This window comes from Leadbetterella sp. DM7, from assembly GCF_040829825.2.
In the GTDB taxonomy this organism is placed as follows: domain Bacteria; phylum Bacteroidota; class Bacteroidia; order Cytophagales; family Spirosomataceae; genus Leadbetterella.
Genome location: NZ_JBFOLH020000023.1, coordinates 1 through 53,894, shown reverse-complemented (window position 1 = coordinate 53,894; position 53,894 = coordinate 1). Strand labels below are relative to the sequence as shown.

Below are 53,894 nucleotides of genomic sequence, written 5' to 3'. Positions count from 1 at the left end.
AATCGAACTCAAGGGAGATTCATTAAGAAAAAACAGGTAACTTTGGCAGTATAATAATCCTATCACCAATAAGCGCCCACGGGTCAACGAAAACCGAAACGAGGGGTCAACGTCTCCGAAATATGCATAAGACGGCCCATCAGGGTAGAACCCAGGGCTTTCAGGCTCGTTTCAATTCTACAAAATACGATTAAGACGCATCCCCCTTGTTTTTGGCACCAGACAGATCAAAGTTTCAATTCTACAAAATACGATTAAGACGGTTTTGCGACGGGTCACGTGTGGGAGTGTAGGGAGTTTCAATTCTACAAAATACGATTAAGACAGCTTGCTGGTGACGATCTGAAGGCATACAGGAAGTTTCAATTCTACAAAATACGATTAAGACTTTTGCTGTTCCCGTTATCTTTATGGCCGCTAACTCTGTTTCAATTCTACAAAATACGATTAAGACTTGAAACGATGTTGGAGCGGGGGGTGAAGATGCTTGTTTCAATTCTACAAAATACGATTAAGACTGTCAGTGGTATCATATGAGTACACCTGCTCCGAAGTGTTTCAATTCTACAAAATACGATTAAGACATGAACCGGAACTCTACCTTGTAGTCGAAAAAATACTGTTTCAATTCTACAAAATACGATTAAGACTCACCGTCGGCCTGGCCGTCCATTTCGTCAAACTTTGTTTCAATTCTACAAAATACGATTAAGACCGCACCTGGGCCGAGGTAAATAAAGTGATTAGTCTGTTTCAATTCTACAAAATACGATTAAGACGCCTCCCATCCGCAAAGAACCGCTGATCTCTATTTAGTTTCAATTCTACAAAATACGATTAAGACTTCCTGACACTTTTCGGGATTCAGTACATGGCCATGTTTCAATTCCACAAAATACGATTAAGACAAGCTGGCTGGCATTGCCGCCGGTGTGGGTATCGCGTTTCAATTCCACAAAATACGATTAAGACTCCAATGTTCTGTTGATCCTTATAGAGGTTGTATATTGTTTCAATTCCACAAAATACGATTAAGACTTTTGTGCTAAATGATAGACCCTCTCAAAAAATACCGTTTCAATTCCACAAAATACGATTAAGACATTAATATATCCACTATCGGAAATGACTATATATCGTTTCAATTCCACAAAATACGATTAAGACTTGACGAACGGAGTGCAGAAGGAATATCCCAGGCCCGTTTCAATTCCACAAAATACGATTAAGACAGTGAAGCTGTCTGTTCGGGGCAATGGCTTACCGTGTTTCAATTCCACAAAATACGATTAAGACTTTGTTTGTAGAGATAGAACTAGAAGGGACTACTATGTTTCAATTCCACAAAATACGATTAAGACAAAGAAGAACTTAAGAGAGAACTAGGTTTATCATGTTTCAATTCCACAAAATACGATTAAGACAATCTCCACTCTATGAACATTATTTAGATACTTTCGTTTCAATTCCACAAAATACGATTAAGACCATATCGAGGGTGAGCTTGTGGTCATTACTGAGGTGTTTCAATTCCACAAAATACGATTAAGACGGGTTGTGTGTCTTTAGTAGACAACACAGTATCGTCGTTTCAATTCCACAAAATACGATTAAGACAAGATACAGCGGCAGCGATACAACGACTTCAGGCGTTTCAATTCCACAAAATACGATTAAGACAGGCTCGGAGGCTCTCGTTCCGTTTGGTGGCTTTAGTTTCAATTCCACAAAATACGATTAAGACATAATAATAGTTAAAGTGCTGAAAATCAGCGTTTTCGTTTCAATTCCACAAAATACGATTAAGACTGGATCTTGCTAGCGATTTAAGACAAACCAGTGCGTTTCAATTCCACAAAATACGATTAAGACGCCCTCACCCAGCTCCGCAAACGTGCTTGGCAGCAGTTTCAATTCCACAAAATACGATTAAGACAAGGTTCGGAAGCTCTTGTGCCGTTCGGTGGTTTTAGTTTCAATTCCACAAAATACGATTAAGACGTCCAGGCAGAGGTCATCAAAACGTTTCCTAGCGGCGTTTCAATTCCACAAAATACGATTAAGACTGTAGCGACGTTGCCGCCGGGAATTTGTATAGTATGTTTCAATTCCACAAAATACGATTAAGACATTACCCCGGACAGGGAAATGGTATTATTACCTATGTTTCAATTCCACAAAATACGATTAAGACTTTCATGTCGGCAACAAATTCAGGATCATTTTTCCGTTTCAATTCCACAAAATACGATTAAGACCAGGCCACTTAGCGCGCTCTGCAGTCTTACTATATTGTTTCAATTCCACAAAATACGATTAAGACCCTGCCGCACATGAATAGATTCGTGTCTAAGTGTTGTTTCAATTCCACAAAATACGATTAAGACAGTTATCCGCGCTCATGCTCCTCTTTCGGAGTTTAGTTTCAATTCCACAAAATACGATTAAGACCTTTTCCTGTAACCGTAGAGACCCAAGATTTAATTTTGTTTCAATTCCACAAAATACGATTAAGACTTTTATTCATTCAAAAACATTGTGCTGGAAACACTGTTTCAATTCCACAAAATACGATTAAGACACGAAGAGCTTCGGGATCTAACCGCCTGGGTAACCGGTTTCAATTCCACAAAATACGATTAAGACGAAGACCGGAATCTATAAGCTCATTGCCGGTGATTAGTTTCAATTCCACAAAATACGATTAAGACTATAAAACGACTGCTTAGTGAATGAGGTCTCGTCGTTTCAATTCCACAAAATACGATTAAGACCGGACCGAAAACACACCCTGACTACGGCATTTAAAGGTTTCAATTCCACAAAATACGATTAAGACATTCGCCGAAAAAACATCAGAAACAAAACTTTAGTATTGTTTCAATTCCACAAAATACGATTAAGACCCCGGTACGGTTCTATCTACGGCAGCCTCATACTTGCGTTTCAATTCCACAAAATACGATTAAGACCATTTATATCATTTTGTGCTTGAGCATTTGCATCATCTGTTTCAATTCCACAAAATACGATTAAGACTATAGGTGTCACCCTCCGGAAGAACTCAGCTGCAGGTTTCAATTCCACAAAATACGATTAAGACAAATACCGCCGCCATCCGTGACAGTCTTGTGCGCTTGTTTCAATTCCACAAAATACGATTAAGACAACGAGGCCAGGGATATCCGGATCCGGATCCGGAAGTTTCAATTCCACAAAATACGATTAAGACGCTATAACCCCTCACCACTACCCATTTTATAGAGTCGTTTCAATTCCACAAAATACGATTAAGACCACCGATGTGCCTTATTCGGAATTCGCAGCTGTTGTGTAGTTTCAATTCCACAAAATACGATTAAGACTGTTTTTTGCCCGTGAAATCTCCTGCTCGATGATCTGTTTCAATTCCACAAAATACGATTAAGACCATATATCACCTCGTAGTTCATGGTTCTATCGAAAGTTTCAATTCCACAAAATACGATTAAGACGATTCGGCTCTTGTCCTCCGAAAAGGAGATCAGTTCGTTTCAATTCCACAAAATACGATTAAGACTGAACCGGCTGGTTTTCATCGGCCTGATCGTTATAGGTTTCAATTCCACAAAATACGATTAAGACGAATGGGATTTTGACAGCTTTGATTCCAATTTCTTTAGTTTCAATTCCACAAAATACGATTAAGACATGTTTTTTGCCCGTGAAATCTCCTGCTCGATGATTTGTTTCAATTCCACAAAATACGATTAAGACGGCGCAAAGCTCCCCTTCTTAAAACCATTATAAAAGTTTCAATTCCACAAAATACGATTAAGACTGTAGTACTCCCAATCATCCCGCGCCTCCGTTGTCAGTTTCAATTCCACAAAATACGATTAAGACTTTTGTAGCTGTATCAATATCGCCACAGACAAGATGTTTCAATTCCACAAAATACGATTAAGACACCTTACCGGCCCACTGCCGATTTATTTCAATATGGTTTCAATTCCACAAAATACGATTAAGACCCCATCGGCCGAAATGCATGATCAAGGTGGCATCGCTGTTTCAATTCCACAAAATACGATTAAGACTCTTTTGCCAGACAATGCCCTGTTATACGTTGTCAAGTTTCAATTCCACAAAATACGATTAAGACGTAAGACCGATACCAGTAAAGAGCCGGGTAGTTATGTTTCAATTCCACAAAATACGATTAAGACTGATCGTAAAGATAATCATGAAAGTACTTATTAACGTTTCAATTCCACAAAATACGATTAAGACTGAATGTCGTTAGTCATCCCAATTGAAACTAACTGAGTTTCAATTCCACAAAATACGATTAAGACCCGTGCTCCTGTACTTACGCTTACCGCCAACCATGAGTTTCAATTCCACAAAATACGATTAAGACGTGTTTTTTACGGCTTTAAGAATTTCATATATCTGTTTCAATTCCACAAAATACGATTAAGACACTGGTGTAATGGTAGCATGCATGCACGCATAAGCAGTTTCAATTCCACAAAATACGATTAAGACTTCGGTCTCAATGCCGTGAATCATAGCCCTTGTAGGTTTCAATTCCACAAAATACGATTAAGACACCAGGACTTCCGGGCGAACAGCATCTAATTCAACCGTTTCAATTCCACAAAATACGATTAAGACGGGGTTTCCCCCTCAAAACGGAACAAACCATCATTAGTTTCAATTCCACAAAATACGATTAAGACCGAAATCGAAACAATCACGGCCGAAAAGGCAAGGCTGTTTCAATTCCACAAAATACGATTAAGACTCTATCTCTTCTTCGGTAAACATGCTAAGAATCTCGTTTCAATTCCACAAAATACGATTAAGACGGTGTTGGCTTCAATGGTGTCCAGGGCTAAATTTTGTTTCAATTCCACAAAATACGATTAAGACTCTATGCCGATACTGTATTCTTCGGTTGGGAATGGGTTTCAATTCCACAAAATACGATTAAGACAACTTCCCGGTAACGCTCACTATCTATAATTTTCGTTTCAATTCCACAAAATACGATTAAGACTTACTGCGGCTTTAATGGTGTCTACCATCGTAAGGAACGTTTCAATTCCACAAAATACGATTAAGACAGCTTTTTATTTTTCAGTAATTCAGGTTCTAAAATGTTTCAATTCCACAAAATACGATTAAGACAATTTACCGTTTGCGGTTCATACGCATCCCCTGAAGCGTTTCAATTCCACAAAATACGATTAAGACTTTATCCAGTATGGCTTCGAAATCGAATTCTGGTTTGTTTCAATTCCACAAAATACGATTAAGACTGTACAGGGGGTTGGAGGTCGCAAAGTACGACACCGGTTTCAATTCCACAAAATACGATTAAGACTGTCCGATTAATAACCAAACACAACTTTAATCGGAGTTTCAATTCCACAAAATACGATTAAGACCAAAATGCCAAATCCAAAGCAGGTAGGCAAGTTCTGTTTCAATTCCACAAAATACGATTAAGACGTCAATATTGTTTACAATACTACGGAAAACATTAAAGTTTCAATTCCACAAAATACGATTAAGACCGCGGTGGATTCATGAGCTGGCGAACCGGAAATCAGGTTTCAATTCCACAAAATACGATTAAGACGACTGTAAGCCGGGGTGAAGATGAATTTTCAAAAGGTTTCAATTCCACAAAATACGATTAAGACCCGTCGCTTTGACGAGTAAAAAAGCCTGTTTTTCAAGGCTTTAATTTTTCAAAAATAGGATTTTTAAGCTGAAAAAGTTGTCGACCCCTGATAATAAAATTCAAGCAGGGCATCGACAACCCCTTAACTTGTTGATTTTCTGACGATCATTTATTGATTACAAAATATCAAAGAACTTTTAAGGCTTAATGGAGATGATCGACAATTACAGGAAATTGTCCAACTCGTTCTTCTCCTTTCCGACAACCTCCTTTTCCAGCCATTTTTCGCCTCTGCTTTTAAAGATAATGATACTATCTGCTTCTTTATCCATGATTTCTTTGGCGCGACATAGCAGTTCCTTTAGTTTAACTTCGGTGATTTCTCCTTCAAAAACACTGTTCTGTATCCAGTTCAGGTATTGACGGCATAGCCTTAACATCTTTGATACTCGTTTTTCTGCTATGTCATAAACTAAAATAATATACATTATAAGAGGATTAAAGTTATAAAGTATAGGTTATTGTTATCAGCGACATTATTCCAATTCACCATCGGGCCTTAAAAGGTTTATACTCATCCATACCCAGAATATGCTTGGTTAATTTGTAACACTCCAGCTTTACCAGATGTTTATAACTTACGTTTCTCTTCAGTACCGGATGTTTGAAGGTCTCATTGATCCTTTCTTCCCAGGCTTTTACAAAAGTTTTCCTGCCTCCATCTTTTAATAAACAGGCATTCAGCTGGTGGTCAAAATCTTTACTTTGAATCTCTCTTTTGTTCAACAATCTGAAAATGAGCCGGTCTACCAACAGGGGTTTAAAGATTTCGGCCAGATCCAGTGCCAGTGAAAATCTCCTGTAACCGGGTTCATGAAGAAAGCTGATAGTAGGATTCAACTGCGTATGGTAGATTTGATTCAGGCAAAGTGTATAACAAAGCATATTTCCAAATGAAATCAAGGCATTGATCTCATTTTTTGGCGGACATTTCGACCGGTTCTCCATCTGAAAGTCACCCGAAATAATTGTATCAAAAGCCGGATAATAGGTTTGTCGTATATTCCCTTCTATACCCATCAGCTCATCGATATCAGTAGCATGATCAATGGCCATGGCATATCCCTCCATGGTTTCCAGGATGGCCGAAAGATCTTTTTCCCGGTTAATATAATATTTCAGATTCTTGCCCATATTAAAGGCTGCCCCACTCACAAACTTCCGGGCTATTTCCAGTCTTTTTTTCTTATCTGTGTATCGTTTAGTTTGTTCTATTTGCATTTTCCCTGCCAAAAGATATTCTTTTGGCATAAAACTCCCCGTGTAATGTTCGTAATAGTCAAAAAAGTGTACCGCTATTTGTTCTTTCCCCAGGAAATTATATAAGGCACTGTTGGCATCCAAAGCTCCGAAACAGTAAAACTCGCTTACTCCTTCCACCGGTATATATTTAGGGGCACCTTCCAGGCCTTTTTCGTCTACCGGCGTAAATTTCAGGGTATTGTCTTTGCGGCTCATGCGGCCGGGATTAAATAGATAGTAGGTTTTTTTCATATAGGGCCTGGATGAATTGTTCTGTAATTTTTTAAGGATGAAGGAAATAAAATTTACAATTATGAATAGCAAGATGGAACCTATTCCTCATCCACATAGCATAATTCGTAATAGGAGCAACTTTTACATATTTTGGTATGGATTACCGGCGGACACTCCTCCCCATCTTTAAGTTCAGCCACTTTTATAACCACCTCTTCTAAGTACTGTTCATCTGTTTCTCTCAAATCCAAATGACTGGTATGCCTTATGAGGGGATATTCCAAAATAGCCGAAACGTGGTCTATACCATTTAATTTCAACAGCCACAGATAATATTTCACTTGCCACTCGTGTGCATTTTCTACTTTGTCGCTCCGTTTGGTTTCATGAATAATCTTGTTACGCGCATCATAAAAGTCTATTTTTCCGTAAAGTGTAATTTCCTTCCCATTCTTGCTCTTAGGAGATAGCCTTGCTGATAGTTCAATCTCCGTATGTTTTTCAGCCCGCTGGGGATAACTGATCTCGTGCAGTAGTTTCCCGTCATAAACAACCTCACTGGTGTGTTCCATCCGTACGCCGTTGGCATGTAACCAGCATTCCCGCTTACAAACGTGGTAAAGGTTGACAAGAGTCGCATTAATGTTCATCGGTTCAGAAAATATTCTGTAAATTCATTCAGCTCTGCCAGTTCAATTTCCATATACTTTTTGAAAATAGTATCTCCTACTTTTTCCCTAATAGCTGATATTCCAACATCAATAAGGCGTAAACCCGAATTCGTAAGGAGAATATTATCAAATGCCAGACCAGTGAGGTTAGAAGGCCTTTTTATATCACGATGTACAAAACCCGCACGATGCAACTGGCGTATTTCATCCATAAACACATCCAGCCAGAGTTCTCTTCGTTCTACTTCATACGCCCTGAAATCTATAGGGTAGATTCTTTCCATCACCAGCATTTCCGCTTGCAATTCCTCATTGAAATCCAGGTGTTTGAATTTCACTACCAAATCATTGACCTGGTTGGCATAACGCATTTTTTCTGCTTCAGAGCCAATGTCAGAGCGGCTGTCACCTACAAAAAGTTTGGCAACTTCCTGTTCATTAAGGACGATTACTCGGTTATTTGCACCGGAGGACAGGAGGCGGGGGTATTTCATTTCATTACGATTCTAGTAAGATAATCAATTGCTGTACTAATATAAAATATTCTTCTTCGGTTTTAAAATCAGGGAGTATGCAGTTAGAACAGTAAATTAAACGTTATCATAAAAACTGGGTTTCATTACTGTTAAAATCCTTATCCCGCATTCCACTCTCTATGTCATATAACTCCGGCCAGTGTTCAATATATTTATAACCAAATTTACTTTTTTCCACATCTGAAAAAAGGATAATTTGCTTTTCTACATTCAGGTTCGCAAAAAGAGAAAAGACATACTTTGACATAATTCCCTGCAATATCTTTTCATATGTTTTTTGCCTGATAAATTCCTGTTTATTAAGAATAAGATTTAAGTATATATCAAAAACTTCTCGCCCTTCAATTTCTTCGTTGTGGTTAGGGAATACATTGTACCTGCTCAGAAAATCCAGCTCTATTTTACTGAAAATATTTTCTTTCTGTTCATCGGTTGTTCCATCTACTTGTAAAGGGATATTTACGGGCACAAAACACGAAATATTTTCCTGGTTTATTAACTTGAAGTCTTCATGAACAGATTTGAATTTTAGTGATCGTATTTTATTTTCATAGTCAGTAAAATTCTCCACCATCTCCTTTTCATTCCAAAGATTTCTATCATTTAGTACAATATTATAGAGTTTGTCAAAATCCTTTTTGCTTAATATTTCTTTATATTGCTCCTTATTGATGTGCTTCCGGGTTAGCTCTAATCTTTTGTCTTGCCCGTAAATTATAGCTTCTTTGTTATAGTTAAATAAGAAGAGCGTACAGTCACGCTTATTAACATTCCGATTAATTCTTCCAGCCAGTTGCTCGTCACTGTCTATTAGTGAGCGATCTTTAAAACCCAGGTCCATATCAATATCTACTCCTGCTTCTACTACCTGGGTAGTAATCAGCAGGATTTTCTTGTTCCGGTTGGATTTATTTTTCAGAAAATTAATAATATATCTTCTTCGGTGTTCAAGGATGCTGCCTGATAACAGAAATATCTCATTGAAAAAGTTAGTTCTTTGAATAATTTGATAAAACTCAGCTGCAGTCTTCTTAAAGATAAACTCTATGATTGCATACACACTTCCGGGGGGCTTTACCTTGCCAAAATCTTTTGCAGCATATATTTCAGATTCACTAATCAACTTATCTGCAATTTCTTCAAGTTCCAGATCATTTCTGTCAAATAAGTCAAAATTGAACGAAACCCGACCTGCGAAGTTTGGATTATTGAAATACATCTCTTTGGCGTTTGGCAAAAGGTAAACAAAATCCTGCACTTTATCTTTAATGACATTCAGCTTATCCAGTTTGGGTAAGGTTGCCGACATCAATATGAATTTGATATTGAATTTATCAGCATATTGCTTTACAAAATAGATTACCTTATCCCAATGCTGAGGATTATACGATTGCAGTTCATCAATAATAACCACTGAATTAGCTAAACGATGCAGCAGGTAATTGGCTTCTTTTTCGTTGGTTTTTAACATATCAAAGAAGCGGATATGTGATAAAAAGGTAAATGGAAAGTTCACAAAGAGATAATTGATATAATTAAGTTTTTCATCTCCGTATTCATCATCTTCCATGCCTTTATTTGCTTTTATACCCGCCTTAGAATGCAGCTCTACCATTTCTTCCTCCTTCAAAGCCAATGTTTCTTTCAGAGATTTATAGGTTTGTGCGATTAAGGTAGTAAAAGGAAAAACATAGAATACCTTATTGTACTGCCCTTCATATATTTTCAATAATTCTATGGCAGCCAATGCCGATAAATTGGTTTTACCCCCTCCGGTCGGGGCTTCGATATAAAACAGGTTGCTTTGATAATATCTACGAACATTCTGAATTACTTCAATTGCCATTTCCTGCCGGAGGATATTCAAATTATCACCATTGGCTATTTGTGGATTTTGTATTTCATAGCCGCTGATTTTCTGATTAACCGACTTGTTGTAATTCCTCTTTTCTTCATCTTTATTAATCCATTCTTCCTGGCTTATAAAACAATATAATTCATCAATTCTCTCTTTTGTAAGTGTGCCAAAATACTCTAGTGGAAACTGGTTCATATACTCATTGGTTGCCAGGTAATCAGATGCAGTGAGTAATGAAAAATTCAAACGGCATAGTGCATAAAGTGAAAATGAGTGATGTGTAGACAAAGCTTTTTGATTAATCAATAAGTCATTTTCCCCGATCAGTTGAATAATTTTCGGATGAATGTTATAGGCAAATGCATGTAAATACCCGGAAAGAAATGCCTTGACTTCATCGAAATTAAATTTCGCTTTCAAATCTCCAAATCCGGTTGTGTACAGGCAATCATCATCCAATTGCCTGCTATGATGTTTAAAAATCGAATAGGACAAATAGATACAGGTGGTAATTAAAGTCCGATTCGGTTTAAACTCTAAAGCAATCTCGTTTAGGTGCTTGCTCAGATAGATATAAGCACCTAATGCCGAATGAGTTGAATTTATAGGACTTTTCTTGAATGTACGATCCCTAAATAATTCATTCTGCATTTTATCAAGCTGGAAACGTTCGTTTATCTTACCGAAGTCATGAAAAATAATCGTATTTACAAAAAGCTTCTTTAAGTAGTTTCCTGTTTCCGGATGAGCACTTTCATTAATATCTTCTACTAATTTGTCAATGATAGCTTCAAGCCTGTGTTCATTTACTAATTTTACAAGGTATTTATTGACCAATAAAGTATGTTCCTCCAATGTTTCTTCAGGAGTACTCTTGTTTATCTTGGGTAAATGTGCAAAATAAGACGCTGCATCTTTTAAGAATGTATCTAATGCAGGAAATTCATTTATAATATCAGCTACTGACTTATAGCAACTGGACATAAGCATTTAACTCTTGAATAAAAAATAGTCCCTCAATGACATGAGCATTATTTATATAATAATTAGAGAAGGCATATTCTGATATATCATATTGCATCAGCTCAAGATCAAAATCTTTTGGTAATCTTTCGAAATAGAGGAAATTCACTTCCTCAAAATCAAGATTAAGCAAATCAGGGAAGGGGACTTCCGTATTTCCCTTCAGAACAATTTCTTTCTGAAAGATTGTTTTGATTTTAATACGTTCCTCTTTAGATATCTGTTTCTGAATGTAGCTATATTCTTTAACGGAATCTTGATTCCACCAGGCTGTAAATTCATTTTTACCTAAATAGGGAATATATTCAGCCTCTCCGTTTTTTATGAAATGATAAAGCTGATTATGGTAGGCATTCTCCAAATTCAGCAATAAATAAATTCGATACCCGGGGTTTATCAAAGTGAGCTCTTCTGTTAAAAAATTAGAGCCTTTATTGGCATAACCTACTGTATTAGAATACTTAATATTAGTCTTGCTATAGCTGCCTTTATCGTGGTTCAACGGTTCTATGCCAATTTTGACTTCTCGCAGCTTTTCATAATATTCAGGAAGTTTTCCTTTTTCTTTGTATCCGCTTAACCCAATTATTGCTCCCAAAATACCTAATGCCGCAGGGCGGTGAATGATATTATAGGATAAGTTAATAGTATTATTGGTTTCCGGCTTTCTGAAGAAGGCAAAGTCAGCCTGTATATCAAATGATATTAATTTCATCGGCTTATCTTTTAGAGTTCAGAGAAAACCGCACCTGCCGGCTCATTCAATACTTTAGTATTCGACTTGTTATAATAGATTTCTATTCTCTCAATTTCGTTTTTAATCTGAGTATCTGCCAATAAAGTACTTACGCTAGATAAATCAATTTCTCTCTCCTCATTAATCCCGATAAGGCTAACAAAAGAGGGCAATACTGCTTTTGACTCCGGCTTTAGCTGTACCCATAGCAGTAATTCGTTTTCGGTACCGGCTTTTGCAGCAGAGTCATAATAAGTAGCCCCTTTTCTGAGCCCTTCTTTAAGTTTAGCTATATCACTTTCTGTAACCCCTTCTCCCTTGACCCGTTGTGTATCGTCTTCAATATTTTTGGGATTGACAGAAAAGTGGTGAACGTAATGCCCCTCCTGCAAACGGGATTGAGAGCCTAAAGTGGTCATCGTACTTTCAGCGCTTGCTTCATTTGAATTTCTGAACGGTGACATGATTTGTTCAGAATAGATAACATTCTCCACAAACTTGTTTAACCCGTGCGTAATCTGGCATGTACCATGAATAGAAATATTGGTTTTACCTGCATAAGTTCCACCAAATAATCTAACATCGATACATTTCAAAATATTACTCAAAACCTCCAGTCTTAATTCCGGGCTTTTATCCTTTCCATTAAATTTTCCAAAATGCAAATTGTAAGTTTCATCCAATGTACGCGGAGACATTTCTTCACTTAATGACTTAAAATAGAATACTTTTTCTCCAAGAGCATCTTTCCAATAATTCCTTATCGAATACTTCAATGCTTTATCGGTAGCATATACCGTTCCATTAGGCAGTTTACGGGGCTGACCGGAAAAATCTGCATTATAATTGGAATTGATAGATTTGATGACGGCGGCACCGTACACCCGGTTATTAAATGTTGTCATTGTAATTTATTTTGAAGAATTTGAACTAAATAATTGATTTTTTGAAAAAACTCCGGAAAGAATTTGTGGCAATAAATGCTTAAGATTGGCATCGGTTTCATAGCTCAACACAAAAGCGGCAACTCTTTCGAAATTTCTGGAAAAATTTTCGTGTTTGTAGCGGCCGAAATCATTTGCTATGTTTTTTTTAAATTCCACACATCTTGATTGTTGGAGATAAGGTTCCAGCAGGTTATAACTGCTGTCTGCCGACTTGCTTTTACTTAGAATATATTCAATAACCTGTCCTGCGGCAAAAGCAAATTTTTCATCTGTAATATCATTCAATTGTTCTTCCGCTATGATAGCAGAAACAAAGTCCTGATACTCTTTTAATTTATTTACCATATTTATTTTTTGTTTGGGGTTAAAATACTCATACAGACTATACCAGATATTTAATTTCTCTTTGATGCCATATCCATTACCATGTTTAATGTCATCTGAAATACTATTGAAAACCATTTCATAAAACACATTGCCATCAATAGTATTTCGCTGTGATTTATACACAAAGTCGTAAACCGCTTTTCGATATTTGGAGTAGGATCCGAACGTCATATCCAACTTAGCATAATCTTCCTTATTCAGATCTCCGAAATAATCAACTCGTAAATATTTACTCTGAATCAATGGTTTTAACGCTTGTTGTTCAAAGTCAAAAATATTCTTGATAAGTGGGTAGTGTTTATCTGCTTTTCCTCCTTTTTCTTTTATCTCGAAAAGGTTTTGTATGATTACCGGCTGTTTGAACTTGTATTCAAATCTGGAGACAAAGTCAAAGTCTTTAAAAACAATTCCGTCCATTGAATTTTGCCAGAAAAGCAGGTAATAGTTTGCTATATCCGATTCTGTATCTTCGACAAGCTTTTGAATGATTTCCTTGTATCCGAATTTAAAACCACTTTCCCTGAAGATACTTATAACCCTATCTTGTAGCATTTCATTCTGGTAGATGAAAATGGGTAAGGGGTTGGGCAGTGTTTTATTCGGAAACATATTTTTCAAGTCGTTCAACAGTTTTGCCTCTATATTTGAAATCCTGCCACTGATATCAAAACTCGCAGTTTGGTGCATCAGGAAAGGCATGTTACTATTGAAACCGTTCATGAAATTATTGGTGCCAAATATCAGCCCTTCATTATTTGGTGTAGTATTGTATTTATCCGTATTAAAGAGCTTGTCGTCTAAATACTTCTTATGAACACTTTTATAAAGCTCTAAAGCAACGTCCAGGTATAAAATAACGTAGCTACCCTCTTCTAATGGCTTTACTTTTAGAAGCTCCTGCTCTGTGTGAGTAATTTTCTCCTTTACGGCTTCTTTTTGAGCTTTATCGTTAATCTCTTTGAGTTCTTTTTTTAGTTGTTCCCCCTTTTCTTCCAAATGGCTTCTGATCATGGCATATTCATTCTCAATTTTTAATAAGACTTTTGAAAACTCATTATGCGTAAAAAAATGTTTAAATTGTACATACTTCTCTTTGTCCTCCTCATTTTCAAACAATGTAAAAGCTTTGTTAAAATACTCTTCAAAGCGCTCATAAATCTGTTTCTTCTTACCTTGATTTTCCGTATACTTTTCTCCCCCCTCCAGATGCTCTCTTTTAAAACCTACAGCAAAAGGAGAACAGGTATGAATTGCTTTGATGGGCAAATCGAAACACTTATTGGTATCAATGCACCATGCGTTTTGATGCAAAAGTTTGCAATAGTTTAAAAAATCAGAAGGTTCACTTTTCTGCTTTCTTGAATATTGCTCATGGTAAAAGTTTTCTAAATCTAATGAGACTCCACCATTCTCATTTACGATATTCTTAATGAGAATATGCAACCCTTCTTTTGGCACAGAGCCGAGATTCTTAAATTCTTCATCAAGGCTTTTTGTAAAATTTATTAGTTCTTTTATCATCACTCTAACATTTTTGTTAAATGATTATATATATCAATGTCTGAAAAATCATCTTTGGAAAACCATTCAGTGAAAACAAAATGCTTATTCTCTTTTTTCAAATGGAGAGTATAAAGAATAAAACTCTCTATATCCATTATACTTCCATCACTCACTATGTAATATGTATCCTCCATTTGCCAAATAATTTTGACAAAGATAATAATTAATCATAGTTAATCTAATTGTTACATTTTTTCTTTTTCCATAATTTATCCTTATCTTTACATGTCAGTATTTCTCAATAGTTTACAAATCGTACTAAGATGGAATTGAAATTAGTTAAGCTAATTGTTTGAAATACTGACTTTTTTATTTCAAGTAATTAACACATCCACACCCCACCCCATTATACACGCCCGTACCCACATTCAGTAATAAGTCAACAAACCTCCTTTCTCCCGTCACCTTTAACCTGAAATTCATCCAGCCACGTATCTGTGTTTCTTGGAGAGTGTCTGCTTTAATGGTTATTAAACGGGACTTAAACGCCCCCCTCATCGGTATCACTTCCATCATAAGCAAAGCTGCAGAAGCAGTAGAGGCATCATACGAGGTTTCAATCTTATTCCTCCAGTTAAAAATCAGGCTTTCAACGTAACGGGGATCGTCAGGCGACAGGAAATCATAATAGCCTTTATCATTTTTTAAGCCGGCTACGACAGGAGAAACCGGAGTGAGCTCCAGGCTCACCAATTCAGTTACCTTATATTTTTGAAGCGGGTTGGGAAGTGTCTCTACCGACTTTACCAGGAAACAGGCTTTGGATTTTTTGTCTGCAATTTCTACTATTTCCGATTGAAACAAGCCTTTGACAAAACTCTCCATGGCTAGGGGTAAGTGAAAAGCCACATCAAAGTAAAGCTCTCTCTTCAATAGACACATCCTGTCGCCATCAATACGAAAAGGTACATTGACCTGGCTGAAAGTAAAAAACTTAAATCCTTTTCCATAGCCGGTTTCGTGAAGGAAGCTCGCATATTCAGCGTTGCCTTTGGCCAATATACGATATATAACAGCAGATAAGGGGTAACTGTAATTTAGAGGTAAAACAGGGTCTCTGTCTTCCGAAACAAGTGTGATTCTGAAACGCATGGAGTACCGGGCGGTGGTTTATAATTCTTTGGGCCTATGTGTCTATCCTAAAGGTACTCAGGATATTCCGATATACCAAAAAATTATATAAAATTTTAATATTGAATAACCCGGTAAAAGCAGCCATACAAAGCACAGCCAGATGCTGAACAAAATCAGGCCCCTTTCTTTAAAAGCTGCAGGTATATAAAACAAAAAAAGCCGGGAAAACTCCCGGCTCAAATTTCTCACAGAATTCTAACTAAATCTTCTCTTCACCAGCGCCAGGAACTCTTTTACGTCCTCCCCCTGCAGGTTCCAGCTGTGCCTGCCGGCGTAGCGGGTTTCGAGCACGTCACGGGCCTGGTCAAAGGTGGTGCATTGCTCTACCTGGCTGAGGGCCTGCTCAAAACTGTTAAGGTCAGCACCAAAAAGTGAGTTCAGGAAAGCGAAGCGCTGGTTGAGCGTCATGCTACCCTTCAGCGAGTCTATCCGGCTGCGCTGGTGTACGTCAGCCAGGGAGTTACGCTCTTCGGTGCTGAGGCGGTCATTCAGGGTAGGGATGTTCAGCCCTTCAAAGATGCTTTTGGTTTCTTCCCGGATCACCACCCGGGTCTGCACCACTTCTGTTCTGACCGGGGTGGCCGTTACCGGCTCAGCCTGAACAGCCACCGGCTCAGCCACAAGCGCCGTTACCTCTTCTGCTACCGGGGTGCTTACATAGCGCACCTCTGCAGGGGCGGGCTCTTTTACAGGCACGGGCTCAGCAGGCAGTGCGGCTTCTGTTACGGGGGCAGCCACCGGCGCGGCCTCGGCCTTTACTTTATGTACAATGCGCTCAAAAGGCGACACCTCCGGCTCACGAAACTCTGAGGTGGGCCGGGGCGGGTTAGCCACCAGGCGCTCAAAGAAAGAGAGGTTATCGTTTTCAGGTTCTTTTACCGGTGGCTGAGCTTTGGGGGCTTCTGCTTCCAGGCCGGCCTCGCGGGCTATACGGTCAACCTCTGCGCTGAAGTCGTGCGTTTGGGTGCCCAGCAGGCGCTTCACTTCTTCAAGGGCCTGGTTGGCATAAATGAAGTCGCCCTGCACGGCTTTGCCCAGGTCACGGATCAGCCAGTCGTACTGCTTAAAAAACACCTGGTTTTTATGAAGCCACGGCCGGGTCAGCTTGAAGTCAGGCAGGTTACGGAAGTCAGCCACAAAAAAGGCTTCGGGCCTGAGGTAAAGCTCCAGGGTTTTGCGCACGGCGTTTTCAAGCAGCCCGGCGAAGTCTTCCTGCTTTACCAGGATATAACGCGAAAGCGTGTTCCGGAAGTCGGCAAAAGATTTCTGAACCTCAGGGGCATTAAAATCAAACCAGGGGCTTCTCAGGCGCCCGCTCTCTTCTTCCCAGCGGGAGAAGATCTCACGTAGCACAAAGTAATTGATCTGCGGAAAGGCGGTTGCCGAAACAATTTCCTCACCGCTGAGGGTGTCATTTTCTTGAAAGCACTTCTGCAGGTTTTTTTGGGTGAAAGCCGTAGAAATTTTTTCAATGTCGGTGGTATTCCACTTGTTGGCCATTGTTAAATTCTGTTTTTTTGTAAAAAATTCCCAGTCAAATTTACAAACTTGTTGATTTGACTGGTTACTATACCAACGAAAAAAGTTAAAGAATGTTTATTGAACCGGGAACGAAGCGCTCAAAAGAAAAGGGAACGGGCTGGATAGAGGTGATATCGGGTTCTATGTTTTCGGGAAAAACGGAAGAGCTGATCCGCCGGCTGAACCGGGCGCGGATAGCCAACCTGAACGTGGAGATCTTCAAACCGGGCATTGACGTGCGGTATGACGAAGAAGATATTGTATCGCACAACCGCAACTCTATCCGGTCTACACCGGTGAATATGGCAGAAGAAATTTTGCTGTACAGCGGCAACTGCGACGTGGTGGGCATTGACGAAGCCCAGTTTTTTGACGAAGCCCTGGTAGATGTGGTCAACAAGCTGGCCAATAACGGGAAACGGGTGATCCTGGCCGGCCTCGACATGGACTTTAACGGCCGGCCTTTCGGCCCCATGCCCCAGCTCATGGCCATAGCTGAATACGTCACCAAAGTGCACGCCATTTGTGTAAACTGCGGAAATATCGCCCATTACTCTTTCCGGAAGAGCGCCTCTGAAAACCAGATTCTGCTGGGTGAGCACGACGTATACGAAGCCCGCTGCCGCAGCTGTTTCCGGGAGGGAATTGACCATTGACCGTTTCAATGGCCGGTATTCAGCCGGGCCGGTATTCCAGCAAATCTCCCGGCTGGCAGTCAAGCGCACGGCACAGGGCCTCCAGGGTACTGAAACGCACCGCTTTTGCCTTGCCGGTTTTGAGTATAGACAGGTTAGAAAGTGTGATGTCTACTTTTTCAGAAAGCTCGTTCAGCGATATCTTCCGGCGGGCCATCATCACATCCAGGTTCACTACAATAGCCATAGGTTATACGGTTAATTCATTTTCTTCCTGGATCTCCACGCCCCGCTTCATCACCTGCGCTATCACAAACAGGATCACCGCCATCAGCAGCCACACATCGGCACCGTCAAGATGCAGCGCAGCGGTATCAGGCATGGGTACCCCCGCTGCAGTAAGCCAGCCCGAATACCGGAAACCGTAGTAACAAAAGAAGCCGATGCCCGCCGACAGGCAGGTAGCCGTAAGCATAAAGCGTACCAGCAAAACGGTAAACGGCTTTTCCATGCTCAGGGTGCCCGCAGTAAATAAACGTAAAATGACATAAAAGAGAATGGCTTTCAGTACCGAAGCAACAGAGGCTATCGAGGCCAGGGCAAGAAAATGCCCCCGGTCATAGGTGTAAAGGGCTGAAAGATCTGTTTTCTCCCAGAATTCAGCGGCCGCAGCCGGGTTAATGAAGGCTACAAAGAGCGTACTGAAGAGGGTGCCGCCGGCCTGTACACACAGCCCTATAAAAAGAATCCATGTAAGAACCTGCAGTACGGTCAGGATCTGCCGGGTAGTAATTTTGATTTCCATCAGGTATTTAGGTTTGTTTTCGTACAGCAAACATAGATCATATTTATTGAAAAACAATAAATATATTTCGATTTTTAAAAAATATTAGCTGATTATCATTTTTACCCCGCAGTATACGCCCGGAGAGGCACAAAAAAAAGGACCCGCGGGTGCGGGTCCTGGATGCTTATTCTAACCTGGATAAAATGTTTAATCCAATTTAAGGCTTTCAATAAACCGGTTCAGGCTTTCTTTGGTTTCACCGGTCTTTTTCTGGATACGCCCGAGCAGCTCATCTTCTTTTCCTTCTTCGTACAGCAGCTCGTCATCTGTAAGGTTCGCCCATTTTTGCTTGAGGCTGCCTTTGATCATGTTCCAGTTTCCTTTCAGCTTATCATTCAGTGTGTTCATGATTTTTGGTGTTTACGTGAAAAAATTGATTTAATAAGTGGACCTCTACTGCATATATAACTTTCTTTTATAATGTAAGTACGTATATAAATAACGATATATTCTACCCCAATATTGCCCTAAAGTGAAAAACCCTGCGTCAGGCCCTCACTTCTTTGCGCATAAAAAGAGAATACGCCAGCGCAAAGCACAGGGCAGTGGCGGCCAGCAGCCCGGTAACCTGGGGCCATACAATCATCAGGCTGTCTGTGAACGAAAGCGGCGACGGGATAGCCCCTGCCATCTGCTCCATAGACAGCGCTCCGAGGCTCCTGACCGACGGCATGAGCAGCGTAGTGGCGGCGTCAGTATACAGCTGCCCCGGATCAAGCCGCAGCAGCGACAGCAGCAGGCGGTTGTAGCTCATGACCTGTTCAGGCAGCAGGTACCCGTCAGGAACCAGGGCTTTGACCACCACATTGACCAGTATAGGATAAAACACCGTAAAAAAGAGCCAGATACCAATGGCCACCAGCGCAGACGTAGCCACATTTCTGAACCGTACCGACAGCGCGATGGCCAGGCTCAGCCAAAAGCCGATATACACCACGTTCAGCACCACGAAAGTCAGGATACGCAATACCTCAGCCGGTTCAGGCTTTACGCCGGTAAAGATCATACCGCCGCCAATCATCAGCAGCACCAGGCTCAGGAAGAGCACCCCGGTTACCAGCAGCGCCCCGCAGAATTTAGCCAGCAGCAGGTTATCGCGGTAAACGGGCTGGGCCAGCAGGCGCACCAGCGTACGGTTATTGTACTCCGAGTTAATGGCGTCAAAACCCAGGGCTATGCCCAGCAGTGGCCCCAGGAAGCTCAGGAAAGTATGAAACGTGGGCAGCGTGCCGTCAGAAAGAGTCAGCAGCTTCAGAAATACGAAGTTCCGGTCAGGATCTGCCGGAGCCTGCCGGATATGGCTCATGGAGATATAGAGCGTACCGGCAAAAACCAGTACCACCAGCAACAGCATCACCAGGAACCGGCGGCTCCGGATGTGGTCAGCCACTTCTTTTTTTACCATCACACCAAAAGGTGTGGCATGTGCGGCAGCAAATGTTTGAGATAACAGGTGTATATTTTTCATAAGATGTCAGTTTTGGGTAGGGAGTTCCGGGTAGGAAGTTCCGAGTAGAGAGTTCCGAGTAATGAGTTCCGAGTAGAGAGTTCCGGGTAGGGAGTTTTATTGGCTCAGGTGCTCAAAATAACGCTGGTAGATTTCGTCGAGCCCGTATTGCTTGCGGTGCACACCCGTCACCCCCAGCCCTTTACCTACCAGCAGCCGCACCACATCAGGGGTGATATCACTGCTGCATGACAGGCTCATGCTGTTTTCACCCGCCTCCACAGCGCTGATATTTTCCATGCTGCGCAGCTCCTGCAGCAGGGTGCCCCATTCACTTTCAGGCTCTCTCAGGCTGATCACAATCTCAAATGACTCCGTACCGAAGAGCTCACGGGCCAGGGTTTCAAGAGTGCCGGCGGCCAGGAGCTTCCCGCCTACAAAAATCCCGACGCGGTCACATACCTGCTGCACCTGGTGAAGGTGGTGTGACGAGAGCAGCACCGTTATGCCTTTCTGCCGGCTGAGCTGCCTGATCAATGCCAGGAAATCACGTATACCGGCCGGGTCAATGCCCAGGGTGGGTTCATCCATGATGATCACTTCAGGCTCACGAAGCAGCACATCTGCCAGGCCCAGCCGCTGCTTCATGCCCCGCGAGTAAGCCGAGGTCTTCTTGTGCAGCTCATTTTCAAGCCCTACCAGCGCCAGGGTCTGCCGGGCCCGGGTTTCGGCTTCCCTGTCAGAAAGGCCGTTCAGCCGCCCTATATACATGAGGTTTTCAAGGGCGCTCATGTCGTCGTAAAAACCCAGGGTGTCAGGCATGTAAGCTACGCGGCGCTTAACGGCTATAGGATCATGCGAGGCGGGAATACCGCAAACCATGGCCTTACCGGCTGTAGGCTCTGAAAGGCCCAGCATCATCAGGATAGTTGTGGTTTTACCGGCTCCGTTAGGCCCGAGCAGGCCAAAGACCTCCCCTTTCCTGATCTGCAGGCTCAGGTTGTCTACAGCCTTTACGGAACCGTAGTATTTTGTCAATCCTTCCAGTTCTATGACCGTATTTTCCATAAGATTATCTTCTGCCGTACTTTCGAATAAGGTTATACACCAGCCCCACGGCCAGCAAAATCACCAGCAGCCCTATCCAGCCGGAGAGCAGCGAGGTCTTCACCGTCATCCGGAAAGAGGTATTGGCATTCGCATAATTGTTTCTCACGGTAAAGGTGGTGAGATAGTCACCGGCTATGGTCTTATCGGGCACGCTCAGGGTAACGTTTACCTGGCGGGTTTGCCCCGGATCAAGCCGGTCTATTTTGGAGGGTTCAAACGCCGCCTTCCACTGCGGGGGCGACTGCGCGGTCATTTCGAGGTCATTCAGCGGCAGGGTTCCGCTGTTTTGCACGGTAAGTACCAGCTGCCGGCTGCGGCCTTCGGTAACCTCATCGCTCAGGCGGCCGTCAGGAGTGGAAAGCTGCACCTCGTAGTTGCCTTTTACAACGGCCTCAAGGGTGAGCCGGAGCGTCTCGGTACCGGATGCCGCCGTTACCGGGATCGTAAATTTACCCGGCCGGGTCATGGGCGAAGCCAGGATCTCGATGTCTACATCGCGGCTCTTGCCGGCCTCCATCTTCAGCGCGGTCAGCTGGCTGCCCTCGGCACGGAATACCGCCATCCAGCCGGCAGGAAGCTCAGCTTTAAACTCAAAAACCTGCTCTGTGGCAGCGCCGTTATGCAGGGTAGCACTGAACCGGAAAGGATTTTTCACTTCCGACTCAAGGTTCATCAGCCGGGCTGTAAATTCAGAGCCCGGCGCAGCAGATACACCCGGGGAAGCCCCCAGGAAGATCAGGAAAAGGGGCACAAAAAGCCCCGCCGATAAAATTGATTTGAATTTGGATAATGGTGCTAACATAAGATTAATAAATTAGGTATTCATTAATAAAATAATAGCAAAACGAAATACTTACAACGTAGGATGTTTGCGGCGCAAATATAAAAAAGCAGGAAAAAATGAAGCAAGAGCCAATTGTTAAAAAATGTTATTTTTTAAAGGCTGCACCCGTATTTCAGGCTCGTTGGGGTGCAGCCTCTCCCGGAGAAGGCCGGGCCCCGGCAAATAAATTATTTGAACAGCACTTTGATCATCTGCCCGGCCACAAAGGCATTCCCCTTTTCATTCAGGTGCACGCGGTCTGTGGTGAGGATACCTTTTTCTGCGTTTTCCGGGTTATTCTTCCGGTCATACTCCAGGAACTCCCTCCGCAGGTCTACCAGGTCAAGGCCGTGCTTTTGGGCCAGGTTCCGTACAATTCCGGCATAATAGTTCAGGTCGCCGTCCTGCGGATTGGAGGCATCGGTACGCTCCCCGATCACCGAAGGAGTAGCCAGCACCACCCGGATATTTTTTGCCTTCAGCCTTTCAATCATTCGCTCATAAAAGCGGGTAAACCGGTCTACATCGGTGCCCGTTCCGGCACTTTGCTTATGCCAGACGTCATTGATACCAATGTAAAACACCACCACATCGGGCTTCAGCTCCAGCATTTCCTCGAAACGGAAGTACAGATCGTAAATCTTGTTGCCGCTGATACCGGCACCGATGGCCTCATACTGACCGGGGTACTTCTGGGCAATGTATTGCTGTATGACAGACACATAACCTTTGGGCTGAACACCGGCCTGGGTAATGGAGTCTCCGAAAAAGACAATTTTAACGGGGTCTTTCGCTTTCCATGCGAAAAGAGCAAAGCTCAGTAAAAGAAGATATCTCATAGGTAAGGTTTTTTGTGCAATATACGAACTATGCAGAAATACCGTCAAGCCCGATGGCCGAATTGCCTGCCCGCCGGCAGAAGCCACCTGCCCTTCAGCACCCGCCTGGGCGAAACAATTCATTTCATAAACTTTATTTAAAGCTGAAAAATACTTTCCTTTGTAAAATAATTCGTGCTTTAATACTGTTATTTACCCAAGTAAAATACTTACATAAAAATTATGCTCCTGAACCTTTTACTGCAAGTTACCGACTCTACGGCAATTGCTGCTCCTGTGGAAATCAACTATTTTTCGCTGTTATTAAAGGGTGGTTTTGTTGTATATCCTATCCTGTTCCTGCTTCTGATCACCATTTACCTGGGTTTTGAACGGTATTTCTTCATCAAGAGTGCTTCCCAGATGGATTCGGGCTTTCTTCGTTCCCTGAAAGATAACCTGGTGCGCGGTGATGTACGCGCTGCGGCCTCACTGGCCCGCGGCACCAACAAGCCCATCTCCCGGATCCTCGAAAAAGGCATTAACCGGGTGGGTAAGCCGGTAAAAGATATTGAAAGCGCCATGGAAATCCAGTCTAACCTGGAAGTATCCAAAATGGAAAAAAACATGGGTTACCTGGGGCTTATAGCGGGGGTGGCGCCCACCCTTGGTTTCGTAGGTACCATTTCAGGGATCATCCGGATTTTTTACGAGATCTCTACCACCGGTAATTTCACCATTGAAACCATCTCCAACGGCCTCTACGAAAAGATGATCGCCTCATTTTCAGGCCTGATCGTGGGGCTGATTGCCTACTCCCTGTACCACGGTATTAACATGATGATCGATAAGTTTTCCATTCATCTGCAAAGTACCGTAATGGACTTCTTTGACACGCTAAATGAACCTACCCGCTAATGAAACTCAAGAGGCAAAGAAGATTTCATGCGGAAGTACAGACCGCGTCATTGAACGACATCATGTTTTTCCTGCTGTTGTTCTTTCTGATTGTTTCCACCCTGGGCAGCCCCAACGTGATCCGCCTGATGCTGCCCAAAACCAGCGAATCAACCAACGAGGTCAGCAAGCAGCCTGTAACCCTGTCTATCACAGATGACAAGCGCTATTTCATAGACCGGAAACAGGTGAATTTCCCCGAACTGGAAACCGCTGTTCTGGAAGCTACCGCCGGCATGGAAGAGCCTACCGTGGTGCTCCGGGCGGCTGAGTCGCTGACCATCCAGGACCTGGTAGATGTAATGGCCATTGGCGCCCGGCTGAAAGTCAGGATGGTGCTGGCCACAGATTTGAAATAATTCAGCTATGAGAAAAGCTTTCTTTCCGGGATCATTCGATCCTTTCACCAAAGGCCATGCCGATATCGTTCACCGGGGCCTTAAGCTCTTTGACGAGATCATTATCGGCATTGGCACCAACTCCGTCAAGCAACGTTATTTTGCGATCCCGGAAATAGAGGAAGCCATACAACGCGCTTTCCGGGGAAACGAACGGGTGAAAATAGTGCATTATGATGACCTGACGGCGCTGGTAGCAGAACAATACGGAGCCCGGTTTATTATCCGTGGGCTACGGAATACCACCGATTTCGAATATGAAAACACCATTTCACAGGTAAACCGTCAGATCTGCGACGGGCTCGAAACCGTTTTCCTGATCACTTCGCCGCAGTTTGCGCCTATCAGCTCTACCATTGTGCGTGAATTGCATAAGTACGGCGCAGATATCAGTTCGTATATCCCGTAGAAGATTTCATCCTGTTTTTCTGAGGAATGCTTCGCAAAACGGGTCAGCCCTCCTAAAGCTTAACCAGCGGCAGCGAATGCCCCCCCACCCGCAGGAAATACCGGCCGGCGGGCAGTTCTTTCAGGGAGATCTCTGTTTCTTCCGTACTTATAAGCCGGCTGTTCAATACCCGGCCTTCAGCATCCAGGAGAAAATAATGCATTTCCGAATCCGGGGTAAAACGGTTAACCTTTAATTGCACCCGGTCTGTTCCCGGGTTAGGAAAGAGGGCAAATGAGCCGGTGACATACTGGTATTCGCGTTCAAATTCGTAAAAATTCAGGGCCCAGCCCATCTGGAACAGGATGGCCAGGATACCGTCTCCCGGATAATGGTACCGCATGCCCCTGCTAAGCGAGGGTAGCATGAGCCTGTCGCGGCTATCGGCCTGCGGAGACGGGTTTTCAGCCACGTGCGAGAGGCTGGCACCCGCAGAAAAGGGGTTTCCCGTGTACAGCGGGGGCCTTTGAAAACTGTAAAACCCCGAATCTACCCGGAAAAAAATGCTCTCCTCAGTCACTTCTTTCAAAAGATCTTCTGAATCATTGGTATAGAACCGGTTATTCACCAGGCTGTTTCCGTTCCGGTCTACCATATACCGGTCATAAATAAGGGGGAGGTTGCTGATGCCCCATTTTACCCGGGTGGTGCCGCTCATCTCAAAAGAGCTCATAAAGCCTATGCCGTGGGCTATTTCGTGAATAATCACAGAAAGCATATCATAATTGCGGAAATCCTGCGGGCCGTCGTAATCCAGGCTCCAGTTGGCATCCTTATTGATTTTCAATATAATATCGGGATTCTCACTGTTAATTCTTTCTCCCGTAATGGCATTGGCCAGCGCAGACGGGTACCATACGTCACGTAAAGGGGCGTACTTAAAATTCTTGTATACCCGGTCAGAACCTGCTGTAGCCAGGGTACCCGAATTCATGGATTGCCAGTACACGTGGATATGAATGGGCACCTGGCTGATAAGTATTTTATCCCACACCTCAAAGGCGGCCTCCACCACCACCTTCACCGAGTCAGGCACGTTAAAATAATCCGGAACAAACCTGGCAGAGGGGCTCTCATTCATGCGAAGGTGACGTAGCGGCAGCTCTTCAGCAGAAGCCCCGGCAAAAGGATGCCCCGGGCACGAAATCATCACCCCGGGCGCAGACTCCTGAGCCTCCAGCCGGAAAATCGCGGCTACCCATAAAACAAAAACAAGCCTGCCGAACATTCCTGATTTTTTCACCAATATAAAGACGAAATTAAATAAAACAAGGCATTGGTTTACATTTCCGCCCGTTTTTCGTAGCGGCTTGCCAAATAAAGTCAACGGGCTTACAACGTCACAGGCAGACCTGATTTACCCAGGCAACCCAACAAATTTTTCTTCTGTAACCAAAGTAACTGTAGCGCGGGGAGCAGCTTCAGAAATTTGCATCTGTAAAAAAAGACATCCCGTTTGTTCAATGAAAGAACTATCCTTATTTACCCTTTTCAGCTTCCTGCTTATCGGAGCAAGGGCACAAACCGTTAGCCTGAAAAAAGAAGAAGCCGTAAAACAGGCTATGGCACAAAACAGCCAGGTGCAACTGGCAGCGAATGACATTAAAATTGCGGAAGCAAAATACAGGCAGACCGATGCGGTTTTTCTCCCGAGAATCCATCTCGACTACACCGCTATGGTGACCAATAACCCCTTGAACGCTTTCGGGTTTAAATTACAGCAACAAGGCATATCTCAAAGTGATTTTGCACCGGCTTTACTGAATAACCCGGATGCCACCCGCGACTTCAGCACCAAAGCAACCTGGATACAGCCTGTTTTCAATGCCGATATGCTGGCCATGCGTAAAGCTGCCCTCCGGCAAATAACCGTCGCAGAATTCAAAAAGCAACGTACGGCAGACTATCTCCGTTTGGCCACCGAAACAGCCTATTACCAGTTGCAAATGGCCTATGAAATGCATGCCGTTTCCAAAGAAGCCCTGAATACACTTCAGGCCACCTACAAATGGATGAAAGACCGGTATGACCAGGGTTATGTACAAAAATCTGACCTGCTGAATGTAGAAGTGCAGGTAAAGGCAATAGAAACGCAAATAGCCACGGCAGAGGCTGCAACAGCAGAACATTCAGACAACCTGAGTGTGCTGATGGGTAAGCCCATAGGTACCGTTTACCAGGCAGACAGCCTGCAAATGGAATATAACGCGGCATACCCGGCTGCATCTGTTCCGGCCGCAAGAGCCGATTACCAGGCCATGGAAACGGCCATTGCAGCTTATGATGACATGATAAAAAGCACAAAACGCAGCAGGATACCCAAAATAAACGGCTTTGGCTCTTTCCAGTTCAATGATAAAAACATGTTGGGCATGGGCAGCAATGCGTACCTGGCCGGCCTGCAGCTGACCTGGAACATCTTCCAGGGCAATGAAGTTCATAACCAGCTGAATACCAAAAAACTGGAACAGAACCAGGTGGCGCTGCAGCTGACTAACCAGCGGGAGCAGGACGCCAAAGAGCTGGCCAAAGCGCAACAGCAGCTTAAAAATGCCGGTTATCAGCTGGTTCAGTACAAAACAGCTGTGGCACAGGCAGAAGAGGCCCTGTCTATACTGGAAAACCGCTTCAGGCAGGGGCTTGTGGCTACTACCGATGTTTTACAGGCGCATACCCAGCTTGCGCAACAGAAATTGTATTATAAGCAGGCCGTAGCCCTGCATAACGGTACACTGGCTTACATCCGCTTTCTCACAGCGCAATAAGCTCCATTTATTACCATACTCCTGCATGATTCATCTGAAGATCAGCTGAATCATCAGAGGCTTTATATGACCATTTAAAAGTAAAAAATAAACAGATGAAATTACAGAATCTATTTTTTATCATTTCCGCAGGCAGTATCCTATTCTCCTGTGGCAGTAAAGAAGATAACCGGGAAACCGGGAAAAACCTGAACGAAGCCGTGCCCGTAACCGTAGCCAAAGCCGGCTTTTCAGAGGCTGGCGGGTCAATTTCTATCAGCGGGCAGCTGGCGTCTGAACATTCAGCGGCTATCAGCACCCGCATAATGGGATATATCACCCGGATGAATGTAAAAATTGGCGATCCTGTTCGTGCCGGACAGCTGCTTTTTACGGTACAATCTGCCGATATCCAGGCCAAAAGCGGGCAGGTCAGCGCTCATATAGCTGCTGCTGACGCGGCATTGGCCAATGCCAAAAAAGATTATGAGCGCTTCACCCTGTTGCATCAGCAAAACAGTGCTACCGATAAGGAGCTCGAAAATATAACCCTCCAATACCAGGCCGCCGAAGCACAGGCCCGGGCCGCCAGGCAAATGCGCAACGAAGTCAATGCTAATATGGCGTATGCCAATGTAACAGCACCCTTTACCGGCACCATTACCCAAAAATTAATGGACGCCGGCAACCTTGCAAGCCCCGGCATGCCCGTATTGATGCTGGAAAGCAACGGCACCTTACAGGCTGTGGCCACCGTAACCGAAGACCAGGTAAACTATATCCGCTCAGGCCTGCCTGTGTCTGTTATTACAGATGCAGGCAGCAAATCTGTCAACGGCACGATCAGCCAGGTCAGCCGGTCTTCTGTAGGTACAGGAGGGCAATACCTCCTACGGGTAAACCTGAACAACAGCGATGAGCTTCTCTCCGGCATGTATGTGCACATTCGTATTCCTGTTAGCGGAAATGCCAAAAATAACTTCCCGGAATCGGTCTGGATACCGCAGGAGAGTCTTGTGCAGCAAGGCGACCTGACGGGTATCTATACCGTGGGCGCCCATAATACCGCAACGCTTCGCTGGCTACGTACAGGAAGGACCGCAGGGTCTCAGGTAGAAATATTATCAGGCCTTGCTGCAGGAGAAGAATATATCAGCAAAGCTTCCGGCCGCCTGTGGAACGGCGCGAAAGTAAAGCTATAACACCCCGGTTAAATTAGTAAAGATAAACAATTGACTTTTGCAGTTCAGCTGCGAGACAAATAACGCTTAAATAGAGGTAAACAATGGAAAACGGATTTTCGGGAAGGATAGCCAAAGCTTTTATCCGCTCAAAGCTCACGATATTACTGATGATGGCCGGACTGCTGCTTGGCATCTACAGCGTCTGGATGATCCCCAGCGAGGAGGAACCCCAGATAAAAGTACCCATGGTAGATGTTTTCATCGGCTATCCCGGTGCTTCTCCTAAAGAAGTGGAAAGCCGGGTGGCAGCCCCTATGGAAAAAATCATTTCCAATATTCGGGGAGTAGAACATGTATACTCTACTTCCATGAACGGGCAGGCAATGATGATTGTGCAGTTTACGGTAGGCGAAGATATTGAACGCTCACAGGTAAAGCTGTATAGCGAGCTCCTTAAAAACATGGACAAAATGCCTGCCGGAACAACCATGCCCCTGCTGAAGCTGCGCGGTATAGATGATGTGCCGGTATTTACACTTACCCTCTGGAGCGAAGCATACAGCGGTGCACAACTGCGGGAAATAGCCAACCAGGTAAGCTCTGAGCTTAAAAAAATTCCGGATGTATCTTCTGTAAATGTTACGGGAGGGCGTAGTAAGGAGATACAAGTGCTGCTGGATAAAGAAAAAATGGCTGCCCTCCATGTAGATATCGCCTCCGTTCAGCAGATGATCCAGGCACAGAATATCCAGATGCCTGCCGGTACTTTACGCATGCAGGATACGGCTTTTGTGATCCGGACCGGCAATTTTTTATCGGCAGCAGAAGATGTTGAAAATCTCATAACCGGAACCAACGGTATGCAGCCTGTCTTTCTGAAGCAGTTTGCCCGGGTAAGTTCAGGATATGAAACACCCTCCAGCTATGTAAGCTTCGGATACGGGAAGGCAATGGCCGAAGAGCAAAAAAGGTTCCCCGCCAGCTACCCGGCGGTAACCCTGTCTTTTTGTAAAAAGTCAGGAGCTGATGCCATGGCGCTCACCCGGCTTATCGAGACCCGGCTGGAAAGTCTGCAGACTACTTTAATTCCATCAGATGTACATACCACCATTACCCGAAACAACGGCGAGTCTGCTTCTGACAAGGTAGCCGAGTTATTACTTCACCTGGCTATTGCCATTGTGGCCGTAACGGTTTTTGTGATGCTGGCCATGGGATGGCGGGGAGGCATGGTGGTTTTCCTGTCTGTTCCGGTAACATTTGCGCTTACCCTCATGGCCTACTATTTTTTAGGCTACACCTTAAACCGCATTACACTTTTTGCCCTGGTTTTTATTGTAGGTATTGTAGTAGATGACTCGATCATCATTGCTGAAAATATGCACAGGCACTTCCGGATGAAAAAACTGCCTTTTTTGCAGGCGGCCATTTTCTCCATAAATGAAGTAGGCAACCCCACCATCCTGGCCACCTTTACCGTGGTTGCCGCCGTGCTGCCCATGGCCTTTGTCAGCGGCATGATGGGACCTTACATGAGCCCTATGCCGGTAGGAGCCGCCATTGCCATGATGCTCTCTTTGCTGGTGGCGCTTACGCTTACCCCCTACCTGGGGTATATTTTCCTGAAAGAAAAAAGCCATGCGCCGGCTAAGAAGCCAACCGTGCTGCAGCAAACCCCTATTTACCGGGTATATAACAAAGTAATACAGCCCATGCTGGAAAGCCGTTTGTACCGCTGGAGCTTTATGCTGGGTACCGTGGTTATCCTGCTGGCTACTTTCCTGCTGTTTTATACCAAAGCCGTGGGCGTTAAAATGCTCCCTTTTGACAATAAAAACGAGTTCCAGGTAGTGATAGATATGCCGGAAGGCACCACGCTGGAAAGAACACAGGCATTGACGGCCGAAATTGGCAACTACCTTTCCCGTCAGCCCATGGTACGCAATTACCAGGCGTATGCAGGCACGGCATCTCCTATTACCTTCAGCGGGCTGGTAAGGCACTACGATCTGCGCCGGGGAGATAACGTAGCCGATATACAGGTAAACCTGGAAGATAAAAAAAACCGGTCTGTACAGAGTCATGCCATAACCCGCCAGATGCGCGGGCCTGTGCAGCAAATAGGGGCAAAATACGGCGCTACGATTTCGTTGGTTGAAATTTCACCGGGTCCTCCGGTCCGCTCCACGCTTGTAGCCGAAATTTACGGGCCTGATGAACAGGAACAAATCAGGGTTGCAGAGCAGGTAAAGGAAATGTTACGGAATACGGCAGATGTGGTAGACCTTGACTGGAGCCTTGAAGCCCCTCAGCCCGAATACCGGTTTGTAGTAGACAAAGAAAAAGCCATGCGGAACGGCATAGCCCCTGCACAGGTAGCTATGGCAGTCCATGCGCTCGTATCGGGCACATCTGCCGGTATATTGCACCAACCCGATGCTTACGAACCTTTGCAGATAAAGCTGCAGGTAGCAGAAGCCGACAAACATAACGTACAGGCATTGAACAATCTTCCTGTAAAAGGGCAGGCGGGTAATATAGTGCCGTTGGGTACGGTGGGCCATTGGGAAAGGGCCGTTCTTCCGCAAAGCATTAACAGGAAAGACCAGAAACGGGTGGTCTACGTCCTGGCCGACATGGCCGGAAAGCTGGAAAGCCCCGTATACGCTATATCTGCCGTATCCGATCAGCTAAAACAGGTAAAATTGCCGAAAGGGTATTCCATTCATGAAGCATATACCCGCCCGCCGGAAACAGAAGATAACTATACCGTAAAGTGGGATGGGGAGTGGCAGATCACATACGAAGTATTCCGTGACCTGGGAGCCGCTTTTGGCATCGTGCTGCTTTTAATTTATATACTGATCGTGGGCTGGTTCCAGGATTTTAAAGTACCCGTTATCATGCTGGCGGCCATTCCCCTATCGTTAATCGGTATCATGCTGGGGCACTGGGCCATGGGCGCCTATTTCACGGCCACGTCTATGATAGGCTTTATTGCGCTGGCCGGTGTAATGGTGCGCAATTCCATCCTGCTCATTGATTTCATTGATATCCGGTTAAAGGAGGGCGAAACCCTCAAGCAAGCCATTATCGAAGCGGGGGCAGTACGTACAATGCCCATCCTGCTCACCGCCGGTGCCGTTGTATTAGGTGCGGTGATCATATTGACTGATCCGGTATTCCAGGGGCTGGCCATCTCGCTCATAGGCGGTACGCTCACCTCTACTTTCCTTACGCTTATTGTAGTGCCTCTGCTTTATTATAAAATGCTGAAGAAGAAATATAAGGAGTAGACCCTGCCGGTAGCATTGAATACGAAGCAGGAGGTACAAGAAAACAGGTTGTTCACCATTTAATTTAAAAATATGAAGCTATTGATAGTTACAGCTATCCGGGAGTGTTATAAAACGGCAGATGCCGTATTCGACCGTAACGGTATTAAGAAATACAGCCTGGTCAATGTTAACGGGGTAGGTAATAACGAAATGCCCGATTATACCGGTAACTGGTTCGGGCATACATCCATGAAAGACGAGTTTTTTGACTCTGTAATGATGTTCTGTTTCACAGACGATGACACCGCCCGGAAAACCCTGGCAGACCTTAAAGCTTATAACGAAACCAGCCAGCCGGAGTTTCCGGTAAGAGCATTGATTTTACCTGTAGAAGAAAATATCTGACTTGCTGTATGAACATGAAAAGAGAACATATTATCCGTATGATTGCAGGGATATTGGTATTGACCGGGGCTCTGCTATCGCATTATTTGCACCCCAACTGGATCTGGTTATGTGTTTTTGTGGGGGGAAACCTGTTACAGTCTTCTTTAACACAATGGTGCCCCCTGGAAAAAATATTAGAAGCCAGTGGAATGGGAAAATAGGTTTCAGCCAAAATACAGGGCAATATAAGAGCGCGGGGTCTCGAGATCACCCCGTACTCTTACCGGGTAAAAATGGAGATTGCAGGCAAATGCCTGATAACAGGCTTGCGTTTTACAAATAACAAGAGGCTTCTGTAAATCAGAAACATTTATGATTCGAAAGAACTCCTTCCGAAGTGCATATCTTTATTCACTTACGAAAGCAGGATCACTTAGTGTCCTGATAAAGGCGATAATATCCTGCTTTTCGGCTTCGGTCAACGCTATCCTGTTCCCGTTTTCTTTCAGGAAAGGATCGAGGTTATCTGCATACAGAACACCTTTGTCAAAATAGTCCAGCACTGCCTTTAAAGTAGGAAACTGCCCGAAGCTCCCATACGGGGCCGTGTATTCGGCATTCCGGAGAGAAGGCACCCGGAAGCTCAGATAGTCTGCAAGGTCACCGGTTACGCGGGCCCGACCGGCTTCGTTGGGATCGGGGTTTACAGGAAAGCCCACATTCCGGAAACTCTGATCGGTAAACAACTCCGTACTATGGCAACCGGCGCATTTTTGCTGGAAGATCTGGTACCCCCTTGCTTCACTTCCGGTAAATGCCTCCCCTTCATTCCGTCTGACTTTATCATATTTACTGTTGGCCGAAATGAGGGTGTAGGCAAACTGGGCTATGCTTCTGTAGATTCTTTCCGGCGTAATGGCTTCATCACCGAATGTTTTTCTGAATAAGTCCCTGTATTCAGGCTCATCACTGATCTTTCTAATGACTTCCAGAATAGAAGAATCCATTTCCTCATGTGTGATGATGGGTACCAGCGGCTGTTTTTCCAGCTGAAGGATATTTCCGTCCCAGTTATAAAACCTCATAAACGCCATATTCTGAATGGGTGGAGTATTGCGAAGCCCCATCCGGCCGTAAATGCCTGTTGCCCGGGCATGGGTATCGGCAAAAGCATGCGACCGGGTGTGACAGCTGGCACAGGAAATGGTATTATCGGCACTGAATTTCTTTTCATGAAAGAGCTTTTCACCTAACTCCACGCCGTATTTTGTGGGTCTGTTCGTAGTTACAGAAGGGTTTAATGCCGGAAAACCCGCCGGGATATTTTGAGGAAGTTCAGGATTGTCAACGGGTTCCACATCTCCCTGCCGGCTACAGGAAAGCAACACGGATAAAACAGCCGTTATTACCAATACTTTTTTCATGATCAGGTCAGCATAAAAAGCCGCCGGAGATGCCCCGGCGGCTCTGTAATCTGTTAGTTTTCCACACGTTCAATGGAAAACATCCCGCTGATATCACTGGTGCCGTTTCCGCCCAGGTTATCCACAAACTTCACCATCTGAACGGCCGTGTGAATATTGGGGGTGGCATTGTCAGACATCCCGGTTCCGGATGTCAGCTTAATGGTATGGGTCTTCCCGCTCAGCAGCTTGTCAAAATCGGCTTTAATCGTGATTTTGGGAGCATTCCTACCCACCGAAGCCAGGCTCTCCAGGTCCAGGACAATATCGCGGTAAGCATCCACGCCCTGGGTATAGGCCCCCTCGGTTCCCTGTACGGTACTTCCCGTATGAACTGACATCTCCTGGTTGTCTGCACCGTAAAAACCCTCCAGTTTTGTAAAACGGTAACCGGAGCCCCACTCCCACATCATCTGGGTATCATTGGTTCCGGCTTCGGCATAGAATTTCGGGAACTTCGCCTGGTCCAGCGTGTTCAACTCTGGCTTAATGCCCAGTCCGAACTTTATCTGCCTGTATTCCCCGGCCGGAATATTGCTTAACACGTAATCAAAGGTTTGCGGCCTGGAATGATCTACTACCGTTGCCCCTTTATCCAGGTCATTGATCTGGTAAGGAAATTCGCTTCCGTCTGCTTTGATAAGCCGGATATTGCTGATAACGTACTTAAGCTCTGAAAAACGATGGGCCTGTCCTTCCGCAGAAGTGTTGACCGTGGCTGAGGCAGAAGCAGCATTGCCCAGAACGATCGTGGTATTTTTAAACGTGTTGTTGAAATGCAGCGTGATGTTATTGGCCGCCGGGATGTTGTCATTCTCGCACGACACCAGTGCCAGCAAAGCAGCAAACAGGGAAAAATATTTTGTTAAAGATTTCATTTTACTAGTTTTATTGAATTAATATTTCCGATCATTTAGAACTTACGCACCCGGTAACCGGAGGAGGCACCGGGGTTTCCAGGCCGGGCTCTTTGTAAAAATCTTCTTTAAGCCCGGGTATTTCATTTTGTACCTCAATTGTTGGTGTTTTTAATCCTGATTCAGTAGCTAAAGAAGGAAAAGTATCAATCCACGGATATATAACCACCGAAGCCGACTCCGGGTTTTCACCGGTTTTCTGCAGTTGTTTTTTCAAAAAACAGGTTCCGTGACACTGAAGCTCAGGCCTGTTTTTATTGATACAGAATCTTCGTTCTATCGTTTCCCGGTTGAGCGTAAAGTGCACATAGATCAGTGCCTGCTGAAACCCGATCAGCAGAGATAATGTGATCCATATTGCACTACAAGCCGCTTTCATGTCTTACAGGCTGAATTTCAGTGAAGTGAAAATGTTTCGTCCCATCCGGGGGATATTTCCCCAGTCGGCATACGTGCTGTACCAGGCATCCAGCAGGTTTTCTGCCCCCAGCTGTACAACCGTTCTGACGTTTTTGAGGCGGAAGCTATAATCTGCTGATGCATTCCATACCCAATAATCAGCGGTCTGGTCTTCCCCGTATTCAGGGCTGTAATTTTTCTGGGTAAAATCACCGTTGACCGACGTCCGGAAGCTCATATTCCTATGCATAAAATGAAGCGAGCTCTGGTAGCTTACCGGGCGGATAAACGGCAGGTTGCCTCCCCTGTTGTCAGTGGCCCGGGCATAGGTGAGTGTTCCCTTCCAGTGTAAGTGCGGCAGGATATCGTAGCGGGCATTCATGACCACATTGAAAATCCGGGCGTGATCCAGGGAAGTATACCCCTTTACACCCACCGACTGGTAGTTCATGGGGCTTCCCAGGCTCAGAATCCTCCCGATAATATAGTTCCGGATATAGAAATAATTGACCCTGGCTTCAATAGCCGCCTTCCCGGTTTTAAAACCTGCGCCGGCATTGACTTCATAAGAAATTTCGTTTTTCAGGGCGGGATCGCCGATGTAATCGTAGCGATCAAAACTGTTGTAAATGTAATATCCGTATGCCTCTGAAACCGAAGGTGCCCTGTGGCCATACCCGGTTCCTGCAGAAAAATCAAAATGACCTGTACTGAGCTGGTAAGCAGCGTGCAGGGCGGGCAGCATCCGGGATTTTTCACGGGGGGCACCGGGGTGAAAGATCCGGTTGAACTCTGCATACCTTGAAAAATTATAGTTATAGCCCAGAGATCCCCCGAAATTCAGCCGGCTTTGTGCGGAAATGTCCCACGAATTATTCATGGCTATACTTGCAAATTGCGTGGTCACCCAGGGCCAGCTGTAAGCAAACATAGTTCGCTGGCTGCGGTCTTGCGGATACATACGCATCTCTGCAATGGATAAATTGCTGTAGGCGTTCAGCTGAATTTCAGAATGGATACGGCCTGCTATTGCATTTGCACCCGAAACCAGGCCGTAGGTGGTGCTCCATCCCGGCATATCCATGTGTACAAGGTTTTCAGGGCGTTTAGTATCATCCATATAATGCTCTACGGCATTAAAATACAGTTTGGTATCCCATACCCGGATCAGCCCGTTTTCTGACAGCTGCTTGTAGGAGGCCGAGGTGATGAGCGCTCGTGAAAGCCACAGATCCATGGGAAGCGCCGGGAAGCCCACATCTTTTGCCACATCAAAGATAGCATCTACTCTCACCGATGATAGGGGCCGGGTCTTGTAGGCCAGTCCCAGGGAACTATTGAATTTATTATACTGCGAATGGTTCACTTCTGCCCGGTTTCCATCGGTATAGTTACCCGCCTTGCGGAAAGAAACGCTCCCGTCAGCCACAAACCGCTGGCCGGAATATGAAACGTTACCCAGATTGAAAAACTGCTTGTTATTAAACTCCAACCCCGTCTGGTAAGCTCCCCGCCATTTGTTTTCAGAGCTGAAGGGCGTACTCTTCCTTTTCAGATCAATGCTTCCGGCCACCGTAGCCCCGTGCAGGCTGCCCTCCTGGCCTGATTTGATGTCAATTGCAGAAAGATTATTGCTTTCCACATACGAAGTAACGGGGTCCATTTTATCGGTACACGCACCGAAAATATGCATGCCGTCAATGGTAATGACCGAACGCTCGGTACTCATGTTATTCAGCAGCGGCTCCCAGGCATAAGCCCCCCGTTTAATAAAACTGATCTGATCGGAAGAGGCCAGGAACTCATCTACCGTAACCGCCATTTTCATTTCCGTTTCAATCTTCTTTTTCGCCCTGGCCATGATGGTTACTTCTTTAAGTGCTATGGTGCTGTCCTGGGCGTTGGCATTTATTCCAAGAAATAAAAATCCGATTATTAATTTTTTCATGGTCTCAGAATAAAATATCAATGTATAATTCACTTTTTTTGCCTTCCACACCGGGAGTAAAGTCAAGAGGCACCTTGGTTCCTTTCACGATTTTCCCGTTTGGGTTCAGCAGGATAAAATTCAGGGTCCAGTTGCCGGTCATGGTGTAATTCACCACCCCGTGATAGAGGCCGTCTTCTCCCCGGGTAAGATCCCGGTTATTGGGAGAGGAGTGGTTTCCCATAGAGGGCTCCGGCATGCGGGGATCGAGCTGCAACGTGTAACCGCTTACTTCGGTAAAGGCCTCCTGAAGGAGTCCGGCAAAATTCCCGGTGGGTTGTGCCGGGGGGCTGACCGACCGGTAAATTCCGGCTACCAGTTCGTTTTCGGCCACCTTTGGCTTCTGCGGTGATACCAGGGCAATGATGTACTGCCCCTCATCGTTCCCGGCAAAGGTGATCATATTCAGGTTTTTATTGGTCTGCTGCTGAACAGAAACAGGCTGCTTCACCGTATGTACCTGTCCGTTAATGGTGAAGTTGATGTAAAGCTCCCAGTTTTCAGTAGCGCTGCTTTCGCGGGTAAATACGGCATAGCCTGAAAAATAGTTTTCATCCGGGATATAGGCCAGATCGTACCGGTGTGGGCATGAGGTTTGGCCGCCGTCAGCGGTGTTCGTAACCGGCAGAAATGTTACGCCCGAAACATTCTCTTTTCCACCGGTACGGCTGTTAGTCACCTTCAGGCGGATTTCGTTATACCCTTTGTACAGCGTTCCGTTCAATGCCGAAAGGGTGATTGTATAATCATCGCTGCGGATGACCGCTACTTCTTTGAATTCGTTATGTTCGGTAACAACAGTGCTTATTTCCGCCAGGTAGTCTGTTTTATCCAGCGTACAGGAGGCCGCCGCAAAGCATAGTGCGGCCGGTAAAAATACTTTTTTCATTATTATTGATTAAACAATGGATCATCAGCTCTTCTACGCTGAAGAGCATCCTTATACAATTCTGTTCTGAATCGGATACCGTATTACATCCTGCTTCACTTCCTTTTCTTTTCAAAGGGGAAGTTCTTCCCGGTAATTACACGACGTAAAAACCAGGTACAGGAAATAACAGGTATGGAGCAGCCGCAGGCAAAGAATCAGAATATACGCCAATCCCACATGATAAATTCTGTTAGGATCATGCATAGCATACTTTGCTTCGCTTACCGCATAATAAGAAGATGATTAAGCCCGGTGTATCTCCGGTGGCTTTACCGGTTTGAAAATGTAGATGAATGAATACGGAAGATCATAGTAAGAAGGCAGGTTTGACTTTGCCGCCGGTAAAAGAAGGTTATTATCTGAGAAACGGATCGGGTTGACGGGCGAAAAATAAACGATCTCTAATTGTAGCTGCTTCAGGATATCGTTTGCTCTTTTTTCATTTTGCTCCCGCTGCATTTGGGCCAGTTTACACTTCCCGTTACAGTTTAATTGCGGCCGGTCTTTGTTTACACAGAACATCTCAACAAAAGAAGCCCTGTTGTACTCATAAATAGTATAAAGAATAGTATTCTTCATCATACCGGTGAGCACCAGGCACATAACCAGGGTTTTTACTATTTTTGACAATAGTTTCAAGAAAAAAGGCTACAACTTTTGGCGAAGTTACAAAAAATATTTTCACTGCCGGCCGAATATGCTTATATATTCGTAGATATCGGGAGGTTGCCAAAATATACAACCGGGAAATAGAAGATATCAGCAGATTCATAGAATCTTATACGTCCGGCACTGTGCCGGAGAACATTTTGCACTTCCCTGATTCTAAAACATGGGTCCTAGCGGACTTGTCAGCCCGGCTCTCAGAATAATGAATACCCAAATATGACCGAGAAAGTCTTATAGTCTGAATTCCAGACAGGATAACGTCCTAAGAGCTCCCTCTCCGTTTGGTACCTCACCTCCACACTATACTTATCATTAAGTTTGTATCCCGCTCCAAATGCCGGGTTATTTCTACTATCAATTTTAAAAAAGTTGAGCGTGGAATTATCTGCCCTTTTGTACTCTACAAATGATTTCGAGGGTAAGTCCAATATAAAAATCAGGAAAGACGCATTGATAAATATTTTCGAATTATGGTTGAGAAAAAAATAGTGCCTTAAGCTCACCGGAAATTCAATAGCATTGTAATCTGCAGTAGCTATTAATTTCCATCCGGATACATTATTGGTGGTTTTTGTTTTCCTGGACTTAAAATTCTGATAAGTAGGTTCGATAGCTATCGCCCATTTGTTTCTGTTAAAAGGTAAAATTACTTCAGCCTCTAATCCGAATCCAAAATGTTCATTATACCCGAAATCAACATCCCGCTGATCAAGAACAGTATTTCGAATGGTTAATGAAGAGCTGTTTAAGCGGGGCCGCAGCGTCAGGTTAAATAAATCCTGTCGGGGCTCAAAATGAATAACGTCTTTTTGATGGCATTTGCTGTATTCCGTAAAGAAACGTACCAAATCTCTTTTATTATACTCCAGGCTTTCAATTTTACTCCTGGTAAGGTCAGGGCATTTCAAGTCAGTCCATAGTTGCTGTCTGAATTTGTAGTTGTTCCCGATATTCCCTTCCTCCGTTCTGTATCTTTTAAAAACTAAGGGTTCAATACCAGAATTTCCCTTACTGTAAAAGTATACTCTTAAATTACCGTTGATATATTCATATAAATTTGATTCCCCCTCAACCAATACTTTTAAAAAAAGCTCCTCTTTAGTAATTACCGGATTTCTATTCCTGTCCAGATTATTGATGCTCTCCCCTGACCGGTCAATGTTGACCGTATCGCGGATATATTTTGAAATACTGTAAATACCAAATTCTTTTACCGATCTTATGGTTGCTTTTTGAGGCACATCGTTTTTTGACAGAACATATTCAAACTCCGTGGGATTGTTCTTCCAATCTATATTCCTAATTAAGCAATCAACCTGTTGGTTTGCATTGTCAATGTAGTATCCTTTTTCAAAAGAAATCTGGGAATAGCCTTTATAACTTAAAATTACAGCTAAAGAAATGAGTAGTTGTTTCTTCATCTATGGTGAATGGTTTGTAGTTGAGTTAATACCTTATATCATTAGTGTCCACTAAAAAAATAAAATAAGTTCTTTGACATCTTGATAATCTGATTGTTGTGATGCTTTTTTAGGCGTGACGATTTGAAATTGCTTAGGTTACCGCAAAAAGCGGTTTAGATGAATCACGGCAAGTATGTTTTCGCCCAATTAACAGAATTTCTTCCACGACGAGTGTTTGATGCAATCGTTCAGAAACACGGAGGGAACAAATATGTAAAGCATTTCACTTGTTGGAATCAACTTCTGTGTATGATGTTCGGTCAGCTTTCCAATCGGGATAGTTTACGTGACCTAATGCTTGTGTTGGATGCGCACAGTAGTAAATCTTACCACCTGGGTTTAGGCAAACAGGTCACACGCAGCAACCTGGCCAAAGCAAATTCAAACCGACCAAGTGTGATATTTGAGGAGTTTGCCTATCACATGATTGAGGTGGCCAGGTCTAAGAGTGAGAACGTAGATCTTGGCATAGATTCACAGGTTTACCTATTTGATTCCACGACCATTGATCTTTGCCTCAGTGTGTCCTGGTGGGCCACGTTCAGGAAGAATAAAGGAGGAATCAAATGCATACCCTTTACGATGCCAACAGCCGTATACCCGCCTTTATGCACATTACAGCTGCTACCTTGCACGATGTCAACGCAATGGATCAACTCAGGTATGAGTCTGATGCCTTCTATATTTTTGATCGTGCGTATCTGGATTACACAGGGTTGTACAGGTTACACAATACCGGAGCATATTTTGTTATCCGCGCTAAATCAAACTATAAATTCAGGCGTATGTATTCCTGGAAATCTGACAAAGAAAACGGAGTTCTATGTGACCAGATTGGTAAACTCACCGGTTATTATACCTCTCGGGATTACCCCGGGAAAATAAGGAAGGTAAAATTCCATGATGATGAATCCGGAAGGAGTTTTATCTTCCTGACCAACAATATGGAAATCGCTGCCATAGATATTGCCAGGCTCTACAAACACCGATGGGCCACCGAGCTATTCTTTAAGTGGGTTAAACAGCACCTGAAAATAAAATCATTCTGGGGTACAACCGAAAATGCTGTACGTATACAGATATATGCAGCCATAACTGCTTACTGTCTGGTCTCCATCATTACCGAAGACCTAAAAACAGGACTGCAACCCTACGAAATATTACAGGTGTTAGGTATATCACTACTTGACAAAACCCCTGTAAATGAGCTTCTTAAAAAATCAAATTATCAAAATGTCAAAGAACAAATCGTTAACCAGCTGTCTCTCAGATTATTTTAAGTGGACAGCAATGGATTAGTGTTTGTTGTAAAGTTCCAAAAGCTAATTTTTCGTCTTGTCCAAAAGCCAAGTTTTTCATACAAGTTTATTGCACCAATATTTGTGTCTGCAACGTGCAAATATGGAATTTTGTTTTCGTTAAATATCTTGTTACTTGTAAAAACCAACAACTGTTTGGCGTAACCTTTTCCTGTATGTTCTGGGTGTGTAAGTACTGCACTTACTTCTGTGTATTTGTTCATTTTCATACGTTCGCCCTTAACTGCAATTAACTTGTCATCTTTGTATATGCCGTAGTAATTTCTGAAGTCTGATTTTTGAAGTAACCGGGCTGAACTATATTTACAAGTTCAAACAAGTTAGTTTTATGAAGTTTCGTTTCAAGTTTTGTTATGTTTTCGGAAATTGAAAAGTCAATTTGTTTGTCAAGTAACATTTGATTACAAATCAACTCTTTTTTCAGTTGCACTTTATCGTCAAAAATTGGTTTAAGCTTTGTAGCGATATTCTTAGAAATGTAACATTACACTGTTTGCATTTGAAACATTGCTTTCTGTTACCTGTGTATCCGTATTTAATCAATTGGCTGTAACAATTCCGACAGTGCTTTATATCACCAACACATTTGATACAAATGTAACTCATTTATTCTTTTCGCCTGATTTAAGGCATCAAAAATAAAGAAAGCACCCGGAGGTTGCCTTAATTTTTTATATTTTCAAACTAGAATCGGGCTTGCAGGCCAATCTGAAGCGTTAGCAACACCTCTGATACATTACCCAAATAGTATTTTAGTATCCCAAAAAAAGTAAAACGGTTGTAAAATTTATCTACAACCGTTTTATGGATTAATCCATATTTAGGAATGTTCGTTGATATTTATTTCAAAGAGTAGAGTTGGTTAAATAATAGCCTGAAAGTGCCATGCGGTTGAGCACGGAAAGTGATTTCCGGGCCAAATGCATATAGTTTGCCATTACCAACCTTAGCCCAAAACGCAGTAACACCGTCTTGCAAATATTCCTGTCCCCAGGCCCATCCGCTACGAAGTGGTTTAGCGGTGTCAAACCAGGTAATCGGTTTTAATGTTCCTTTCGCAATTGCATCCGGTGCCAGTTTGAATACAGGGCTATTACTGAAGTATATATCTGCTTTAGATTTCATGCCCCATGCGGCAGCGTCAGTAGAATCGAAACTGGCCTCAAGAATACTGCCCGGTACGTAGTATTTTTCGTTGGGAAGGCGTTGTTCTTTGCCATTGTTCAACTCGGTAACTGCATTGCGTACGGGAAGATTCAGATGATACGCTAATGCAGTACTGCTGCCGATGGCTACTACATTGCCACCTTCGTCCATAAATTTTTTAAGCTCGGGGATCGATTTGGCAGGTGTTATTCTTCCAATTTGATTTTTAAATTCAGTTGGAAGATTGTCTATATTAGGGATCGAGCCAGATCTTCCTCCGCCGGGTGCATCTGTAGCCACAAAAGCGGGTATTGCACCACCCACGAATATAATTACATCATACTTAGAGCGTAAGTCGCCAGCATCAATATCCGGTGCATAAACAAGTTTAGCATCAAAATGGTATTGTTCCATCAGCCAGCGAATCCAACCGGAAGGCATAGAGCCGCCATATGTGTCCCAAAGTGCGATTCGGGCAGGAGCTACTTTTTGCAATCCGCCAGGTCGTTTATTTGCACCTGTTACCTGCAAACCAAAATCGTTAACTACTTCTTCTAAAATGGCTTTTGCGTTTCTATTCGCAGGAATAAAAAAGTTACCTGTACTTCCACTGATGTCAGATGTTACACGATATACTTCCAGCCCTTTTTTTAGCAGATCGTTCACGGCTACAAAAGAAAAATTGTTACCCGCATGTAAAATATATCCTGCACTTGTATTACCTGCTATTTTGCCTTTTGGCGTTTGCAGTTCACCATAGGGTATACGTTCAAATGGGCCTGTGAAATCATCAAGTAGTCTTTCAAAATTCACACCCATTTGATAGGCAAGTGTCCATCCTGCAGCATCATATGGAGGAATCGGCGGGCCACCCGGATAGCGAAAATCATTTGGGTGATCTTGCGGTTCAAACATGTCTAATATATGTGGCCTGAATGCTTGTGCAGTTTTTACCACATAGGAGCCTACAGGATATTTTTTCCCGTTAACCGTAAAATCACTTGTTGCCTTATGCACTAAAATGCCGTTATGTATTAATGCATTGATGAAACGTGCTGCGGTCGCAAAATCGGTTTGATCAGCCGGTATGATGTAACCACGTGGATCTCTGAGTTTGGGGTCGGTCATTACGCTGTCATAGTATTTTACGGGCATCCCTGCAGACCTTCCGAACTGGTTAGGAGTCCTGGTTTCACCTCTTGTAGATTGGTCGTTTTTGTAGAAAGAATCAATAGCTTCCACTTTTTTGGGTGATAAACCCCAAAAATCATTACTTCCTCTTTCTATTGAGTTTTTCCCCATTTTGTAAATGTTGAACAGTAACTCGTCACTATATCGGCGTGCATACCCCAATATCGCATAATTGAGCGATACTGAATAATCGATCGATTGCCGGAAATGCCATTCACGAGGCGTTACCGGGTAGGGTGTATTGCCATCAGGAATCAATCTGCTTGTTACCAGTGGTACCTGTGCAGGGGTTGGGCTACCAATTATTTCGGTCAAAAGACCAAGCATGTTGTGAAAATAGGTTGTGGTTCTGAGGCCTCCATTATACCACGTAGAAAATACGGCACCATTACGTTGTGTATAGCCAGGTTTGTTTTCTGCATTCAGTCTATTTACCATTGCTGCACCCAACGCATCTATACCCGTCATAACCAGTGGATCAATCACATAATTAAACGGATCGCGGTATGGAGCTCCAGCCACTACAGAACCAGCAGGGCCGGTTTGGTGGTGGTTATACATTATTTGCGGAATCCATTCCACAAACAACTGCCTACCCATATTTTGTGTTTCTTTCATGTTCATCATGAAGAAATCCCGATTATTGTCGTGCCCAACATATTTCTGATAAAGACGTGGTAAATTATTTAATGTTCTTTTTTTAGGATCTGTATCACGCATATACCAATTAGATACCAGCTCCTGCCCGTCAGGGTTGGCATGTGTCAACAATATAATTACATTGTCTAGTATTGAATTTGTTTCCTGATCAGTACGGCTGGTTAGTTGCCAGGCGGTTTCAATTAATTGGTGTGGCCCAACAGTTTCCGTAGCATGTAAGCCGCCGTCAATCCATACAACAGCTTTTCCTTCTTCCGCCAGTTTTCTAGCTTCTTCGTCAGTCAAATTCTCTGCATGAGCCAGTTTCTGAGAAATCTCCTTATATCGGGCCAGATTTTTATGGTTAGCAGGAGAGGTAATAATTAACATGTACTGACTTCTGCCTTCTTCAGTCTTACCGATGTCTACCAGCTTTACTTTGTCAGAGGCGGCATCTAGTTTTTTGAAGTAAGCTTCTGTTTGCGAATAAGTAGCTAATTGGTAGTCGTCGCCAATATCAAATCCGAAATGCTCTTTAGGCGATGGAATAACCTGAGCGTTTAAAACTGTGGCAGCCAATAGCCACCACATAAGTAAAAGGTAGTTTTTTTTTCTTTGCATTGTAGGTAGTTTTATTAAAGTCGGAATTTATTAAAAAATCTGTATAGTACTGTATCAAACCCCTATTTATTAACGACAATTAACGTTAATCTATATCGATGGATACTTTTCATAAGTTGTCCAGGCATTATAGGTTTGGAGAATCTTTTACTATACATCTCCATGTAAAGGAAATGTGAAATCGAATATTTGCCCAAAAAGAGTCTGTTTACAAAAACGAACTCTTATATTATTATCTTTCGATATTCCTATAAAAGGATCTATTGAGCGATTAACCACTAACCAAAGTCTGGCTTATACTATTCTTGAAAAGAACCTGAAATTTCTTACGGACATTCCTTATATATATTCGAATTCAGATACTTTACAAAAGAGAGAATTTATAAATCTGGTGTTCGACAACAATTTGTACTATGAAAATGGCATCTATCGAACACCTGCAATGCTCAATATTTTTAATCATAACCACTTAAAAATGAGAGAGAAAGGATACTTAATTTATAAAAAAAATAGGGGAAATTCGCAATGAATTCCCCCTAAGTGACCCTACGGGGAATCGAACCCCGGTTTCATCCGTGAAAGGGACGTGTCCTAACCGCTAGACGATAGGGCCGACTGGTCCCATAAATCGAAAAATAGCGCTTGTAAACGGCCTTTTTTGCTTATGTATCAATCCCGTTTCCGAAATCGAAGTGCAAAGGTAGAAGATTTGTTTCCAGATTCCAAACGGTAAAGAAAAAATTGAGAAAAAAATTTACCTGACCCTCCGGCTTTGACGAAGCTTTTTATTTACCGCACCGGTATTCCGTTTTTCCGGCACATTATTGTAACACTTTCTCAGAATTTTACCCTATTTTAGGGGTGACCTTAGATACATTACCCATGAACAAAGAACTTCGTTCCCGCGGATGGTTCGGGAAACGCGATAAAGACGGCATCATTTACCGGAGCTGGATGAAAAACCAGGGCATGCCTACCGATATGTTTGACGGCCGCCCGGTCATTGGCATCTGCAATACGTTCAGTGAGCTGACCCCCTGCAACGCCCATTTCAACGACCTCGCTGAACGGGTAAAACGCGGCGTACTGGAAGCCGGGGGCTTCCCGGTAGAGTTCCCGGTCATGAGTCTCGGCGAAACCCTGCTGAAACCTACCGCCATGCTCTTCCGGAACCTGGCCAGCATGGATGCCGAAGAGTCGATCCGCGGAAACCCCATTGACGGCGTGGTGCTGCTCACCGGCTGCGACAAAACCACGCCTTCTACCGTGATGGGTGCCGCCAGCGTAGGCCTGCCCACCATTGTAGTACCCGGCGGACCCATGCTGAACGGCCACTATAAAGGCCAGACCATCGGGTCAGGTACCCATGTATGGAAGTTTGACGAAGACATGAAAACCGGCCGCATGACCCAGGAAGAATGCGAGTTTGCCGAAAGCTGCATGAGCCGGAGCATAGGCCATTGCATGACCATGGGTACGGCCTCTACCATGGCCTGTATGGTAGAATCATTGGGGCTGACGCTCTCCGGTGCGGCGGCCATTCCGGCAGCCGACTCGCGCAAACGGGTGCTGGCCCAGCTTAGCGGGCGGCGTATTGTTGAAATGGTGCGGGAAGACCTCACCATCGACAAGATTCTGACCCGGGAAGCTTTTGAAAATGCTATCAAAGTAAACGCGGCGGTAGGCGGGTCATCTAACCTCATCATTCACCTGCTGGCTATTGCCGGACGCATCGGTGTTGACCTCCGCCTCGAAGATTTTGACCGTCTGGGCAGCAGCATTCCTCTCCTGGTCAACCTTATGCCCTCCGGGAAATACCTCATGGAAGACTTCTATTACGCCGGTGGCCTGCCCGTGGTACTCGACCAGCTCAGGGCCGAGCTACACGAGAACGTAGTGACCGTCACCGGCAAAAACCACCATGAAAACATCGGCCTCAAACAGGAATGCTACAATACGGAGGTCATTGCTCCCCGGTCTGCTCCGCTCCAGGCTGAAGCCGGCATTGTGGTGGTAAAAGGAAACCTCGCCGAAAACGGTGCCGTGCTCAAGCCATCTGCCGCCACTCCGGCACTCATGAAGCATACCGGCCGGGCCGTGGTATTTGAGAGCATAGAAGATTATCATAAGCGTATTGATGACCCCGACCTCGATATTGACGAAAACTGTGTAATGGTATTGAAGTACGTAGGGCCCGTAGGGTATCCCGGTATGCCGGAGGTAGGCAATATGGCCCTACCCAAAAAGCTGTTGCAAAAAGGAATAACAGACATGGTACGTATCTCTGACGGGCGCATGAGCGGTACCGCATACGGCACGGTAGTGCTGCACGTGTCGCCCGAGTCAGCCATTGGCGGCACCCTGGCGCTGGTACAAAACGGTGACCTCATCCGGCTTGATGTAGAGAACCGCCTGCTGCAGCTGCTGGTTCCGGATGACGAGCTGGAACAGCGCCGCGCCTCCTGGCAGACCCCGGCTCCTGCTGCTACCCGGGGGTATGTCAGCATGTACATACAGCATGTGATGGGTGCTGATCAGGGAGCCGACCTCGATTTTCTGCGGGGAAGCTCCGGCAGTGTGGTCACCCGGGATTCGCACTGATCCGGGTTGTCAGCGTATGTCCCGGGAGGTTCATCCCAACCGGGCCTACCGGAGCGGCACAATTGCCGGTGCTGAAATATCAAAGTCCTGCAGCTGCAGGCTGGTAGCACCCGATACTCCCAGGCGGAAGGGGCTGGAGAGTGCCGGCACGTTGGGATAGTACGACAACCGGAACTCAATCGTATTAAACGTCAGGTGCTCGTTTCGCAGGCGGACACCCAGTCCGAAGCCGCTGTAGAGGCGGTTGCGCCACAGGCTGCCCTCGTCAGCAATCAGCCCCAGGTCAATATAGGCAAAATGCGCCCCGCGGAAACCCAGGAAGCTGCCGGGAGAAAACAGCACGGTTTCCATACCCAGGTTCAGCCGCTTTTTGCCGATCAGCCTGTCTGACCTAATACCCCTCAGTCCGTATTCATCGGTGAGGTTAATGTATTCCAAAGGGTCACGGTTAAAGCCGCGGGTATAACGAAGGTTGACAAACTGCCGCACCTGGCTCAGCCCCAGGCGCATAAGCGGTGTAAAATAATTGATCGTAACATTGAGTACTCCCTGGTGCGGATCACCGCTCTTGATATAGCTGCCCATGTCGGCCAGCCCGTACAGGTAACCGTACCTGCCGGGCAGGTATCCGCCCTTGGAAAAGCGCAACCCCGCGTAGGCCCTGCTCCCGAATTCGGTATTGCTCCGACCCGTGGTGACACTCACCAGGCTGCCTATAGGTACGTCTTCCGTTCGGCCAAAACCAAAGATCAGGAGGTCGCGCCGGTAGTTCCGGTTAGAAAAGCCCACGCTGAAAAGCAGGTTACTCTGGTTCCAGTAGGCCCGGTTGCTGTCGGCCGAAACCACCGGCCTGTCCAGGTAGCTGTAGCTGTAAAAGCGGGAAGCCACCACCAGCCGCTTCGTCTGGTTTCCCGCCGAATGTCCCAGCCGGAATGCCCGGCCCGCCCACAGGTCAAGATACGCATTCTGCACAGGAAACATTAAGGTGGAATCCAGGTTATCGGTTTCTTTTTTGTACTCCCGCACATTCTTAAGTCCCATTTCAAAAGCTCCTGCATAACGGGTTTCTACCGATAAAAACGGCCTTTCAAATTTTATAAACTGCTGCTTCAGGTCTCTTTCCCAGATAAAGCCGGCCTGTCCGCTCACAAAGCTTCGTTTAATATAAGGAATGGTATACAGCGTTCGAAAGCCCAGCTTCTGCAGGGTATCTTCACCCCGCCAGCGGAATACATTGGTACTGGAGTGGGTCCAGCCCTTAACATTGTGATTGGTAAAGCCCGCCTTGAAATTATGAAACCCGCTGAAGCTGCCTTCCGGTATAACCGGCCAGACATCCTGCACCAGCACCTCCACATCTACCTCCCCGTCACTTACCGGCTGTACCAGGATACGCGCATCCAGCAAAACATTACTCTGGCGTAAAATACGTTCATTTTCTTTAAACAGCAGGGGATCTACGCTGTCTCCTTCCCTGAAAAGCAACATAGATCGCCGGATGGCCTTCTCCTGCGTATTGATATGTACCTTTTCACTGACAAAACGCTGAAGGCGGTTCCCCTTACGGGTGGTATCGTATACCGAAGCCCCCATTACATCCAGCTGGTGAACGGTGATGTTCCTGATTATTCTGCCCTTGTACTCCGCAAACGGGTTGACCTCCACCTCGGTCACCTCCGCTCCTATGGTTTTCTTCTGGTTATACACATCCCGGAAAAACAGGCGGTAAATTTCACGGGTAAACTTCCGCTTGTACATTCTCTCTTTAATGGCCGTATAACGGATGCTGTCTTTCTGGGCCCGGCTAAGGTCATGCACCTCCTGCCCGAAAAGGCCGGTGGTAACCAGGCATAAAACCAGAAGAAACAGTATTTTTATCATTCAGAAAACAGGTATAACGCTCGTTTATACTACAATAATACGTCTCAAAGACCAACCCCTATCCGGTTTTATCACTTTTTTAAGCGGTTGCAGCAATATATGATTTTTCTCATACTACAGTATGAGCACCACCTTACCGCACAACAAAATAAATAAAGACATTTGTATCCTCAATTATATCGTTGCAAAACACATTGATCCGGTTATCTAAAATAGTTACAACCCTCCTGGTTTCCCTGATGCTGCTCTGCCTGATGAAGAACAGCATCCTGTATGCCGTTTACGGGTTTGACCGGGAGGTTTTTATCGAGCTCTTCTGTATCAACAAAAACCGGCCCGACCTGCATTGCGACGGAAAATGCGAGCTTTCAAAGCTATTCCGGGAAAAGCAGAAAGAAAACGCCTCCAGGATCCTGGTGCAGCTGCAGCTGGAAAACCAGTATTTTTCTCCTTCCTTCACGTTTGACTTCGGAGTCTCCGGCGTAATCAGCCAGCCTGAAAATGCACCCGCAATAAGCCCATCTGACGCTTACTCTTTTGACTTCATAGAGAAAAACCACAAGCCGCCCCGGGTTGTTTAGTACTTTTTGTGATTTCCCGGTTCCGTATTTATGCTTTTAAATACGCAGCCACTTTATGTACTTAAACAATCGTTCCAAATGAAAAAATATATGATTTATACGGTACTGGCCGGCTTTCTGTTGACCGCCTGTACCCGTGAAGAAGTGATGCCCGATCCGCTGGAAAGCCTGAACCTGGCAGCCACCTTTCAAAATAGCACCCACAAAATAGCACTTTATACGCCTAACGGCCGGTTTCAAACGGGTTATAACCCGGTAACGCTGAAAATTACAGACCAGGGCGGGAACACCGTAGAAAATGCGGCGATAAGCTGGAGCCCCCTGATGCATATGGAGAGCATGACCCACGGGTGTCCGGCATCGGCTGTTTCACCGGCGCAGAACGGGGTTTACCGGGGCTACCTGGTATTCCAGATGGCCTCCAATACCCTGGAGTACTGGGAGCTGACCCTGAACTATACGGTCAGCGGGCGGGAGTATACCCTAACCGAAAAAATCCCGGTCAGCGAATCCGAAAAACGGGTGGTGCAGTCGTTCCAGGGCACTGACGGGAACCGGTACCTGGTTGCCCTTACAGAGCCTGCCGCACCCAAGGTAGGTGTAAATATCGTGAAAGCCCTTATCTACCGCATGGAAGGCATGATGAAATTTACACCGGTAAAGGGTTACCGCCTGAAAACAGATCCCCGCATGCCGGGCATGGGCAATCATTCATCTCCTAACAACACCGACCTGACCGACAATGCCACGGAGTTTTACGAAGGCAGGCTCAGCCTCACCATGACCGGCTACTGGAAGATCAACCTGCAGCTGGCAGATCCGGAGGGCCGGATCCTGAAAGGAGAAGCGGTCTCTGAAAGTCGTGAGGCCAGCAGTATTTTCTTTGAAATAGAATTTTAACATGATACGATACCTGCTCCTGTTTCTATTTCCTGTTGCGGCTTTGGCCCAGAAAGACTCGCTGGCTCCCGTATCGCTGAGCGAAGTGGTGGTGATCAGCCAGAAATCTCCTCTTCACAAAGCCACGAAAACCCTGGGAAGCGTAGACGACTACCTCCGGGGAGCCGGCCCGGTAGATATGATCCGCCGGGGAAACTACGCCTGGGAGCCGCTGATCAACGGAATGAGCTCCGAAAGAAGCGTGGTTACGCTCGACGGTATGCGCATTTACGGCGCCTGTACCGACAAAATGGACCCCGTAACTTCGTATGTGGAAATCACTAACCTGGCCCGGGCCACCGTGCACAGCGGGCAGTCGGGCTCCTCGGGCGGAGCCACCATAGCAGGAAGCATAGACCTTTCCCGGCGAAAAACCGGGTTCGGGGAAACCCAAACCGGGGGAATGGCCTTTGCGGGTTTCGAGGTCAACAACCGCCAGAAAATCGGCGGATTCAGCCTGTTCCATACCCGTGAAAAATTCTTTGCAGATGCCGATGTAACCGTCCGGGACGCAGAAAATTACCGGGCAGGCGGCCACCGCGAAATTGAATTCTCTCCGTTTACCAAATACAACGTATCAGTTATCAGCGGCTGGAAGCCGGCAGCACACCGCGAGCTCGAAGCCTCGCTGATTTACGACAAGGCCGTACACGTAGGTTACCCGGCATTGCCCATGGACGTGGGCCGGGCCGAAGCGCTGATCGGCTCGGTAGAATACATCCTGCACCACCTGTCTGAATCGGTTCACGCGTGGAAAACCAAGCTTTATCATAACCGTATAACCCATGTTATGGACGACACCCGGCGGCCCGATGTGCCCATACGGATGGATATGCCCGGATGGACACAAACCACCGGTTTCTATTCCCTGCTGGAAGGAGCCTCCCGCCTGCATTCCTGGAAAATGAACTTCAGCGGCCACACCAGCCATTCCCTGGCCGAGATGACCATGTTTTCCGGCACGCCCGGCGAGAAAGATATGTTCATGCTGACCTGGCCGGGAGTCAGCACGCATTACTTCGACTTCTACCGGGAAGACCTTTTCCCGTTGTCTGAGAAGATCACTGCTGCCCTTAACTTCGGGCTGGCGGCGCACCGTAACCAGGTGGGGAACGACTTCGGCCTGGAAAGTCTTCGTATATTTTACCCCGGTATGAACAAAACCAGGACCCGCCTGTTGAAACGGGCGTCCTCATCTGTGCAATGGCGCAATAACCTGCTGAACCTGAACGTGGGCCTGGCTTACGGCGAGCGGGCACCCGGTGTATCGGAGGGTTACGGGTTTTACCTGTTCAACAGCTTTGACCGCTTCGACTACATCGGGAACCCTCACCTGAAGAATGAAAAATCAATAGAAGGGAACATAGCAGCCGCATTCAAAAGGAAAAACTTTTCCGTGAAGCTGTCCGGTGCTTACTTTCACCTCCGCGATTATATCATCGGAAGGCCCGACACCACGCTCAGCACCATGACCATCGGCGCATCAGGGGTAAAGATCTATGAGCAATTGCCCTATGCCGGGATCTTGACCACTAACCTTGAAACCGCTTATAGTTTCACATCGCAATGGGCCTGGCGGGGACGCTTATCGTACCAGCGCGGAACCGGCAAAGGTGCCGGCAACCTGCCCCTCATGCAGCCGCTGACCTACGTTTCAGGCCTGACATTCACTACCGGCCGGTACTCGGCTGAGCTGACCCTGAACGGCGCAGCGCGGCAAAATCATTTCAGTCCCGGCTTCGGAGAAACCCCTGCTGCTTCCTATCACGTGGTAAACCTGTCAGGAACCGCTAAATCCGGCGCTTTCCTGCTGAAAGCCGGGGTAGAGAATATAGCAGACACCTATTACAGCACCTATACCGACTGGAACCGTATTCCCCGTATGGGCCGGAATGTTTTTTTTAACGTGATCCGGAGTTTTTAACAACAGGTATCGGGCATTTTCAGTATTTTCAGGGCCGAAAATATACCCTTATGCTGCTGTTCTTCGTTATTATTTACCTGCTGGCCACCATGGCTGTGGGGCTGTATGCCTCCCGGTGGGTGAAAACAGCAGGCGATTTTGCCGTAGCCGGCAGAAAGCTACCGGTTTTTGTGGTCACCAGCGGGCTTTTTGCTACCTGGTTCGGTTCTGAAACCATTATGGGAGCCTCTTCTGAATTTATAGAGAAGGGTATTCCGGGCGTCATTGAAGATCCTTTCGGGGCATCGCTGTGCCTGCTGCTGATCGGCCTTTTCTATGCAAAACCCCTGTACAAGCTTAACCTGCTTACCTTCAGCGACTATTTCCGGATCCGGTTTGGCAAATCTGCAGAGTGGGTGTCGGCCGTTTTTATGATCCCCTCCTACTTCAGCTGGATAGGGATATTCAGTAAATAGAATTGAAATCGGTTGTTGAATAATTTTTTGACAGCCGATTTTGTTTTTTTAAAGAAATGCTAGCCAGAGATTTTGCTGATGGGATACTATGTTGTTGTCAAGGGCC

The 53,894-nt window shown here is 44.9% G+C and carries 42 protein-coding genes, 1 tRNA gene, 2 pseudogenes and 1 CRISPR repeat array; of the genes and pseudogenes, 16 read left to right on the top strand and 29 right to left on the bottom strand.

Annotated elements, in window-relative coordinates; genetic code table 11:
• Positions 1-168 precede the first annotated feature (168 nt).
• Positions 169-5,693: a CRISPR direct-repeat array (repeat unit 29 nt; unit sequence GTTTCAATTCCACAAAATACGATTAAGAC).
• A gap of 205 nt (positions 5,694-5,898) precedes the next feature.
• The 10 genes from cas2 to AB2U10_RS18365 all read right to left on the bottom strand — a co-directional run bounded on the left by cas2 (position 5,899) and on the right by AB2U10_RS18365 (position 17,565).
• The gene (gene cas2 / locus AB2U10_RS18410; RefSeq protein WP_367916516.1) at positions 5,899-6,162 is read right to left on the bottom strand and encodes a CRISPR-associated endonuclease Cas2; all 264 of its coding nucleotides are present in this window, start codon (positions 6,160-6,162) and stop codon (positions 5,899-5,901) included.
• A gap of 58 nt (positions 6,163-6,220) precedes the next feature.
• A complete protein-coding gene (gene cas1b / locus AB2U10_RS18405; protein WP_367916515.1) occupies positions 6,221-7,228 on the bottom strand; it encodes a type I-B CRISPR-associated endonuclease Cas1b in 1,008 nt (335 codons plus the stop codon).
• An 80-nt stretch (positions 7,229-7,308) separates the two neighbouring features.
• Positions 7,309-7,860 (bottom strand): CRISPR-associated protein Cas4, encoded by a 552-nt coding sequence (gene cas4, locus AB2U10_RS18400; protein WP_367916514.1) that lies wholly within the window; start codon positions 7,858-7,860, stop codon positions 7,309-7,311.
• Entirely contained in the window at positions 7,857-8,375 is a 519-nt protein-coding gene (locus tag AB2U10_RS18395; protein ID WP_367916513.1) for a protein kinase family protein, read from the bottom strand. Before AB2U10_RS18395 ends, cas4 begins: the two co-directional genes overlap by 4 nt.
• 106 nt (positions 8,376-8,481) lie before the next feature.
• A complete protein-coding gene (cas3, locus tag AB2U10_RS18390; protein ID WP_367916512.1) occupies positions 8,482-11,259 on the bottom strand; it encodes a CRISPR-associated helicase Cas3' in 2,778 nt (925 codons plus the stop codon).
• Positions 11,243-12,013, bottom strand: coding sequence for a type I-B CRISPR-associated protein Cas5b (gene cas5b / locus AB2U10_RS18385; RefSeq protein ID WP_367916511.1), 771 nt, complete (start codon positions 12,011-12,013; stop codon positions 11,243-11,245). Before cas5b ends, cas3 begins: the two co-directional genes overlap by 17 nt.
• Positions 12,014-12,024: 11 nt before the next feature.
• A complete protein-coding gene (locus tag AB2U10_RS18380) occupies positions 12,025-12,939 on the bottom strand; it encodes a type I CRISPR-associated protein Cas7 (protein ID WP_367916510.1) in 915 nt (304 codons plus the stop codon).
• Between the two features lie 6 nt (positions 12,940-12,945).
• Positions 12,946-14,889 (bottom strand): hypothetical protein, encoded by a 1,944-nt coding sequence (locus AB2U10_RS18375; RefSeq protein ID WP_367916509.1) that lies wholly within the window; start codon positions 14,887-14,889, stop codon positions 12,946-12,948.
• 351 nt (positions 14,890-15,240) lie between these two features.
• On the bottom strand, positions 15,241-16,023 hold the full coding sequence (locus tag AB2U10_RS18370) for a CRISPR-associated endoribonuclease Cas6 (RefSeq protein WP_367916508.1): 783 nt from the start codon (positions 16,021-16,023) through the stop codon (positions 15,241-15,243).
• 237 nt (positions 16,024-16,260) lie between these two features.
• Positions 16,261-17,565, bottom strand: coding sequence for a DUF8457 domain-containing protein (locus AB2U10_RS18365; RefSeq protein ID WP_367916507.1), 1,305 nt, complete (start codon positions 17,563-17,565; stop codon positions 16,261-16,263).
• A gap of 92 nt (positions 17,566-17,657) precedes the next feature.
• Here AB2U10_RS18365 and AB2U10_RS18360 point away from each other — a divergent pair, with 92 nt between their 5' ends.
• Complete coding sequence (locus AB2U10_RS18360; protein ID WP_367916506.1) at positions 17,658-18,242, top strand: thymidine kinase; 585 nt, start codon at positions 17,658-17,660, stop codon at positions 18,240-18,242.
• 19 nt (positions 18,243-18,261) lie between these two features.
• On the opposite strand, the gene AB2U10_RS18355 is transcribed toward AB2U10_RS18360, so the two are convergent.
• The 7 genes from AB2U10_RS18355 to AB2U10_RS18325 form a co-directional block, all read right to left on the bottom strand.
• Positions 18,262-18,468, bottom strand: coding sequence for a helix-turn-helix domain-containing protein (locus AB2U10_RS18355; protein ID WP_367916505.1), 207 nt, complete (start codon positions 18,466-18,468; stop codon positions 18,262-18,264).
• A 3-nt stretch (positions 18,469-18,471) separates the two neighbouring features.
• Positions 18,472-19,026, bottom strand: a complete 555-nt coding sequence (locus AB2U10_RS18350; RefSeq protein ID WP_367916504.1) for a DUF2975 domain-containing protein — start codon at positions 19,024-19,026, stop codon at positions 18,472-18,474.
• Between the two features lie 189 nt (positions 19,027-19,215).
• Entirely contained in the window at positions 19,216-19,416 is a 201-nt protein-coding gene (locus AB2U10_RS18345) for a CsbD family protein (RefSeq protein WP_367916503.1), read from the bottom strand.
• Positions 19,417-19,555: 139 nt separating this feature from the next.
• A complete protein-coding gene (locus AB2U10_RS18340; protein ID WP_367916502.1) occupies positions 19,556-20,536 on the bottom strand; it encodes an ABC transporter permease in 981 nt (326 codons plus the stop codon).
• 96 nt (positions 20,537-20,632) lie between these two features.
• On the bottom strand, positions 20,633-21,583 hold the full coding sequence (locus AB2U10_RS18335; RefSeq protein WP_367916501.1) for an ABC transporter ATP-binding protein: 951 nt from the start codon (positions 21,581-21,583) through the stop codon (positions 20,633-20,635).
• 4 nt (positions 21,584-21,587) lie between these two features.
• Positions 21,588-22,427, bottom strand: a complete 840-nt coding sequence (locus AB2U10_RS18330) for a COG1470 family protein (protein ID WP_367916500.1) — start codon at positions 22,425-22,427, stop codon at positions 21,588-21,590.
• Between the two features lie 209 nt (positions 22,428-22,636).
• Positions 22,637-23,287 (bottom strand): SGNH/GDSL hydrolase family protein, encoded by a 651-nt coding sequence (locus AB2U10_RS18325; protein WP_367916499.1) that lies wholly within the window; start codon positions 23,285-23,287, stop codon positions 22,637-22,639.
• Between the two features lie 222 nt (positions 23,288-23,509).
• Between AB2U10_RS18325 and AB2U10_RS18320 the strand changes: the two genes are divergently transcribed.
• The 3 genes from AB2U10_RS18320 to coaD are packed head-to-tail and all read left to right on the top strand — an operon-like array spanning position 23,510 to position 25,030.
• Positions 23,510-24,184 (top strand): MotA/TolQ/ExbB proton channel family protein, encoded by a 675-nt coding sequence (locus AB2U10_RS18320; RefSeq protein WP_367916498.1) that lies wholly within the window; start codon positions 23,510-23,512, stop codon positions 24,182-24,184.
• Entirely contained in the window at positions 24,184-24,582 is a 399-nt protein-coding gene (locus AB2U10_RS18315) for an ExbD/TolR family protein (RefSeq protein WP_367916497.1), read from the top strand. Before AB2U10_RS18320 ends, AB2U10_RS18315 begins: the two co-directional genes overlap by 1 nt.
• A 7-nt stretch (positions 24,583-24,589) precedes the next feature.
• Entirely contained in the window at positions 24,590-25,030 is a 441-nt protein-coding gene (gene coaD / locus AB2U10_RS18310; protein ID WP_367916496.1) for a pantetheine-phosphate adenylyltransferase, read from the top strand.
• Between the two features lie 52 nt (positions 25,031-25,082).
• Here the strand turns inward: coaD and AB2U10_RS18305 are convergent, their stop codons facing one another.
• On the bottom strand, positions 25,083-26,297 hold the full coding sequence (locus AB2U10_RS18305; protein ID WP_367916495.1) for a T9SS type A sorting domain-containing protein: 1,215 nt from the start codon (positions 26,295-26,297) through the stop codon (positions 25,083-25,085).
• A gap of 235 nt (positions 26,298-26,532) precedes the next feature.
• Between AB2U10_RS18305 and AB2U10_RS18300 the strand changes: the two genes are divergently transcribed.
• From AB2U10_RS18300 to AB2U10_RS18280, 5 genes are all read left to right on the top strand, one after another.
• Positions 26,533-27,834 (top strand): TolC family protein, encoded by a 1,302-nt coding sequence (locus AB2U10_RS18300; RefSeq protein ID WP_367916494.1) that lies wholly within the window; start codon positions 26,533-26,535, stop codon positions 27,832-27,834.
• A 95-nt stretch (positions 27,835-27,929) separates the two neighbouring features.
• Positions 27,930-29,015 carry an efflux RND transporter periplasmic adaptor subunit gene (locus AB2U10_RS18295; protein ID WP_367916493.1) on the top strand — a complete coding sequence of 362 codons (1,086 nt, stop codon included), beginning with the start codon at positions 27,930-27,932 and terminating at the stop codon, positions 29,013-29,015.
• A gap of 83 nt (positions 29,016-29,098) precedes the next feature.
• A complete protein-coding gene (locus AB2U10_RS18290; protein WP_367916492.1) occupies positions 29,099-32,293 on the top strand; it encodes an efflux RND transporter permease subunit in 3,195 nt (1,064 codons plus the stop codon).
• Positions 32,294-32,365: 72 nt separating this feature from the next.
• Positions 32,366-32,680: a hypothetical protein gene (locus tag AB2U10_RS18285; RefSeq protein ID WP_367916491.1), complete on the top strand. Its 315-nt coding sequence runs from the start codon at positions 32,366-32,368 to the stop codon at positions 32,678-32,680.
• An 8-nt stretch (positions 32,681-32,688) separates the two neighbouring features.
• The gene (locus tag AB2U10_RS18280; protein ID WP_367916490.1) at positions 32,689-32,883 is read left to right on the top strand and encodes a YgaP family membrane protein; all 195 of its coding nucleotides are present in this window, start codon (positions 32,689-32,691) and stop codon (positions 32,881-32,883) included.
• Positions 32,884-33,069: 186 nt separating this feature from the next.
• Here AB2U10_RS18280 and AB2U10_RS18275 read toward each other — a convergent pair whose 3' ends face one another.
• The 7 genes from AB2U10_RS18275 to AB2U10_RS18245 all read right to left on the bottom strand — a co-directional run bounded on the left by AB2U10_RS18275 (position 33,070) and on the right by AB2U10_RS18245 (position 40,449).
• Positions 33,070-34,086: a cytochrome-c peroxidase gene (locus AB2U10_RS18275; RefSeq protein ID WP_367916489.1), complete on the bottom strand. Its 1,017-nt coding sequence runs from the start codon at positions 34,084-34,086 to the stop codon at positions 33,070-33,072.
• Between the two features lie 53 nt (positions 34,087-34,139).
• A complete protein-coding gene (locus tag AB2U10_RS18270) occupies positions 34,140-35,003 on the bottom strand; it encodes an MbnP family protein (protein WP_367916488.1) in 864 nt (287 codons plus the stop codon).
• 31 nt (positions 35,004-35,034) lie between these two features.
• Complete coding sequence (locus tag AB2U10_RS18265; protein ID WP_367916487.1) at positions 35,035-35,421, bottom strand: hypothetical protein; 387 nt, start codon at positions 35,419-35,421, stop codon at positions 35,035-35,037.
• Between the two features lie 3 nt (positions 35,422-35,424).
• Positions 35,425-37,389 carry a TonB-dependent receptor plug domain-containing protein gene (locus tag AB2U10_RS18260; protein WP_367916486.1) on the bottom strand — a complete coding sequence of 655 codons (1,965 nt, stop codon included), beginning with the start codon at positions 37,387-37,389 and terminating at the stop codon, positions 35,425-35,427.
• A gap of 4 nt (positions 37,390-37,393) precedes the next feature.
• Entirely contained in the window at positions 37,394-38,317 is a 924-nt protein-coding gene (locus tag AB2U10_RS18255) for a hypothetical protein (RefSeq protein ID WP_367916485.1), read from the bottom strand.
• Positions 38,318-38,602: 285 nt separating this feature from the next.
• Positions 38,603-38,989, bottom strand: coding sequence for a hypothetical protein (locus tag AB2U10_RS18250; protein ID WP_367916484.1), 387 nt, complete (start codon positions 38,987-38,989; stop codon positions 38,603-38,605).
• A gap of 233 nt (positions 38,990-39,222) precedes the next feature.
• Entirely contained in the window at positions 39,223-40,449 is a 1,227-nt protein-coding gene (locus AB2U10_RS18245) for a tRNA modification GTPase (RefSeq protein ID WP_367916483.1), read from the bottom strand.
• 159 nt (positions 40,450-40,608) lie between these two features.
• Here AB2U10_RS18245 and AB2U10_RS18240 point away from each other — a divergent pair.
• A pseudogene (locus tag AB2U10_RS18240) lies at positions 40,609-40,821 on the top strand (DUF4372 domain-containing protein); the annotation flags it as partial.
• Between the two features lie 236 nt (positions 40,822-41,057).
• Complete coding sequence (locus AB2U10_RS18235) at positions 41,058-41,771, top strand: IS4 family transposase (RefSeq protein WP_367916482.1); 714 nt, start codon at positions 41,058-41,060, stop codon at positions 41,769-41,771.
• Here the strand turns inward: AB2U10_RS18235 and AB2U10_RS18230 are convergent.
• From AB2U10_RS18230 to AB2U10_RS18220, 3 genes and pseudogenes are all read right to left on the bottom strand, one after another.
• Positions 41,768-42,070 (bottom strand): annotated as a pseudogene (locus AB2U10_RS18230) (GNAT family N-acetyltransferase); the annotation flags it as partial. The gene AB2U10_RS18235 and the pseudogene AB2U10_RS18230 sit on opposite strands and share 4 nt — an antisense overlap.
• Positions 42,071-42,650: 580 nt before the next feature.
• Complete coding sequence (locus AB2U10_RS18225) at positions 42,651-45,407, bottom strand: M14 family metallopeptidase (protein ID WP_493820760.1); 2,757 nt, start codon at positions 45,405-45,407, stop codon at positions 42,651-42,653.
• A gap of 541 nt (positions 45,408-45,948) precedes the next feature.
• Positions 45,949-46,020 (bottom strand) — tRNA-Glu (locus AB2U10_RS18220).
• A gap of 269 nt (positions 46,021-46,289) precedes the next feature.
• Here AB2U10_RS18220 and AB2U10_RS18215 point away from each other — a divergent pair.
• The gene (locus AB2U10_RS18215; protein WP_367916481.1) at positions 46,290-48,008 is read left to right on the top strand and encodes an IlvD/Edd family dehydratase; all 1,719 of its coding nucleotides are present in this window, start codon (positions 46,290-46,292) and stop codon (positions 48,006-48,008) included.
• A gap of 45 nt (positions 48,009-48,053) precedes the next feature.
• Here AB2U10_RS18215 and AB2U10_RS18210 read toward each other — a convergent pair whose 3' ends face one another.
• Positions 48,054-49,889 (bottom strand): BamA/TamA family outer membrane protein, encoded by a 1,836-nt coding sequence (locus AB2U10_RS18210; RefSeq protein WP_367916480.1) that lies wholly within the window; start codon positions 49,887-49,889, stop codon positions 48,054-48,056.
• 194 nt (positions 49,890-50,083) lie between these two features.
• Here AB2U10_RS18210 and AB2U10_RS18205 point away from each other — a divergent pair, with 194 nt between their 5' ends.
• From AB2U10_RS18205 to AB2U10_RS18190, 4 genes are all read left to right on the top strand, one after another.
• Complete coding sequence (locus AB2U10_RS18205; protein WP_367916479.1) at positions 50,084-50,470, top strand: hypothetical protein; 387 nt, start codon at positions 50,084-50,086, stop codon at positions 50,468-50,470.
• Between the two features lie 78 nt (positions 50,471-50,548).
• On the top strand, positions 50,549-51,370 hold the full coding sequence (locus AB2U10_RS18200) for a hypothetical protein (RefSeq protein ID WP_367916478.1): 822 nt from the start codon (positions 50,549-50,551) through the stop codon (positions 51,368-51,370).
• Between the two features lies 1 nt (position 51,371).
• Positions 51,372-53,333 carry a TonB-dependent receptor plug domain-containing protein gene (locus AB2U10_RS18195; protein ID WP_367916477.1) on the top strand — a complete coding sequence of 654 codons (1,962 nt, stop codon included), beginning with the start codon at positions 51,372-51,374 and terminating at the stop codon, positions 53,331-53,333.
• 50 nt (positions 53,334-53,383) lie between these two features.
• Positions 53,384-53,788 (top strand): sodium:solute symporter family transporter, encoded by a 405-nt coding sequence (locus AB2U10_RS18190; RefSeq protein ID WP_367916476.1) that lies wholly within the window; start codon positions 53,384-53,386, stop codon positions 53,786-53,788.
• The last annotated feature ends 106 nt before the right edge of the window (positions 53,789-53,894 follow it).

Excerpts from the sequence above, each read along its gene's own strand:
- AB2U10_RS18360 (WP_367916506.1), top strand. The coding sequence starts at position 17,658 with ATGTTTATTGAACCGGGAACGAAGCGCTCAAAAGAAAAGGGAACGGGC.
- AB2U10_RS18290 (WP_367916492.1), top strand. The coding sequence starts at position 29,099 with ATGGAAAACGGATTTTCGGGAAGGATAGCCAAAGCTTTTATCCGCTCA.
- AB2U10_RS18355 (WP_367916505.1), bottom strand. The coding sequence starts at position 18,468 with ATGGCTATTGTAGTGAACCTGGATGTGATGATGGCCCGCCGGAAGATA.
- AB2U10_RS18280 (WP_367916490.1), top strand. The coding sequence starts at position 32,689 with ATGAACATGAAAAGAGAACATATTATCCGTATGATTGCAGGGATATTG.
- AB2U10_RS18320 (WP_367916498.1), top strand. The coding sequence starts at position 23,510 with ATGCTCCTGAACCTTTTACTGCAAGTTACCGACTCTACGGCAATTGCT.
- AB2U10_RS18365 (WP_367916507.1), bottom strand. The coding sequence starts at position 17,565 with ATGGCCAACAAGTGGAATACCACCGACATTGAAAAAATTTCTACGGCT.
- AB2U10_RS18285 (WP_367916491.1), top strand. The coding sequence starts at position 32,366 with ATGAAGCTATTGATAGTTACAGCTATCCGGGAGTGTTATAAAACGGCA.
- AB2U10_RS18260 (WP_367916486.1), bottom strand. The coding sequence starts at position 37,389 with ATGAAAAAATTAATAATCGGATTTTTATTTCTTGGAATAAATGCCAAC.
- AB2U10_RS18315 (WP_367916497.1), top strand. The coding sequence starts at position 24,184 with ATGAAACTCAAGAGGCAAAGAAGATTTCATGCGGAAGTACAGACCGCG.
- AB2U10_RS18265 (WP_367916487.1), bottom strand. The coding sequence starts at position 35,421 with ATGAAAGCGGCTTGTAGTGCAATATGGATCACATTATCTCTGCTGATC.
- AB2U10_RS18340 (WP_367916502.1), bottom strand. The coding sequence starts at position 20,536 with ATGAAAAATATACACCTGTTATCTCAAACATTTGCTGCCGCACATGCC.
- AB2U10_RS18370 (WP_367916508.1), bottom strand. The coding sequence starts at position 16,023 with ATGCGTTTCAGAATCACACTTGTTTCGGAAGACAGAGACCCTGTTTTA.
- AB2U10_RS18335 (WP_367916501.1), bottom strand. The coding sequence starts at position 21,583 with ATGGAAAATACGGTCATAGAACTGGAAGGATTGACAAAATACTACGGT.
- AB2U10_RS18210 (WP_367916480.1), bottom strand. The coding sequence starts at position 49,889 with ATGATAAAAATACTGTTTCTTCTGGTTTTATGCCTGGTTACCACCGGC.
- cas2 (WP_367916516.1), bottom strand. The coding sequence starts at position 6,162 with ATGTATATTATTTTAGTTTATGACATAGCAGAAAAACGAGTATCAAAG.
- coaD (WP_367916496.1), top strand. The coding sequence starts at position 24,590 with ATGAGAAAAGCTTTCTTTCCGGGATCATTCGATCCTTTCACCAAAGGC.
- AB2U10_RS18235 (WP_367916482.1), top strand. The coding sequence starts at position 41,058 with ATGCATACCCTTTACGATGCCAACAGCCGTATACCCGCCTTTATGCAC.
- AB2U10_RS18225 (WP_493820760.1), bottom strand. The coding sequence starts at position 45,407 with ATGCAAAGAAAAAAAAACTACCTTTTACTTATGTGGTGGCTATTGGCT.
- AB2U10_RS18190 (WP_367916476.1), top strand. The coding sequence starts at position 53,384 with ATGCTGCTGTTCTTCGTTATTATTTACCTGCTGGCCACCATGGCTGTG.
- AB2U10_RS18345 (WP_367916503.1), bottom strand. The coding sequence starts at position 19,416 with ATGAACACACTGAATGATAAGCTGAAAGGAAACTGGAACATGATCAAA.
- AB2U10_RS18395 (WP_367916513.1), bottom strand. The coding sequence starts at position 8,375 with ATGAAATACCCCCGCCTCCTGTCCTCCGGTGCAAATAACCGAGTAATC.
- cas5b (WP_367916511.1), bottom strand. The coding sequence starts at position 12,013 with ATGAAATTAATATCATTTGATATACAGGCTGACTTTGCCTTCTTCAGA.
- AB2U10_RS18200 (WP_367916478.1), top strand. The coding sequence starts at position 50,549 with ATGAAAAAATATATGATTTATACGGTACTGGCCGGCTTTCTGTTGACC.
- cas1b (WP_367916515.1), bottom strand. The coding sequence starts at position 7,228 with ATGAAAAAAACCTACTATCTATTTAATCCCGGCCGCATGAGCCGCAAA.
- cas3 (WP_367916512.1), bottom strand. The coding sequence starts at position 11,259 with ATGTCCAGTTGCTATAAGTCAGTAGCTGATATTATAAATGAATTTCCT.
- cas4 (WP_367916514.1), bottom strand. The coding sequence starts at position 7,860 with ATGAACATTAATGCGACTCTTGTCAACCTTTACCACGTTTGTAAGCGG.
- AB2U10_RS18350 (WP_367916504.1), bottom strand. The coding sequence starts at position 19,026 with ATGGAAATCAAAATTACTACCCGGCAGATCCTGACCGTACTGCAGGTT.
- AB2U10_RS18295 (WP_367916493.1), top strand. The coding sequence starts at position 27,930 with ATGAAATTACAGAATCTATTTTTTATCATTTCCGCAGGCAGTATCCTA.
- AB2U10_RS18305 (WP_367916495.1), bottom strand. The coding sequence starts at position 26,297 with ATGTTCGGCAGGCTTGTTTTTGTTTTATGGGTAGCCGCGATTTTCCGG.
- AB2U10_RS18255 (WP_367916485.1), bottom strand. The coding sequence starts at position 38,317 with ATGAAAAAAGTATTTTTACCGGCCGCACTATGCTTTGCGGCGGCCTCC.
- AB2U10_RS18325 (WP_367916499.1), bottom strand. The coding sequence starts at position 23,287 with ATGAGATATCTTCTTTTACTGAGCTTTGCTCTTTTCGCATGGAAAGCG.
- AB2U10_RS18380 (WP_367916510.1), bottom strand. The coding sequence starts at position 12,939 with ATGACAACATTTAATAACCGGGTGTACGGTGCCGCCGTCATCAAATCT.
- AB2U10_RS18300 (WP_367916494.1), top strand. The coding sequence starts at position 26,533 with ATGAAAGAACTATCCTTATTTACCCTTTTCAGCTTCCTGCTTATCGGA.
- AB2U10_RS18375 (WP_367916509.1), bottom strand. The coding sequence starts at position 14,889 with ATGATAAAAGAACTAATAAATTTTACAAAAAGCCTTGATGAAGAATTT.
- AB2U10_RS18330 (WP_367916500.1), bottom strand. The coding sequence starts at position 22,427 with ATGTTAGCACCATTATCCAAATTCAAATCAATTTTATCGGCGGGGCTT.
- AB2U10_RS18270 (WP_367916488.1), bottom strand. The coding sequence starts at position 35,003 with ATGAAATCTTTAACAAAATATTTTTCCCTGTTTGCTGCTTTGCTGGCA.
- AB2U10_RS18275 (WP_367916489.1), bottom strand. The coding sequence starts at position 34,086 with ATGAAAAAAGTATTGGTAATAACGGCTGTTTTATCCGTGTTGCTTTCC.
- AB2U10_RS18245 (WP_367916483.1), bottom strand. The coding sequence starts at position 40,449 with ATGAAGAAACAACTACTCATTTCTTTAGCTGTAATTTTAAGTTATAAA.
- AB2U10_RS18215 (WP_367916481.1), top strand. The coding sequence starts at position 46,290 with ATGAACAAAGAACTTCGTTCCCGCGGATGGTTCGGGAAACGCGATAAA.
- AB2U10_RS18195 (WP_367916477.1), top strand. The coding sequence starts at position 51,372 with ATGATACGATACCTGCTCCTGTTTCTATTTCCTGTTGCGGCTTTGGCC.